The following is a 56,774-nucleotide window of genomic DNA, read 5'->3' as shown; positions in this document are numbered from 1 at the left end:
CGGTCTGTTGAATCCCGACAAGGGCATTCCGACGCGGGCGCGCTGTGCCGAATACGGCAAGATGCACGTGCGCGGCGGACTGCTGCCACATCCCGAGCTGCCGCGCTTCTAGCGGCTGGCGTCTGCATCGCGCAGCCACCGTGTGCCGCGCCCGCGCCGATGCGGGCGCGGCCTGCACGGCGATTTGCGCCGCCCCTTCAGACCGATGCCGCGCCCCGTCATGCGGGTGCGCTCCGGCTTGCCAGCGAGCCGCCGCCCGGTACAATCAAACGAAACACAACGAGCAGGACACCATGGAAGAGGATGACATCGTCGCCGTATGGTCCGAACGCGTGCGCTCGGCCAGCGCCGAGGGACGCGCGGTGCGCATCCGTGGCGGCGGCACCAAGGACTGGTATGGCCAGACGCTGGAAGGCGAGATCCTCGACACGCGCGCTTATCGCGGCATCATAGAGTACGATCCGGCCGAGCTCGTGATCACCGCGCGCGCGGGAACACCGCTGCTGGAAATCGAAGCCGCGCTCGCCGAGCACGACCAGATGCTGGCGTTCGAGCCGCCGCACTTCGGTCCGCAGGCCACCTTCGGCGGCTGCATCGCCGCGGGCATTTCCGGGCCGCGCCGGCCGGCGGTCGGCGCCGCGCGCGACTTCGTGCTCGGCGCCGTCGTGATGAACGGCCGGGGCCAGGTGCTGCACTTCGGCGGCCAGGTCGTCAAGAACGTCGCGGGTTACGACGTGTCGCGGCTGCTCGCGGGCTCGCTCGGCACGCTCGGGCTGATCCTCGAGCTGTCAGTCAAAGTGCTGCCGCGCCCGCAGGCCGAAGCCACGCTGAAATTCGACATGAATGGCACCGACGCGGTACGCAAGCTCAACGAATGGGGCGGCCGGCCGCTGCCCATCACCGCGAGCGCATGGCGCAACGGCACGCTCGCGGTGCGCCTGGGCGGCGCGGAGGCCGCGGTCAAGGCCGCGCGCACCGGGCTCGGCGGCGAAGTCGTCGATGCGGTCGAAGCCGAGCGCTTCTGGGGCGGCCTGCGCGAACAGACCGACTCGTTCTTTGCAAGCATTCCGCCGAAGGCCGCGCTGTGGCGTCTCGCGTTGCCGTCGATCACCGAGCCGCTGCAACTGCCCGGCGCGCAACTGATGGAATGGGGCGGCGGCCAGCGTTGGTGGATCACCGACACCGACGCGCAAACCGTGCGCATCAGCGCGAAGCAGGCCGGCGGCCACGCAACCATTTTCCGCAGCGGCCACGGCTACGACCGCAGCGCCGGCGTATTCACACCGCTGCCCGCGCCGTTGATGAAAATCCATCGCGGCCTCAAACATGCATTCGATCCGGCCCGCATCTTCAACCGCGGCCGTCTCTACCCCGACTTCTGAGCGACGCGATGCAAACCAACCTCGCGGACTTCATTCGCAATACCCCCGATGGCAACGAAGCGGACGCCATCCTGCGCAAATGCGTGCATTGCGGTTTCTGCACGGCCACCTGCCCGACCTATCAACTGCTCGGCGACGAGCTCGACGGCCCGCGCGGGCGCATCTATCTGATCAAGCAGATGGTCGAAGGCGCACCGGTCACGCGCAGCACCCAGGTACACCTGGACCGCTGCCTGACCTGTCGCAACTGCGAAACGACCTGCCCGTCCGGCGTGCAATACGGGCGGCTCGTCGAAATCGGCCGCAAGCTCACCGAAGAGAAGGTCACACGTCCGCTCAATCAGCGGCTGATGCGGCGGCTGCTCGCGAGCGTGCTGCCGAACAGCGCGATCTTCACGCCCGCGATGCGGCTGGGCCAGCATGTGCGCGGCCTGCTGCCGAAGAAGCTGCGCGACAAGGTCCCTGCGCGTCAACGCCCGCTCGAATGGCCGAGCGCGACACACGAACGCAAGGTGCTGATGCTCGCGGGCTGCGTGCAACCGTCGATGATGCCGAACGTCAACATCGCGACCGCGCGCGTGTTCGACGCGCTCGGTATCGAAACGCTGATCGCGCCCGAAGCCGGCTGCTGCGGCGCGATCCGCCTGCACCTCGGCTACAACGAAGAAGCACTCGACGACGTGCGCGCGAACATCGACGCATGGTGGCCCTACGTCGAACAGGGCGTTGAAGCGATCGTAATGAACGCGTCGGGCTGCGGTGCGACGGTCAAGGAATACGCGCACCTGCTGCGCCTCGATCCCGAGTATGCGGAGAAGGCGCGCCGCATCGTCGAGTTGACGCGCGACGTCTCCGAAATCCTGCCCGAGTTCGAAGAACGGCTCGTCGCGATCACGCGCCGCCGCTCGGTGCACACGGTCGCGTTTCATCCGCCCTGCACGCTGCAGCATGGCCAGCAGATCCGCGGCAAAGTCGAGCAACTGCTCAGCGCGCTCGGCCTCGAAGTGCGCCTCCCCACCGACAGCCATCTGTGCTGCGGCTCGGCCGGCACTTACTCGCTGCTGCAGCCGCGCCTGTCGTACGCGCTGCGCGACCAGAAGCTCGAGCGTTTGCAGGCGCAGGAGCCGCAGGTGATCGTGTCGGCGAACGTCGGTTGCATCGCGCATCTGCAAAGCGGCACGTCGACGCCGGTCGCGCACTGGATCGAATTGGTCGAGCACATGCTGTCCGTATAATCGGGGCATCGTCTTCGCTGAACACCGGTTCGTTCCATGTCCGATCTGCATCACCGTTTCGCCGACCACTTCGCTCAGAGTCTCGCCGACGTGCACGAGCGCATCGCCCGCGCCGCGCAAGCGGCCGGCCGCGATGCGCAGTCCGTGATGCTGCTCGCGGTCTCCAAGACGTTTCCCGCCGATGCCGTGCGCGCCGCTCATGCGGCCGGTCAGCACGCATTCGGCGAGAACTACGTGCAGGAAGCGCTCGACAAGATCCAGACGCTCGCCGATCTGCGCGCATCGCTCGAATGGCATTTCATCGGGCCGCTGCAATCGAACAAGACGCGCCCCGTTGCCGAGCATTTCGACTGGGTGCATTCGGTCGATCGGCTGAAGATCGCACAGCGGCTGTCGGAGCAGCGCCCCGACAACCTGCCGCCGCTCAACGTCTGCCTGCAGATCAACGTCAGCGGCGAGGCGTCGAAGAGCGGCGTTGCGCCCGACGAGGCGGCCGCCATCGCGCACCAGATCGCCGCACTGCCAAAGCTGAAGCTGCGCGGACTGATGTCGATTCCGGAACCGGGCGGCGATCTTGAAGAACAGCGGGCGCCGCATCGCAAATTGCGCGAGCTGTTCGAGCGCTTGTGCAACGACGGGCTCGAGCTCGATACGTTGTCGATGGGCATGTCGGCCGATCTCGAAGCAGCCGTGCTCGAAGGCGCAACGATCGTGCGCGTCGGCACCGCGATCTTCGGCGCGCGCGATTACTCGCACTGAGCTTTTCCACGGGCCTTGCGCGAACCTGGCTGCGCGATGCCCTCACCGCATCTCATCTGAAGCTATCCGGACCATCATGAAAATTGCGTTTATCGGCGGCGGCAACATGGCCGCGGCGTTGATCGGCGGCCTCATCAAGCGGGGCGCCGCGCCCGCGGACCTATATGCGATCGATCCGAACGAAGACGCGCGCAAGCGCAACGAGGAGCAATTCGGCATCCGCACCGGCGCGGCCGCCGACGGCACGCTCGCCGACTACGACGCGGTCGTGCTCGCCGTGAAGCCGCAGATCCTGAAGAGCGTCGCCGAGACGCTGGCGGCGCATCTGCGCGCGTCGCAACTGATCGTCAGCATCGTCGCGGGCATCCGCATCGGCGACATGTCGCGCTGGCTGAATGGCCACAGCCGCATCGTGCGCGTGATGCCGAATACGCCGGCGCTGATCGGCATGGGCGTGACGGGTCTCGTCGCGAGCGGCAGCGTCGACGAAGCGGGCCGCGCGCTCGCGTCGCAGGTGCTCGGCGCGGTCGGCGAGACCGTCTGGTTCGACGACGAAGCGAAGATCGACGCGGTCACTGCGATCTCGGGCAGTGGACCGGCCTACGTGTTCTATTTCATCGAAGCGCTGCAGGAAGCCGCGCGCCAGCTAGGTATGGACGAAGCGCAGGGCCGCGCGCTCGCGGTCGCGACGTTCACGGGCGCCGCGCAACTCGCGGCCAATTCCGACGAACCGCCGAGCGTGCTGCGCGAGCGCGTGACCTCGAAGGGCGGCACGACCGCGGCAGCGCTCGCCTCGTTCGACGCGAGCGGCATCAAGGACGCGATCGTGCGGGGCGCACTGGCCGCCGATGCACGGGCGCGCGAGATGGGCGACGAGTTCGGCAAGCAGTAACGCGAACCGGCGTCGAAAAGAATCAGCGGAAACTAACACGCCGTGGCACGCCTGCCTTTTCTAATTTTCTAATTAAGGGCACGCGCGCTACGGCGTGTAGAAACACCAGCGTTCTGAAGCCAGAAAAGCGCGGACGCGAATTAAAACGAGGTCACCGCGTAATGCGCGGCAATCCCCGCGAACAACGCGCCGCCGAGCCAGTTGTTGTGACGGAACGCGGCAAAGCACGGCATGCGCTCGCGATTGCGGATCAGCGTGTAGTGATAGATCGCGCAACCTACCGCGACCGCCCAGCCGAGCCAGTACAGCAGACCAAACCCGAGCGTCAGGCCGATGCCGACGTAAATCCCCAGCGTCACCGCGTAACACAGCATGACCGCGGCCACGTCGAAGCGACCGAAAGTCAGCGCCGACGTGCGGATGCCGATCTTGATGTCGTCGTCGCGATCCACCATCGCGTATTCGGTGTCGTACGCAACGGCCCAGAAGATGTTCGCGACCAGCATCACCCATGCGAGCAGCGGCACGTGATCCAGCACCGCGGCGAACGCCATCGGAATGCCGAAGCCGAACGCGATGCCCAGATACGCCTGCGGAATCGCGAAGAAGCGCTTCATGAACGGATACGTGCCGGCGACGAACAGCGCGACCACCGACAACTCCTTGGTCAACGCATTGAGCGGCTGGATCAGCAGAAAAGCGATCAGCGACAGCACGGTGGCCAGCACGACCGCCTCCCACGCATTGATCTTGCCGGACGTGATCGGCCGGTTCTCGGTGCGCTTCACGTGGCGGTCGAAATCGCGGTCCGCGTAGTCGTTGATCGCGCAGCCGGCTGAGCGCATCAGCACCGTGCCAAGCGTGAAGATCACCAGCAATTGCCACGACGGATGACCGCCGGAAGCGATCCACAGTGCGTTGAGCGTCGGCCACAGCAGCAGCAGGCTGCCGATCGGCTTGTCCATGCGCACGAGGCGCAGATACAGGGGAAGTCGGGCGAACATGGGACGAATTCGGTGAAGTGCGAACACGGTGCGCCTATTTTACGGGAAGCGCACGGCGGCTCTGAATTCATCTGGCCGCGTATCGAAGTGCCTCGCGCTCGCGCCCCTGCATCACGCGGCGGCGGCGCAAAAAACAAAGCCTCCCGTGCAGGGAGGCTTGTGCGTTTCTGGCACGGCGCGGGTGTTGCCCGCACCTGCATTCGAACGTGACTCGGCCGGCTTAGCCGCGTCGAATCACGCGAGCAGCGAGCGCAGCATCCACGCGGTCTTTTCGTGCGTCTGCATGCGTTGCGTGAGCAGGTCGGCGGTCGGCTCGTCGTTGGCGGCTTCCGTCGCCGGGAAGATCGCGCGCGCGGTGCGCACCACCGCTTCCTGGCCTTCGACCAGTTGGCGGATCATGTCTTCCGCGGCCGGCACACCGTCCGCTTCGGGGATCGACGACAGCTTCGCGAAATCCTTGTAGGTGCCCGGCGCATGCACGCCCAATGCGCGGATGCGTTCGGCGATCGAGTCGACCGCGAGCGCCAGTTCGTTGTACTGCGTTTCGAACATCAGGTGCAGCGTGTTGAACATCGGACCCGTGACGTTCCAGTGGAAGTTGTGGGTCTTCAGGTACAGCGTGTAGGTGTCGGCGAGCAAACGCGACAACCCTTCGGCGATCTTCTTGCGATCCTTGTCGCTGATCCCGATGTTGACGTGCTGTACGGCTGCTGCGGCTTCTTTCTTGGCCATGATGACTCCTTCGAAGAGTGATACGAACCGGTCGGCAGATGAGGCTCTGCGGAAACACGAATAAAACTGTTCGACAGTGTAGCGTGAAATGCCGCAAGCTTCGCTCAAGACGTGCTCCGGAGGCCTTGCTGCGCCGCCATCCCGGCGCTACTGCGCTTAGCCGCCCAGCGCGTGCTGCAACGCCTGCGCGGCGATTACCGCCAAGCCGCTCGCGACGATCGTAATGCCCATCGCCTTGCGCAGCATCAACACCTGCCGTTGCACCTGCATGCTCGGCATGGCGGTCGAACCGCCGATGCTTGCCATCATCATCTGAATCATGATCGTACTCCCGGTTCGTCTCGTGACGGCCGCAGCAACGCGCTGCGCCGTCGATTACTGTGCTACTGCCCTGCCGTGCGCCGCGTACTGGACGCCTAGCGGTTTCTGCCTTCCTGCAACGCGGCGAGCGCCGCGATCACACCTTCCGCGTAAGCCGGATCGGCGCGGCGGAAATGCTCGATCTGACGCGCGACGATGTCCTGCGGCACACCGTCGATATGTCGCGCGATATTGCCGAACAGACGCTGACGCTGCGCGTCGTCGAACAGCGCGAACAGCATGCGCGGCTGCGTGTAGTAGTCGTCGTCCTCGCGATGTTCGTAATGCGCGACCGCGCCCGCTGCGAGCGGTGGCTCCGATGCGTTCGCGTCCTGCGCGAAGTCGCTGAAGCGATTCGGTTCGTAATTCACGTTGCCGCCGAGATTGCCGTCGGTGCGCATCGCGCCGTCGCGATGGAACGAATGCGGGTTCGGCACGCGCGGCGCATTCACCGGAATCTGGTGATGATTGATGCCGAGCCGGTAACGCTGCGTATCGCCGTACGAGAACAGACGCCCCTGCAACAGACGGTCCGGCGAAAAGCCGATGCCCGGTATCACGTTGGCCGGCGTGAACGCCGCCTGCTCGACGTCCGCGAAATAGTTCGCCGCGTTGCGGTTCAGCTCGATCGTGCCGACGTCGATCAACGGATAGTCCTTCTGCGACCACACCTTCGTGATGTCGAACGGGTTGAAGCGGTAGTTCGCCGCATCCGCTTCGGGCATCACCTGAATCGCGAAGCGCCACTTCGGGAAGTTGCCCGCGTCGATGCTGTTCACCAGATCGCGCTGCGCGCTTTCGCGGTCATTGGCGACCACTTGCGCGGCTTCGGCGTCGGTGAAGTTCTCGATGCCCTGCTGCGACTTGAAGTGGAACTTGACCCAGAAACGCTCGTCGTTCGCGTTGATGAACGAGTACGTGTGCGAGCCGAAGCCGTGCATCTGCCGGTAGTTCTTCGGAATCCCTCGATCGCTCATCAGAATCGTCACCTGATGCAGCGACTCCGGATGACGCGACCAGAAATCCCACGCCGCGACGTTGTTACGCAGGTTCGTGTACGGATCACGCTTCTGCGTATGAATGAAGTCCGGAAACTTCAGCGGATCGCGGATGAAGAACACCGGTGTGTTGTTGCCGACCACGTCCCAGTTGCCTTCTTCGGTGTAGAACTTGATCGAGAAGCCGCGCACGTCGCGCTCGGCATCGGCCGCGCCACGCTCGCCGGCCACCGTCGAAAAACGCATGAAAAGCGGTGTTTCCTTGCCGACCTGCGAGAACACCTTCGCCTTCGTGTAGCGCGAGATGTCGTGCGTGACCGTCAGCGTGCCGAACGCACCCGAACCCTTCGCGTGAACGCGACGCTCGGGAATCACTTCGCGATCGAAGTGCGCGAGCTTCTCGAGCAGCCAGACATCCTGCAGCACCACCGGGCCGCGCGGGCCGGCGGTCATCGAGTTCTGGTTATCGGCGACGGGCGCGCCGGCGGCATTGGTGAGCTTAAGTTCGGACATGAGCACTCCTGCGTGGTTTTATTGGATCAGAGGAAATCGCGCGGCATCCGTGCGGCACGGACGCCGTCATGGGTTGGCGCGTCAGGCGGCCAACACCCGGTCGGCCAGCAACGACATCGCGACCGCGCGGATACTCGGCGCGGCGGCCGTCATGGTCGGTTGGGCGGGAAAAGCGTGGATGGGCTGTGAAACTGCTTGCATGATGTTTTCCTCCTGGCTTGTCTGACGCCCCGAATGGGGAGTCTGAGGCTGAGCCTTGTCGAATCAGGGGATCGGGCGATCCATGGAGGAAACTATAGCAATAGCTATCGAATATTCGTATTTGATTAAGTTAATCTATTCGATAGGGCTCGCGCCCTTTTTGGCGGCAGGCCGCGCCGGGATCCGGCGCGGCTGCGGGATGACCGCGCGTTAGTTGACGGCAGCGGGCAGATCGAGTTTTTTGACGCCCGGCAGCTCGCAGGCGGCGATTGCCTCGCAGATCGCATCGATCGCTGGCATGCGCGTGAAGCTCTTGCGCCACGCCAGCACGACGCGGCGATCGGGCACCGGCTCGTCGAACGCGACGTAGCTGAGCAGGCCCGCGTCGATACCGCCCGCATGCGGCTTGACCTCGTGCACCGACATGCGCGGCAGCACGGTAATGCCGACGCCGCTCGCGACCATATGACGAATCGTTTCGAGCGACGAGCCCTCGAAGGTCTTCTGGATTCCGTCCGCATTCTGCGAAAAGCGCATCAGCTCGGGGCATACGCCGAGCACATGATCGCGGAAGCAGTGGCCGCTGCCGAGCAGCAGCATGGTTTCCTGCTTCAGATCGTCAGGGTCGATCTTCGAGCGGCCTTCCCACGCGTGACCGGACGGCAGCGCGACGACGAACGGCTCGTCGTACAGCGGACGCAGCATCAAACCGGTTTCGGGAAATGGCAGCGCCATGATCGCGACGTCGATTTCGCCCTGCTTGAGCAGTTCGATCAGCTTCAGCGTGTAATTTTCCTGCAGCATCAGCGGCATCTGCGGCACGCGCTGGATCATCTGCTTGACGAGGGTGGGCAGCAGGTACGGCCCGATCGTGTAGATCACGCCGAGGCGCAGCGGACCGACCAGCGGGTCCTTGCCCTGCTTGGCGATTTCCTTGATCGCGAGCGTCTGCTCGAGCACGCGTTGCGCCTGCGTGACGATCTGTTCGCCGATCGGCGTGACGCTGACCTCGCTGGTGCCGCGCTCGAAAATCTGCACGTTCAGCTCGTCTTCGAGCTTCTTGATGGCGACGGACAGCGTGGGCTGGCTGACGAAACACGCTTCGGCGGCCCGGCCGAAGTGCCGCTCGCGGGCCACCGCCACGATGTATTTCAATTCGGTGAGCGTCATTCGGGGATCAATCAGTGCGATAGATTCGATAGGTTCTAGTTATACACCTATAGGGTCGGTTCGCCAACCTTTTAGCCGTTCCGTTCGTGGCGAAGGGCTTGCACTCAGGCTTTCAGATATTGCTCGCGCGCGCCGAGCCAGCGCGCCAGATGCTGGATGACCACGTCCGGATACTGGTCCAGCAGCGTCGCGGCGGCTTCGCGCGCGGGCTCGATCAGGTGCTGATCGTTTTGCAGGTCGGCGAAACGCAGCATCGCCGCGCCCGACTGCCGCGCGCCGAGGAACTCGCCCGGTCCGCGGATTTCGAGGTCGCGGCGGGCGATCTCGAAGCCGTCGGTGGTTTCGCGCATCGTTTGCAGGCGCGCGCGAGCGGTCATCGACAGCGGTCCGGTGTACAGCAGCACGCAGACCGACGCGGCGCTGCCGCGCCCCACCCGTCCGCGCAGCTGATGCAGCTGCGCGAGACCGAAACGCTCCGCGTGCTCGATCACCATCAACGACGCGTTCGGCACGTCGACGCCCACCTCGATCACCGTGGTCGCGACCAGCAGCTGGATCTCGTTGCGCGAGAACGCGTCCATCACCGTGGCCTTTTCGGCGGGCGCGAGGCGCCCGTGCACGAGGCCGACCCTCAGCTCGGGCAGCGCGGCCACGAGCGTCTCGTAGGTCTCGACCGCGGTTTGCAGCTGCAGCGTCTCGCTTTCCTCGATCAGCGGACACACCCAGTACACCTGGCGCCCCGTCAGCGCCGCCTCGCGCACGCGGCCGATCACCTCTTCGCGGCGCGCGTCGGACACGAGCTTCGTGAGGATCGGGGTGCGGCCCGGCGGCAGTTCGTCGATCGTGGAGACGTCGAGGTCCGCGTAGTAGGTCATCGCGAGCGTGCGCGGAATCGGCGTCGCGGACATCATCAATTGATGCGGCTGGAAGTCGGACGCGCCATCGGCGGCGCCCCGCGCCTTCGCGCGCAGCGCGAGCCGTTGCGCGACGCCGAAGCGATGCTGCTCGTCGACGATCACGAGCCCGAGGCGCGCGAAGTCGACCGCGTCCTGGATGATCGCGTGCGTGCCGATCACCAGCTGCGCGGTGCCGAGCGCGGCCGCTTCGATCGCGGCGCGCTTCTCCTTCGTCTTCAGACTGCCCGCGAGCCACGCGACGTTCACGCCGAGAGGTTCGAGCCAGCCGCGCAACTTGCGCGCGTGCTGCTCGGCGAGGATTTCGGTCGGCGCCATCAGCGCGGCCTGGTAGCCGGCGTCGATCGCCTGCGCGGCGGCGAGCGCCGCGACGATCGTCTTGCCACTGCCGACGTCGCCCTGCAACAGGCGCTGCATCGGATGCGGCTGCGTCAGATCGAGCGCGATCTCGCCGCCGACGCGCTGCTGCGCGGCCGTCAGCGAAAACGGCAGCGCCTTCAACAGACGCGCGACCAGCGCGGATTCGTCGCCGAGCTTGCGGCGCGGCATCGCCGGCGCGGCGCGGTTGCGCCGCTCGTCGTGCGCGCGCTTGAGCGACATCTGCTGCGCGAGCAGCTCCTCGAACTTGATGCGCACCCACGCTGGATGCGTGCCGTCGATCAGCGCCGTTTCGTCCGACTGCGCGCCCGGATGATGCAGCGTGCGCACCGCGTCCATCAGCGCCGGTACGCCGAGCGGTTCGAGAAACGCGCGTGCGACCGGCGCGGGCAGCAGCTCCGGCAGCGAGGTGCGCGCGAGCGCGTTGTCGATCGCCTTGCGCAGATACGCCTGCGATACGCCCGCGGTGCTCGGATAGACCGGCGTCAGCGCCTGTGGCAGCGGCGTGTCTTCATCGACGACGCGCACGGTCGGATGCACCATCTCCATGCCGAAGAAGCCGCCGCGCACGTCGCCGCGCACGCGCAGGCGCGCGCCGGGCGCCATCTGCTTGACCTGCGAGCCGTAGAAATTCAGAAAGCGCAGCACCAGCTCATCGCCGTCGGCGTCGCGCAGCTTCACGAGCAGTTGCCGGCGCGGGCGATAGGCGATCTCGTTGTCGAATACGACGCCTTCGGTTTGCGCGATGCCGCCGGGCAGCAGGTGACCGATCGGCGTCAGCGAGGTTTCGTCTTCGTAGCGCATCGGCAGATGCAGCACGAGGTCGATGTCGCGTGTGAGGCCGAGTTTGGCGAGCTTGTCGGCGGTTTTGACGGGGGCTTTGGCTGCACGTTTGGCGGCGGCCTTCGCCGTGGCTCTGGTTTTGGCGGCGGGCTTGTCGCCGCTGGCCGGGTCGCTGTCGCGCCCGGCATCACGGCCTGCGGCGATCATGCCGCCTTGCGCGCCACCTTCTGCCGCCTCCCGTTCCCCCGCCTCCGCCCGCGCACCGCGGCGGCGCGGCGCGGCGCCCGCTTCGAGGGTGGCAACGGACGATCGGCGGTCGGACAAAGGCATGGGCTGCTTCGCAAGTACAATATCGGCTGCTGTCGAAAAAAACGTGCCGCTCTGCGCGCATTCAGCGTGGGCAAGATGCGGCTCAACGCGCACGCGGGCCGCTTCGGCGTCCCGCCATCATAGCCGCCCGGCTCCGGCTTCGGCTCAATTCAGTCCCAAATCAGTACCAATCCGCTTCCAGTCGTTCGCATGTTTACGCTTTCCGATTTCGATTTCGATCTGCCGCCCGAGCTGATCGCGCAAGTCGCGCTGCCCGAGCGCAGCGCAAGCCGTCTGCTCGACGTGGACGCCGCGGGCGCCGCCGACGGCGCCGCGCGCCTGATCGACCGCCGCTTTACCGAATTGCCCGAGTGCCTCGCGCCGGGCGATCTGCTGGTCTTCAACGATACCAAAGTGCTGAAGGCGCGCTTCTTCGGCCAGAAGGCGAGCGGCGGCAAGATCGAAGTGCTGGTCGAGCGCCTGACCGGCGAGCGCAGCGCGCTTGCGCAGATCCGCGCGAGCAAGAGCCCGCAGGCGGGCACGACGATCCGTCTCGCCGATGCGTTCGACGTCACCGTCGGCGAGCGCGTCGATCAGTTCTACACGCTGCATTTCCCCGACGACTGCCTGACGCTGATCGAGCAATACGGCCGTCTGCCGCTGCCGCCGTACATCGAGCACGATCCCGACGCGACCGACGAAACCCGCTATCAGACCGTATTCGCGCAGAACCCGGGCGCGGTCGCCGCGCCGACCGCCGGCCTGCACTTCGACGACGCGCTGCTCGCGAGGCTCGACGCCTTCGGCATCGAACGCGCGACGCTGACGCTGCACGTCGGCGCTGGCACATTCCAGCCGGTGCGGGTCGAAAACATCGCCGAGCACAAGATGCACAGCGAGTGGTATCACCTGCCGCAAGAGCTGGCGGACAGGATCGCTGCGACCAAAGCGCGCGGCAACCGCGTGATCGCGGTCGGCACCACGTCGATGCGCGCGCTCGAAGCCGCCGCGCGCGACGCCGAAGCGGCCGGCCATGCGCTCGCCGCGGCGAGCGCGGAAACCGACATCTTCATCACGCCGGGCTACCGCTTCCGCGTGGTCGACCGGCTGGTCACGAACTTCCATTTGCCGAAGTCGACGCTGCTGATGCTGGTGTCGGCGTTCGCGGGCGTCGAGACGATTCGCGCCGCGTATCGTCATGCGATCGACGAGCGTTATCGCTTTTTCAGCTACGGTGACGCGATGCTGCTGACGCGGCGCGATGCCTGAGCCGGTTCCAGCACTGCTTCAGCGTATTGGCAGTTTTCCTAGCCGCCGCGATCCTTCGTGGCGGTTTTCATTGATTGCGCCGGACTGTTTTCCGGTAGCACAGGAGTGATCCCCATGACCCTTGGTCATCCCTCGCAGCATCCTGCCCACGAGCGTCCGGAGAATGGCCTCAAATTCGAACTGCTCGGCACCGACGGCCTCGCGCGCCGCGGCCGCGTCACGCTCAACCACGGCGTGGTCGAGACGCCCATCTTCATGCCGGTCGGCACCTACGGCACGGTGAAGGCAGTCCAGCCGCGCGAGCTCGACGAAATGCACGCGCAGATCATCCTCGGCAATACGTTTCATCTGTGGCTGCGCCCCGGCCTCGAAACCATCGAGGCGCACGGCGGCCTGCACGGCTTCATGGGCTGGAAGAAGCCGATCCTGACCGACTCGGGCGGATTCCAGGTGTTCTCGCTCGGCGATCTGCGCAAGATCACCGAGGACGGCGTCACGTTCGCGTCGCCGATCAACGGCGACCGGCTGTTCCTGTCGCCGGAAGTGTCGATGCAGATCCAGAAGGTGCTGAACTCGGACATCGTGATGCAGTTCGACGAATGCACGCCGTACGCGACCAACAACATCCCGACCTCGCACAAGGAAGCCGCTGAATCGATGCGCATGTCGATGCGCTGGGCCCAGCGCTCGATCGACGAATTCCAGCGCCTCGGCAATCCGAATGCCCTCTTCGGCATCGTGCAGGGCGGCATGTTCGAGGACTTGCGCGATGAGTCGCTCGCCGGTCTCGCCGAGAAGAACTTCCACGGCCTCGCGATCGGCGGTCTGTCGGTCGGCGAGCCGAAGGAAGACATGATGAGGGTCCTGAACCATATCGGCCCGAAGCTGCCGGCCAACAAGCCGCACTACCTGATGGGCGTCGGCACGCCGGAAGACCTGGTGGCCGGGGTCGCGGCCGGCGTCGACATGTTCGACTGCGTGATGCCGACGCGCAACGCGCGCAACGGCTGGCTTTTCACGCGCTTCGGCGACCTCAAGATCCGCAACGCGACGCACAAGAACTCGCTGCGCCCGCTCGACGAGCAATGCGGCTGCTACACCTGCCGCAACTTCACGCGCGGCTATCTGCACCACCTGCATCGCGTCGGCGAAATCCTCGGCGCGCAGCTGAACACGATCCACAACCTGCACTACTACCTCGAACTGATGCAGGAAATGCGCGATGCGATCGAGGCGAAGCTGTTCGACGCGTTCCGCAAGCGCTTCCACGAAGACCGGGCGCGCGGCGTCGAACCGTCGTCCTGACGGCCCGGTAGGCGAATGCCGCTGAAGACTGCCCATGCCGCACGCGGACAACTTACAATTTGCTTTCGCTGAGCGCTGAATTTGCCCCGCATCGGACCTTTAAACGGTTGATCGCAAAGCCGATTCGCCGTGCCGGCGTGCGTGTGGCCGGTGGTAGAATAATCGGCTGATTTTTTGTTCGTTTGTTTGACCAATAACGGAGAGACCAACGTGTCGTTCATTTCCAATGCCTTCGCCCAAGGCGCTGCAGCAGGTGGTGTCGAATCGAACCTGATGAGCTTCCTGCCGCTGATCCTGATGTTCGGCGTGCTGTACTTCATCATGATTCGCCCGCAAATGAAGCGTCAGAAGGAACATCGCAACATGCTCGCAGCGATGGCCAAGGGCGATGAAGTCGTGACGAACGGCGGTATCGTCGGCAAGGTGACGAAGGTGGGCGAAGCCTACGTCGGCATCGAAATCTCGGAAGGCACGGAAATTACCGTGCAGAAGGCGTCGGTCACGACAATTCTCCCGAAGGGCACGATCAAGTCGCTGTAAGGCCTGCACTCCTCGCGTCCGGCGCGGCCTCGCGGTCGATTCAAGCACTGTCGCTGAATTTATCGCGCTCATCGCCGGACGCATCGCATCCAAGCCAACCTTCCCGTTGGACCACTCATGAATCGCTACCCCCTCTGGAAATACGCCGTGATGCTGGTGGCTCTGGTCATCGGCCTCGTGTACACGCTGCCCAATCTGTACGGCGAAGCGCCGGCGGTGCAGGTGTCGAGCGGCAAGGCCACGGTCAGGCTCGACGCCACCACGCTGGCGTCGGTCGAAGCCGCGCTCGCGGGCAATCAGATCAAGCCGACCGCGGTCACGTTCGACAACTCGCAGACCAACGCGAACATCCGCGTGCGCCTGACGGACACGGACACGCAGCTGCGCGTCAAAGACCTGCTGCAGAAGTCGCTCAATAGCGATCCGAACGATCCGCAATACATCGTCGCACTGAACCTGCAAAGCGCGTCGCCGACCTGGATGACCGCGCTGCGCGCACTGCCGATGTACCTCGGTCTGGACCTGCGCGGCGGCGTGCACTTCCTGCTGCAGGTCGACATGGCCGGCGCACTGAACAAAAAGCTCGATTCTGACGCCTCGGACGTGCGCACGCTGCTGCGCGACAACAACGTCCGCGACGGCGGCGTGAATCGCGTGAACCAGTCGGTGGTGGTGAATCTGGCCGATCAGGCCACGGCGGACGCGGCACTCAAGCTGCTCGGCCGCGGCGTCAGCGAACTTCAGTGGACCTCGCAGCCGAACACCGGCGCGGACGGCGGCGTGCAGCTGGTCGGTACCTTCACGCCGGCCGTGCAGCGAGCGGTTCAGGACGCTGCGCTCAAGCAGAACATCACGACGCTGCATAACCGCGTGAACGAACTCGGCGTGGCCGAGCCGGTGATCCAGCAGCAGGGCGCGGACCGCATCGTGGTCGAGCTGCCGGGCGTGCAGGACACCGCGAAGGCGAAGGACATCATCGGCCGCACGGCGACGCTCGAAGCGCGCCTCGCCGACCCGGTCAACACGCATCCGAATCCGAACGACCCGGTGCCGCCGGGCGACGAACTCTTCACGCAAGGCAACCAGGTGCCGGTGCTGCTGCGCAAGCAGGTGATCTTCACCGGCGACCGCATCATCGACGCATCGGCGGGCTTCGACGAGCATCAGCGCCCGTCGGTCAACATCCGTCTCGACTCGGCCGGCGGCCGCGCGGTGCGCGCGGTGTCGCGCGACAACATCGGCAAGCCGATGGCGATGGTGCTGTTCGAGCGCGGCAAGGGCGAAGTGCTGACGGTCGCGACCATCCAGTCGGAACTGGGCGACCGCTTCCAGATCACCGGCCAGCCGACCCCGCAAGCGGCCGCCGACCTCGCGCTGCTGCTGCGCGCCGGTTCGCTCGCCGCGCCGATGGAAATCATCGAGGAACGCACGATCGGCCCGAGCCTCGGCGCCGACAACATCAAGAAGGGCTTCCACTCGGTCGTGTGGGGCTTCGCGGCGATCGCCGTGTTCACGATCGCGTACTACATGCTGTTCGGCGTGATCTCGATGATCGGCCTGTCCGTGAACCTGCTGCTGCTGGTGGCGGTGCTGTCGATGCTGCAGGCCACGCTCACGCTGCCGGGTATCGCCGCTATCGCGCTCGCGCTCGGTATGGCGATCGACGCGAACGTGCTGATCAACGAGCGCGTGCGTGAAGAACTGCGCAACGGCGCGCCGCCGCAACTGGCCATCCAGAACGGCTACGCGCACGCATGGGCGACGATTCTCGACTCGAACGTCACCACGCTGATCGCCGGCCTCGCGCTGCTCGCGTTCGGCTCGGGTCCGGTGCGCGGTTTCGCGATCGTCCACTGTATCGGCATTCTGACGTCGATGTTCTCGGCGGTGTTCTTCTCGCGCGGTCTCGTCAACTTCTGGTACGGCGGCAAGAAGAAGCTGAAGTCGCTGTCGATCGGCCAGGTGTGGCGTCCGCAAGCGGCAGTCGCCGGCTCGGCTGCTTACGCTGGCGGCCTCGGCAGCAGCGACGCCGCGACCGACACCGCGCAGGCCATCGCCACGGCGAAGGCGAGCGCGAAGGCAAGCTCGAAGGCACCGGCCGCAGCCGGCGCGCAGGGTCGCACGAAGCCGACCGTGCGCCGCCGCAATGCGCCGGGCACGCCGACGTCGAATGGCTCGACGCCGCAGAAACCGGGTTCATCCCGCTGAGTCCCGGAGAACAAGACCATGGAATTTTTCCGTTTCCGCAAAGACATCCCGTTCATGCAGCGCGCGTTGATCTTCAACGCGATCTCGCTGATCACTTTCCTCGCCGCCGTGTTCTTCCTCGTGCATCGCGGGCTGCATCTGTCGGTGGAATTCACCGGCGGTACCGTGATCGAGGTTCAGTATCCGGGCGCGGTGCCGCTCGACCCGGTGCGTGCCACGCTCGGCAAGCTCGGCTATGCCGACGCGCAGGTGCAGAACTTCGGCACCGCGCGCGACGTGCTGATCCGTCTGCCGCTGAAGCCGGGCCTCACGTCCGCACAGCAGAGCGAGCAGGTGATGAGCGCGCTGAAGGCCGATACGCCCGAGGTGCAGTTGCAGCGCGTCGAGTTCGTCGGTCCGCAGGTCGGCAAGGAACTCGCTACCGACGGTCTGCTCGCGCTCGCGTGCGTGGTGGTCGGTATCGTCATCTATCTGTCGTTCCGCTTCGAATGGAAGTACGCGGTCGCCGGCGTGATCGCGAACTTGCACGACGTCGTGATCATTCTCGGCTTCTTCGCGTTCTTCCAGTGGGAGTTCTCGCTGTCGGTGCTGGCCGCGGTGCTCGCGGTGCTCGGCTATTCGGTCAACGAGTCGGTGGTTATCTTCGACCGGATTCGCGAAACCTTCCGCCGCGAACGCAAGATGAGCGTGATCGAAGTGATCAACCACGCAATCACCAGCACGATGTCGCGTACCATCATCACGCACGGCTGTACGCAGATGATGGTGCTGTCGATGTTCCTGTTCGGCGGGCCGACGCTGCACTACTTCGCGCTCGCGCTGACGGTCGGTATTCTGTTCGGTATCTACTCGTCGGTATTCGTCGCCGCGGCGCTCGCGATGTGGCTCGGCGTCAAGCGCGAAGACCTGATCAAGGAAAAGAAAGAAAGCCACAATCCGGACGATCCGAACGCTGGCGCGCAGGTTTGATGCACACGTAGTCGCTGAGGATTGCGCGAATAAAAAAGGCCGGTTCTGTCGAATCGGCCTTTTGCGTTTACGCCGTGCGCGGTCGCTACCGCCTCGAACTTAGCGAAACCCCAGCTTGCGCCGCGCGCCAATCAGCGCTGCGATGCTCAGCAGCGCGGCAAACATCATGTAGTAGCTCGGCGCCGCCTTCGAACCGGTCACGCTGATCAGCCACGCGATGATGAACGGCCCAAAGCCGCCGAAAATCGTCACCGCGATGTTATACGCGAGCGACATGCCGGTCGTGCGCGTCTGCACCGGGAAGATCTCCGACAATAGGCCCGGCGTCGCGCCGAAGTAGCCGCTGACGAGAAAGCCGAACACGATCTGCCACACGATCAGCGTGCCGAAACTCGGATGCGCGATCAGGAACGCGAACGCCGGATAGACGAGCACGAACAGCAGCACGGCCGCGCCGAGCATGATGCGCGTGCGTCCATGCAGATCCGACCAATGCCCGGCCACCGGCGAGAACACCATCTGGATCAGCCCCGTCACCGCGATCGCCGCGAACGCGACCGACGGCGCGAGCCCCAGTTGCCGCACGCCATAAGTCGGCATGAACAGCATCAGATAGGAGGACACCGTCCCGAGGATCACCACGCCCATCGCGATCACGAGCCGCAGCTTCTGCGTCGCGAACGTGTCGCGCAGCGGCGTCTGCGTCGTTTGGGCGGCGAGGAATTCGGGCGTCTCGTCGAGCCTCGCGCGGATGTAGAACGCGACCGGCCCGATCAGCAGACCGAAGAAGAACGGCACGCGCCAGCCCCACGACGTCATCTGCTCCGGCGACAAACCGCCCGTCAGCAACGCGCCGAAGCCGGCCGCAAGCAGCGTCGTCAGGCCCTGGCTCGCCATCTGCCAACTCGCGTAGAAGCCGCGCCGCCCCGGCACGTGCTCGGCGAGAAACGCGGTTGCGCTGCCGAACTCGCCGCCGGCCGAGAATCCTTGCATCAGCCGCGCGAGCACGAGGATCAGCGGCGCGGCGAGACCGATGCTCTGATAGGTCGGCAGAATCGCGATGATCAGCGTGCCGCTCATCATCAGCAGGATGGAAAGCGTGAGCGCCGCCTTGCGCCCGGCGCGGTCCGAGTAGGCGCCGATCACGATCGCGCCGAGCGGCCGCATGAAAAACGACACGCCGAAGGTGCCGAGCGTCAGCAGCAGCGACACGGTGTCGTTGCCGGCCGGAAAAAACAGCTTGGAGATGGTTACGGCGAAAAAGCCGTAGACCACGAGGTCGAACCATTCGAGCGCGTTGCCGATCGAGGCGGCCGCCACCGCGCGCCACGAATTCTGCCGGCTTCCCGCGACGCTTGCTGCTGTCGTTGCATTCATCCAGATCTCCTGTGCTGCGCGAAATATTTATTCGAAGCAACGCATGACGTCCGCGTTGACCATCCCGGCAACGCGCACCACCGGCATGACTGCGTGCGCTCTATTTAACTGAAAAAATAAAGGTGAAGCGAGCGACAAATGCCCGATGCGAGCCGATATGCGCCAAGCATGGCCGCGTCGTTCGCTACGGGCGATAAAAAACCGCTTCGTCGGAGAACGACCGAAGCGGTTTTCGTGTGGCGGTGCAGCGCGAAGATGCCGTCGCGCTTACGGCTGCTTGATGCCTTCCGACTGGATATGCAGGCGTGTCTGCATGCTGAAGCCGTACTTCGCGCCGAAGTCCATGCCGTAATCGGCGCGATTGAATTCGGTGCTCGCCTCGACGCCGCACACTTCGCGCTTGAGCACCGGATGCTGCATGCACTTGAACGAATCGACCTTCAGATTCACCGGCTTCGTGATGCCGCGAATCGTCAGATTGCCGATCACCTCGACCGGCTTGTCGCCGTCGAACTTAATCTCGGTGCCCTTGTAGGTCACGGTCGGATACTTCGCGACGTCGAAGAACTCGTCGGATTTCAGGTGATCGTCGAGTTTCGGGTTGCCGGTCTGCACCGAAGCGGGATCGACGCTCACGTCGAGAGTGCCGGTCTTCGCCGCGCGATCGAGCGTGACCGTGCCCGTGGTCTTCGTGAATTTGCCGCGCCAGATCGACAGACCGCCGAAGTGGTCGGCCTCGAAGCTGGGAAACGTATGCATCGGATCAAGCATATAGGTATCGGCGGCGAAGGCGCCGAGCGACAGCGACGAAGCCAGCGCGCCAACAGCGATCAACATGGACGTTTTCAATTCGTGCTCCTGTTTTGCGTTGAAAATCGCGGTGCAACCTGCGGTGGGAAAACGGCCGCGCCCCACGTGGCGCGGCGCACATCGCGAACGCCGCGCGCGTTACTTGTGCGCGGCGACGATATGAAACTTGATTACGACCTCGTCGGCGACGACCGACGTGTCCTTCCATTCGCCGGTGCCGACGTCGAACTGCGAGCGCTTGATCGGCAGCGCGCCGTCGAAAGTCTGCGTTGCGCCCTGCTGGCTCACCGTGGCCGGCACCACGACCGTCTGCGACTTCCCCTTGATGGTCAGCTTGCCGGTCACCTTGAACTGATTGCCGCCGGCCGGCGCGATCTCGCTCGACACGAACGTCGCGCGCGGAAAAGTCTTCGCGTCGAACCATTCCTTGCCCCGCACCTGCTCGTTGTAGCTCTCGTCGCCGAGATCGAAGCTGGCGACGTCGATGTCGATCTGCGCGCTGCCGGCCGTCGGCTTCGCCGGATCGAAGCTGACCTGCGCGGTGAACTTGTTGAACTTGCCTTCGACCGGCACGTTCATCTGCTTCGAGGTGGCCGTCACCGAGCTCTTCGCGACGTCGACCTGCGCGAGCGCCGCGCCCGCGGCACTCAGCGACGCCGCCGCGAATGCGGCGAGCATGTAGCGATAAAACGAAACCTTCATGGTTGTCCTTATTTGAGGAAGGGGATCATGCGCGACAGCAGTCCGTCGCGATCGAGCCATTGATGCTTGAGCGCCGCCGCGACATGCAGCGCGACCAGCACGAGCAACGTGTAATTCAACGCGATATGCAGGTTCTTCAGCAGTTCCTTCAGGTGCGGGTCGGGCGCAATGATTCGCGGCAGCGGAATCAGCCCGAGGTAGACGACCGGCACGTTCGCCGCCGAGCTATACAGATAACCGGAGACCGGGATCACGATCATCAGCGCGTACAGCAGCAAATGCGTCAGATGCGCGGCGGCGCGCTGCCAGCTCGGCATACGGCGCGGCATCGGCGGTCCGGCATGGGTCGCGCGCCACAGGATGCGCACGATCGCGAGCGCGAACACGGTCACGCCGATCCATTTATGCCACGAGAAATAGCGCAGCTTGGTGGGCGTGAAGCCCGGGATGTCGGTCATCACCCAGCCGAGCGCAAAGCCGCAGACGATCAGCAATGCGATCAGCCAGTGAAACGCGATGGCGGTCCGCGTGTACGACTCCCGGGTACCGAACGATGGATTGAGTGTCATGACAGATCAACGCAGGCTGTTAGAAGTTAACGGCGCGCCGCGGCCGGCTATTCCGCGATCCCTGCCGCGCACCGGCACGGCGCGCGCCGCCGATGCGGCCGGCATCATCGCCAGAAAAGGCCGCTGGGGATGCCACGGGCGCCATGCTACCCCAAGCGCGCAAAGCTGGCTGCAGCGCATCGGCAGAACTGGGCCCGAATATTGCAGCGCAGCACGCCGGAGCGCGCCGCGCGCGCTTCGCGTCGGTCGCGAGGCCGCGTTTGGTACTATTGCTGCTCACTGCCGCCCCTTCCCTCGTAAAGAGCAGGCCTTGCACGCCGCCACTACGTCGTTAGCCCATCTGCCGCATGGAACATGAGAACCTGATCGCGTGCCACGAATGCGATACGCTGTTCCGCAAGCCACGGCTTGTCGGGCGCGTCGCCGCGCGTTGTCCGCGCTGCCGCGCGACGCTCTTTCGCGGCGTATCGCGCAAGCTCGACGCGATCTGCGCACTGACGCTCGCCGCGCTGATCACGTTCGTGATCGCGCAGGGCTTTCCGATCGTCGAACTCGAAACCAACGGCATCACCTCTCAGACTACGCTGTTCGGCGCGCTCGTCGCGCTGTGGGGCGAGGACATGGAGATCGTCGCCGTGATGGTGTTCTGCTCGACGATCCTCTTTCCGCTCACCGAACTCGTCGCGCTGCTGTACGTGCTGGTGCCGCTGCGCTCCGGCTACGTGCCCCCGCATTTCAATCGCGTGCTGCGCGCGATCCAGTTCGTGCGGCCGTGGGGCATGATCGAAGTGTTCATGCTCGGCGTGCTGATCACGATCGTGAAGATGGTCAGTCTCGCGCGCGTGATCCCCGAGGCGGCGCTGTTCGCGTTCGGCGCGCTGACGCTGATGTTCGCGGTCGTCGTCACGTTCGATCCGCGTGTGCTGTGGGATGTCGCCGACGAGATCGATGCGAGGCGCGATCGGCCGTTGCCGCGCACGTCGGCCGACAGCGCGGCGCTCGCGCTCGGCTCGCTCGCCGATCCGCCGGCGCCGTCCACGCGCGTCGCAGGCTCGACGGGTGGCAGCGCTGACGGTGCCGCCGGCAGCGCTCCGCCCGGCTTGCCGCCCGCGCCCCGCGAAGGATGAGCCCGCGATGAAATACGTCACCGCGAAACGCGCGGGCCTCGTGTCCTGTCACGCGTGCGGGCGGGTCGAACCGCGCATCCGCTCGATCACGCCGCAGCATTGCAGCCGCTGCGGCGCGCATCTGCACTCGCGCAACCCCGACAGCCTGATGCGCACGTGGGCGCTGCTGATCGCCGCGGCGCTGCTGTATATTCCGGCGAATCTGCTGCCGGTGATGCACACGTCATCGCTGCTCGGCTCCGAGGACGACACCATCATGAGCGGCGTCGTCTATTTCTGGACCTCGGGCGACTGGCCGCTCGCGGTGATCGTGTTCATCGCCAGCATCATGGTGCCGATGCTGAAGCTCTCGGTGCTCGTGCTGCTGACCATCACCGCACAGCGCCGCTCGCGCTGGCGTCCACAGCAGCGCACGACGCTGTACCGGATGGTCGAGCGCATCGGCCGCTGGTCGATGCTCGACGTGTTCGTCGTTACGCTGACCGTGGCGCTCGTGCGTTTCAAATCGCTGGCCGTGATCACGGCCGAGCCCGGCGCGATTGCGTTCGGCTCGGTCGTGATCCTGACGATGCTCGCCTCCATGCAATTCGATCCACGCCTCATCTGGGACCCCGTGGAAAGCAGTACCCCAACACCTCAGGATCTCGACCATGACTAGCCCGCAAGGACCGACGCCCGCTTCAGGTGACGCGCCGCGCAACGATTCGAACGGACCAACACTGCCGCCCCAACTGCCCGACCCCGACATCGAACCACGCAGCCGCTGGCTGCCATCGCTCGTCTGGGTGATTCCGCTGATCGCCGCGCTGATCGGCATCGCACTCGTGATCAGGTCGGTGACCGAGCGCGGGCCCGTGATCACGATCAGCTTCATCAGCGCGGAAGGGCTCGAGCCGGGCAAGACCCAGGTCAAGTACAAGGACGTCGCCATCGGTTCAGTGAAGACCATCACGCTGGCACCGAATCTGTCGCACGTGCTCGTGCAGGTGCAGCTCACCAAGGAAGGCGGCAAGTTCGCGGTCAAGGACTCGCGTTTCTGGGTGGTGCGTCCGCGCGTCGGCGCGAGCGGCGTATCGGGCCTGACCACGCTGCTGTCGGGCGCGTACATCGGCGCCGACGCGGGCCGCTCGAGCGACAGCGAGAGCGACTTCGTCGGCCTCGAAACGCCGCCGCCCATCACCGGCGACCAGAAAGGCCGGCAGTACACGCTGCACGGCGAGTCGCTCGGCTCGATCGACATCGGCTCGCCGATCTTCTATCGGCGCGTGCAGGTCGGCCAGGTGGTCGGCTTCTCGCTCGACAAGAGCGGCACCGGCGTGACGATGCAGGTGTTCGTGTCGGCGCCGTTCGACCAGTACGTTGGCACCAACACGCGCTGGTGGCATGCCAGCGGCGTCGATCTGCGGCTCGATTCGAGCGGCTTCAAGCTGAACACGCAGTCGCTCGCGACGGTGATCGTCGGCGGTCTGTCGTTCCAGTCGCCGACCGGCCAGAACATGGGCCCGCAGGCGCCGAACAACCAGACGTTCCGCCTCGCTTCGGACGAAGCCGACGCGATGCGGGAACCGGACGGCGTCCCGTTGCGTGTCGTGATGAACTTCAACCAGTCGCTGCGCGGGCTGTCGATCGGCGCGCCGGTCGACTTCCGCGGCATCGTGCTCGGCCAGGTGACCAATATCGGCATCGACTACGATCCGAAGACGCAGAGCTTCACGATGCCGGTCACGTTGAACCTGTACCCGGACCGACTCGGCAAGCGCTTCCGCGAGAGCGCGCCGCAGCCGGGCACGCTCGCCGGCGAGAACATGCTGCAGGAGCTCGTCAAGCACGGCCTGCGCGGCCAGTTGCGCACCGGCAACCTGATCACGAGCCAGCTATATGTGGCGCTCGATATCTTCCCGAAAGCGGCACCGGCCAAGGTCGACGTGACGAAGGACCCGCTCGAGCTGCCGACCATTCCGAACACGCTCGACGAATTGCAGCTGCAGGTCGCCGACATCGCGAAGAAGCTCGACAAGGTGCCGTTCGACCAGATCGGCGCGAACCTGAACACCGCGCTGAAGAACGCCGATCAGCTGTTCTCGCGTCTCGACAAGGAAGTCGTGCCGCAGGCGCGCGATACGCTGAGCGCCGCGAAGCAGACCTTCAATTCGGCCCAGGCAACTTTGCAGCAGGATTCGCCGATGCAGTCCGACGTCCATCAGGCGTTGCAGGAACTGACGCGCACCTTGCAGTCGCTGAATGCGCTGTCGGATTACCTCGAGCGTCATCCCGAATCGTTGTTGCGCGGTAAATCAGGAGACAAACCATGATGTTTGCCCGGCTCCCCCGTCCGCGGCGCGCGCTCGTGCGCGGTGCCGTACGCGGCGTCGTGTATGGCGCCGCACTGGCCGCGGCGCTCGCGATCGCGGCGTGCTCGTCGCCGTCGAGCCGTTTCTATACGCTGGGCGGCGCGGATAGCGCGGGCGCCGCCGCGCGCACGGGCGCCGCGCCCGCGTGGCTGATCGAAGTCGCGCCGGTCAACGTGCCACCGCAGGTGGCGAGAAACCAGCTGGTCGTGCAGACCGGGCCGACTCAGGTGCAGCTGCTCGAACAGGAACGCTGGGCCTCGCTGCCCGGCGATGAGATCCGCCGCGCGCTGTCGACGAATCTGACGCAGCAGCTCGGCACCATCGATACGTTCGGCACCGCGCACCCCGACGACGCGGCCGTCTACCGGATCGCGATGAACGTGCAGCGCTTCGAGTCGTGGCCCGGCTCGCATGCGTTGATCGATGCGGTGTGGAGCGTGCGGGCCGTGCGCAGCAATGCGGTGATGACGTGTCGCAGCGTGGTCAGCGAGACGGTCGGAGGCGGGTACGACGCGCTCGTCGACGGACATCGGCGCGCGCTCGCGCAAGTGTCGACGCAGATCGCGACGGGCGTGCGCGCGATGGCGGCAGCGGCCGCCACTACCACGAGCACGACGGGCCGGACTTCGTCTTCGTCCAGGCCGGCCGCGGCGCCGGTCGTGCCGCCCTGCCCTTCGGCGGGAACGGCCGCGGAAGCCGGCGCCTGACAGGCCCGGCGGCGCAACCAGCCCAACGGCGTCCGCATGCCTGCGGGCATCGCCGGCCCGGGCGGTACGCGAGGCGAGATCACCCAACGACAAGCGACGCAAATGACGGCCCGGCGCGCCAATCGCGCCGGCCCGCCGAGCCCGACCGCGTACAATAGCGCCTTATCCAACGCCTTGCGGCAACCTCAATGTCCTTCGATTTCTTCCTTCCTTGCCCGCGCGGGCTCGAAGCTTCGCTCGCGGCCGAACTCGCCGAAATTGCCGCCAAACATCTGAACGGCGCCCCGTTCACGGCCGGCGCCCAGGTGCCGGGCGGCGTGCATTTTCGCGGCGGCTGGGCCGCCGGCATGGCTGCCAATCTGCACTCGCGTCTGGCGAGCCGCGTGCTGCTGAAAATCGCGCAGCGGCCCTATCTCAGCGAGCAGGACATCTACGCGCTCGCGCTCGAGCAGCGCTGGGAGCAGTGGTTCTCCGCGCACGAGACGCTGCGCGTCGACGTCACCGCGATCAAGTCGCCGCTGCGCAGTCTCGAGTTCACCACGCTGCGCGTGAAGGACGCGATCTGCGATCGTCTGCGCGAAAAAAGCGGCGCGCGACCGAGCATCGATACCGCGATGCCCGACGTGCGCGTGTTCGCGTTCCTGACCGCGACCGACTGCACGCTGTACCTCGACACGTCCGGCGATCCGCTGTTCAAGCGCGGCTGGCGTCTCGACAAGGGCGCGGCGCCGCTGCGCGAGAACCTTGCGGCGGGCATTCTGCGTCTGACCGGCTGGCAGGCCGGCACGCCGCTCTACGATCCGATGTGCGGCAGCGGCACGTTCCTCGCGGAAGCGGCGCAGGTCGCGCTGGACATCGCGCCGGGCGTGCAACGGCGCTTCGGCTTCGAAAAGCTCATACAGTTCGACACGCGGACCTGGCAAACGCTGCGGGGCGCCGCGCTCGAAGCGAAAAACGCGGCGCGCGGCTCGCGCGGCGCGGATCTGCAGATCTTCGGCAGCGACATCTCCGGAGACATGCTCGAAAAAGCGCGCGCGAACTTCGAGCGCGCCGGCTTGCCGGCCATTGCGCTCAAGCAGCTCGACGCGCGCGACATGACGCCGCCTACCTCGGCGCCGGGCATCCTCGTCGCGAATCCACCGTATGGCGAGCGGATCGAAGTGCGCGGCCGCAATGCGCGCGGCGAGCTTCGCGAAGGCCGCGGCAATCGCGGCGACGACGGCTTCCGCCGCATTCAGGAAGAAGCGCCGGACAGCGAGTTTTTCCAGTTGCTCGGCAATGCGTTGAAGCAGCGCTTTGCCGGATGGCACGCGTTCATCCTGACGTCGGATCGCAAGCTGCCGGGGCAACTGCGGCTGCGCGAATCGACGAAGACGCCGCTCTTCAATGGCGCACTCGAATGCCGGCTGTTCCGCTTCGACCTGATCGCCGGCAGCGTGCGGCAGCGTCCGCAGGGCGATACGCAGGCGGGTTGACGCTGCGCCGGTCGGGGAAGTCGACATCGAAACCGCGGACCTCGTGCCGCGGTTTTTTATTGCGCCCGTCACGCCGTTTCCCTTCCTTCGACAGCGCGCGCTCGAAGAGCAGGCTACCCGTTCGCCACCCTACTGCCACCACGCTGTCAGCAGCACCCCCGCACACTCCTTCTCACGCCATCCGGCGCTTGAACGGCCTACTGCCAATCGAAGGAGAGTGTCATGTCCGCATTGCCCAAAGTGGTTGCCTGGTTCGAAATCCCGTCCGTCGATTTCGATCGCGCGGTGCGCTTCTACGAAGCCGCGCTCGACGCCCCGCTGAATCGTCAGGAGATCGGCGGCCAGCCGATTGCCGTGTTCAGCTACGAGGAGCCCGCGACCGGCGGCGCGATCGTCCATAGTCCGTCGATGACGCCGGCTGCCGACGGCGTCACCGTCTACCTGAACGCGCAGCCCACCGTCGACGCCGCGCTCGAGCGCATCGAACGGGCGGGCGGCAAGACCGACGGCCCGGTAATCAAGCTGCCGCAGGACATCGGCTATATCGCGTTCTTCACCGATACCGAAGGCAACCGCCTCGGGCTGCATTCGCGCACCAACGGCTAGGCGCATCCGCAGCCACCGCGCCCCAACCGAAGGCCGCCATGCGGCGCTATCATCGCGGGACCGTCCCCTTCCTCCTCTACCCGACGCCCACGATGACGCGCCGCGCCGACCGCCTGTTCCAGATCGCCGAGCTGCTGCGCGGCCGGCGACTGACCACCGCACAGCAACTGGCCGACTGGCTGAACATCTCGCTGCGCACGGTCTATCGCGACGTGCGCGATCTGCAATTGTCGGGCGTGCCGATCGAAGGCGAAGCAGGCATCGGTTATCGGCTGTCGCGCTCGGCGAGTCTGCCGCCCCTCACCTTCACCGCCGACGAACTCGCCGCGTTAGCCGCCGGCGCGCGCATGCTCGAATCGTGGGGCGGCGCGGGCTTCGCGAGCGGCGCGCGCGGCGCGCTAGCCAAGATCGCATCGGCGATGCCCGCCGACAAGCGCGCGACGCTCGAACGGCTCGCGATCTTCGCGCCGTCGTTTCACATCAAGGGGGACTTTTCGACACAGCTCGACACGCTGCATCGCGCGATCGACACGCGCCAGGTGGTGCGCTTCGCGTACACCGACGCGAACGGCGCCGACACCGAGCGCCGCGTCTGGCCGCTCGCGCTCGCGTACTGGGGCGCGCGCTGGACGCTCGGCGCATGGTGCGAGCTGCGCAGCGATTTCCGCAACTTCGGGCTGGAAAAGATGCGCGATCTGACAGTGCTCGAGACGTATCCGGATCAGGAAGGCAGGCGGCTCGCGGATTTGCTGCGGCATGTGAACGCGAGGCCGAACAGATGAAAAGGATCGCGGCGATGCACCGCGATCCTGACGGCTGCTCACCACAGACGATCTAGTCGACCGCCTTCACCATATCCTCGATCACCTTCTTCGCGTCGCCGAACACCATCATCGTCTTGTCCATGTAGAACAGGTCGTTGTCGAGCCCGGCGTAGCCCGCCGCCATCGAGCGCTTGTTGACGATCACGGTGCGCGCCTTGTACGCCTCGATGATCGGCATGCCCGCGATCGGCGACTTCGGATCGTTCTTCGCGGCCGGATTCACCACGTCGTTCGCGCCGAGCACCAGCACCACGTCGACCTGGCCGAACTCGCCGTTGATATCGTCCATCTCGTAGACCATGTCGTACGGCACTTCAGCTTCGGCGAGCAGCACGTTCATGTGACCCGGCATGCGGCCGGCCACCGGGTGAATCGCATACTTCACCTCGATGCCCTTCTCGACCAGCTTGTCGGTCAGCTCCTTGAGCGCATGCTGTGCGCGCGCCACGGCCAGCCCGTAGCCCGGCACGATCACGACGGTCTCGGCATTGCCCATCATGAACGACGCGTCATCGGCCGAACCCGATTTCACCGGCCGCTGCTCCGCTGCTCCACTCGCGGCCGCGCCCGGCTCGTTGCCGAAGCCGCCGAGGATCACGTTGAAGAAAGAGCGGTTCATCGCGCGGCACATGATGTATGACAGGATCGCACCGGAAGAGCCCACCAGCGAGCCGGCGATGATCAGCATCGGATTGTTCAGCGAAAAGCCGATCCCCGCCGCCGCCCAGCCCGAGTATGAGTTCAGCATCGACACGACCACCGGCATGTCCGCGCCGCCGATCGGAATGATGATCAGCACGCCGAGCACGAACGCGATGATCGTCATGATGATGAACGGCAGCCACGACTGCGTGAGGAAGAACAGCACGCCGAAGCCGAGCATCGCGAGCGCGAGCATCAGGTTGATCAGATGCTGGCCGCCGTAGACGACCGGCGCACCCTGAAACAGCCGGAACTTGTACTTGCCCGACAGCTTGCCGAAGGCGATCACCGAGCCGCTAAACGTAATCGCGCCGACGAAGGTGCCGATGAACAGCTCGATGCGGTTGCCGTACGGCAGGAAGCCCTCGATCGGCACCTCGGGATCGACGAGCCCGAACGCGGCCGGCTCCGACACGACCCCGTAAGCAATGCACACGGCCGCGAGACCGATCAGCGAGTGCATCGCCGCGACCAGTTCGGGCATCTTGGTCATCTCGACGCGCGCGGCGACGAACGCGCCGATCGCGCCGCCGATCACGAGCCCGAACAGCAGCAGGCCGAGCCCTAGACCGAGATTGGAGCCGAGTACTTCGGCCTGCCGCGAGATCAGCGCGATGGTGGTCAGAATCGCGATCGCCATGCCGACCATGCCGAAGGTATTGCCAGCGCGCGCGCTCTTCGGATTCGACAGCCCCTTGAGCGCCTGGATGAAGCAGACCGACGCGACCAGATACAGCAATGTGACGACGTTCAGGCTCATTTACGCACCCTCCCTGCCACCAGCCTGGTGTTTGGATTCCAGCTTCTTCGGCTCTTTTTTCTTGAACATCTCCAGCATTCGCCGCGTGACGAGAAAGCCGCCGAACACGTTGACGGCCGCGAGCGCCACCGCGATGGTGCCGAAGAACTTGCCCGCACTGCCCACCGTGAGACCCGCCGCGAGCATCGCGCCGACGATCACGATCGCCGAAATTGCATTGGTCACCGCCATCAGAGGCGTATGCAGCGCGGGCGTGACGTTCCAGACCACGTGGTAGCCGACGTAGATCGCCAGCACGAAGATGATCAGGTTGATCACCGTGTGATTGAGGACTTCCATCTTCGGTCTCCCTATGCTTTGCGTGTGACCTGGCCATCGCGGGCCAGCAGCGTGGCCGCGACGATATCGTCCGCGAGATCGATGTTAAGCACGCCTTCCTTCGTGACGATCAGCTTCAGGAAGTCGAGCAGGTTGCGCGCGTATAGCGACGATGCGTCGGCGGGCACCATCGCGGCGAGATTCGTATAGCCGACGATCTGCACGCCATAGCGCACCACCACCTGGTCCGTTTCGGTCAGCGGACAATTGCCGCCGCGCCGGCCGTCGATTTCGGGGCCGCGTCCTGCCGCGAGGTCGACGAGCACCGAGCCCGGTTTCATCGCCTGCACGGTTTCGACCGACAGCAGCGTCGGCGCGGGGCGGCCCGGAATCAGCGCGGTGGAGATCACCACGTCGGCCTGCTTCGCGCGCTCGTGGACCAAAGCCGACTGGCGCGCGAGCCACGACGGCGGCATCGGCCTCGCATAGCCGCCGACACCCTGTGCGGCCTCGCGCTCCTCGTCGGTTTCGTACGGCACGTCGAGAAACTTGGCGCCGAGGGATTCGATCTGCTCCTTGACGGCCGGGCGCACGTCGGAAGCTTCGATCACCGCGCCAAGGCGCTTCGCGGTCGCGATCGCCTGCAGGCCGGCCACGCCCGCGCCGAGAATCAGCACGCGCGCCGCCTTCACGGTGCCGGCCGCGGTCATCAGCATCGGCATGAAGCGCGGATACAGCGTCGCCGCGAGCAGCACCGCCTTGTAGCCGGCGATATTCGCCTGCGACGACAGCACGTCGAGGCTCTGCGCGCGCGTGGTGCGCGGCGCGGCTTCGAGCGCGAATGCGGTGACGCCGGCCGCGGCGAGTTTGCCCGCATTCTCGGCGTTGAACGGGTCGAGCATGCCGACGAGCGTCGCGCCGCGCTTGAGCAGCGGTAGTTCGGAATCGGTGGGGGATTGGACTTTGAGGACGAGGTCGGCGCCGAACGCGGTGGCGGCATCGACGATTTCCGCGCCCACGGCCGTATAGGCGTCATCGGGAAAGCTCGCGCCGGCGCCGGCGCCGCTTTGCAGCGTGACCCGGTGGCCTTGAGCCACGTATTTCTTGACCGTTTCGGGCGTCGCGGCAACGCGGGTTTCATGCGCGCGCGTTTCGGCTGGCACTCCGATGTGCATCGTTGTTCCTCCTCGACTTCCTGTTTGACGACAGATCTGCCGACGAGGCTCGCCGGCTTGCACATGCAACGGCTAACGCAGGCCCCACTTTAACCGAAACCGTCACGCCGCCAAAATCGGGGTCGATGCGAATGCGCGGCAGACCGCCAAACTGTTGCGAATCGGTCGCGAACGTGCTGCGAACCCGCCGCGAACCGGCCGTCAGCTTACGCCGGCGATTGCCCGGCAGGGGTCGGTGCGGCGCCCGGCAGCCGGCGCGCATAACCGGTAAAATGCGCACCCATGAAACCGGAAACCTGGCTGCCGCACGTGACCGTCGCGGCGATCGTCGAGCGTGACGGGCGCTTCCTGCTGGTCGAGGAACACACCGCCGCCGGCCTGCGCCTGAACCAGCCCGCCGGCCATCTCGAGGCGGGCGAAACGCTGCTGGAAGCGGTGGTCCGCGAAACGTTCGAGGAAACCGCCCATCCGTTTGCGCCCGAGGCGCTCGTCGGCATGTACATGACCCACTTCGAGCGGCCGGACCGGGCGGGCACCACGTACCTGCGTTTCACCTATTGCGGCGCGGGCGGCGAGCCGGACCCGGCGAGTTCGCTCGATTCCGACATCGTCCGCACGCTGTGGATGAGCGCCGATGAGTTGCGCGAATGCCCCGAGCGGCATCGCACCCCGCTCGTGATGCGGTGCATCGACGATTACCTGGCCGGCCGGCGTTTCCCGCTCGACTTCGTCCATACCCATTCGGTCGGGCCGAAGCGATAAGGCCGTCACGAGCGGCCCCCACAAGATCCATGCAGTCATGCAGCACCCAGTGAGTACCTTATGAGCAAGCGTAAAGTCGTAGTAGGCATGTCGGGCGGCGTCGATTCGTCGGTTACCGCGTGGCTGCTGAAGGAACAGGGCTACGACGTGGTCGGCCTGTTCATGAAGAACTGGGAAGACGACGACGACAGCGAATACTGCTCGACGCGCCAGGACTGGATCGACGTGGTGTCGGTCGCGGACCTGATCGGCATCGACGTCGAGGCGGTCAACTTCGCGGCCGAATATAAAGACCGTGTGTTCGCCGAGTTCCTGCGCGAATATTCGGCCGGCCGCACGCCGAACCCGGACGTGCTGTGCAACGCCGAAATCAAGTTCAAGGCCTTTCTCGATCACGCGATGTCGCTCGGCGCGGAAACCATCGCGACCGGCCACTATGCGCGCGTGCGCCAGAACCACGAGCGCGACGGCCGCTTCGAGCTGCTTAAGGCGCTCGATCATACGAAGGACCAGTCGTACTTCCTGCATCGGCTGAACCAGGCGCAGTTGTCGAAGACGCTGTTCCCGCTCGGCGAAATTCCCAAGACCAAAGTGCGCGAGATCGCCGCGCAGATCGGCTTGCCGAACGCGAAGAAGAAGGATTCGACCGGCATCTGCTTCATCGGCGAGCGGCCGTTCCGCGACTTCCTGAACCGCTATCTGCCGACCAGGCCGGGGCCGATGAAGACGACCGACGGCAAGACCGTCGGCGAGCACATCGGCCTCGCGTTCTACACGTTCGGCCAGCGCAAGGGCATCGGTCTCGGCGGCAGCAAGGACGGCAGCGGCGAGCCGTGGTTCGCCGCGGGCAAGGATATTCCGAGCAACACGCTGTACGTCGCGCAGGGGCACGATCATCCGTGGCTGCTGTGCCATACGCTATCGGCGGGCAACACGAGCTGGGTCGCGGGCGAGCCGCCGGCCGACGGCTTCGCGTGCGGCGCGAAGACGCGCTACCGGCAGGCCGACGCGGCTTGCACGTTCAACGCCGCGGCGGCAGGCGGTTCGGGCGAAGGCCTGTTCGAGCTGACCTTCGACGCCGCGCAATGGGCCGTCACGCCGGGACAATCGGCGGTGCTGTACGACGGCGACGTGTGCCTCGGCGGCGGCATCATCGAACGCGCGATGACCGGGCAACCGGCCGAGCTGCCGCCGGACCAGGCGCCGAAGCAAACTCGCGCGCAGCGTCGCAAGCAGGCGCATAAGCCGAAGCAGCCGCAACGCGCCTCGCAGGACGAGCCGCAGACCCCGCGGCAAAAAGCGGCGCTGCTCGGCGCGCGTTGAGCGATGCATAACGGCGCGCGCGGCGGGTCACACCACTCCGACACGTGCGCGCCGTTCATCCTCGCCGTTCATCTTGTTTCCCCCGCATGGCGCGGTCACACTCGCTTCACCTTCGCGTGCGACGCCTGGCTTTCATTCGCAGGCCTCATCTTCGGGCTTCGACCGTCCACGCCGCGCCGTGACCCGCAGCCGCCAGTTTTCCTCCGCGACGGATACCGCCCGCGCCCCTCGCGCGGACGATCCCGCCACAATGATCTTCCCTGCACTGGAGTCTCCATGTTTTCTCGACGCTATCTGGCCATGTGGTGCGCAATCGCGCTCGCCGCGGTATGTGCCGCGCTCGCCGCGACGCATCGCCTGTCGTGGTTCTGGATCATCGCGCCGGCCGCGCTCGTCGCGCTCGGCGTGTTCGACCTGACGCAACAGCGCCACGCGATCCTGCGCAACTACCCGCTGTGGGGCCACCTGCGCTTCATTTTCGAATTCATCCGGCCGGAGATCCGCCAGTATTTCGTCGAAGACGATACCGACGAAAAGCCGTTCTCGCGCGCGCAACGCAGTATCGTCTACCAGCGCGCGAAGAACGATGTGGATAGCCGCCCGTACGGCACCGAACTCGACGTGAAGGCGATCGCGCACGAATGGATCAGCCACTCGCTAGCGCCGACCAGGCTCGATGGTCACGACTTTCGCATCGTCGTCGGCCCCGATCGCGCGCAGCCGTATTCGATGTCGATCTTCAACGTATCGGCGATGAGCTTCGGCTCATTGTCGGCCAACGCGATCATGGCGCTGAACCTCGGCGCGAAGAAAGGCAACTTCGCGCACGACACCGGCGAAGGCTCGATGTCGAAATATCACCGCGAACATGGCGGCGACATCATCTGGGAAATCGCATCCGGTTATTTTGGGTGTCGTAACGACGACGGCACCTTCAACGCCGAAAAATTCGCGAAGCAGGCCGCCGAGCCGCAGGTGAAGATGATCGAAGTGAAGCTGTCGCAAGGCGCGAAGCCGGGTCACGGCGGCGTGCTGCCGGCCGCGAAGATCACGCCCGAAATCGCCGAGACGCGCGGCGTGCCGATGGGCCGCGACTGCATCTCGCCCGCGACGCACTCCGAGTTCTCAACGCCGCGCGAGCTGCTCGAATTCGTCGAGCGGCTGCGCACGCTGTCGGGCGGCAAGCCGACCGGCTTCAAGCTGTGCATCGGACATCCGTGGGAATTCTTCGGGATCGCGAAGGCGATGCTGGAAACGGGCATCCTGCCGGACTTCATCGTCGTCGATGGCGCGGAAGGCGGCACCGGCGCGGCGCCGCTCGAATTCACCGATCACGTCGGCGTGCCGTTGCAGGAAGGGCTGCTGCTCGTGCACAACACGCTGGTCGGCATCGGTCTGCGGCAGCGCATCCGCATCGGCGCGAGCGGCAAGATGATCACCGCGTTCGATATCGCGAAGACGCTCGCGATCGGCGCCGACTGGGTCAACGCGGCGCGCGGCTTCATGTTCGCGGTCGGCTGCATCCAGGCGCAGACCTGCCATACCGGCCGCTGCCCGACCGGCGTCGCGACCCAGGACCCGGTGCGCCAGCGCGCGCTGGTGGTGCCGGACAAGGCCGATCGCGTGTTCAACTTCCACCACAACACGCTACATGCGTTGCAGGAAATCATCCAGGCCGCCGGGCTCCGACATCCGGCGGAGCTGCGCGCGCATCACATCGTGCGGCGCGTGTCGTCGCATGAGGTGCGGCTGATGTCGGAGCTGCTCAAGTATCTCGAACCGAATGACCTGCTGAACGGCAACTTTCGCTATACGCTGTTCGAGAAGTACTGGCCGATCGCGCAAAGCGATTCGTTCTCGCCGAAGGCGGAGCTGGCGGCTTGCTGAATGCGCGCGGACCCTCGCCACGCCGCCTGTCGCCCAAAAGCCGCATCGCGGCCCGTCCGCCCTCGTAAAACGGGCCGCCCCCCTTCCTTTCCGTTAAAATCTCGGGTTTAGCACTTCGCTCCACGGCCCGCTCGCGCGCTTAGGCGCACGCGGCACGGCCCCCCATGCCCGAAAGGCACTTCATGCTCACGTTTCAGCAAATCATCCTGACCTTGCAGTCCTACTGGGACAAGCAGGGCTGCGCGTTGCTCCAGCCGATCGACATGGAAGTCGGCGCGGGCACGTCCCACGTCCATACGTTTCTGCGCGCGATCGGCCCCGAGCCGTGGCGCGCCGCCTACGTGCAACCGTCGCGCCGCCCGAAAGACGGCCGCTACGGCGAGAACCCGAACCGTCTGCAGCACTACTACCAGTACCAGGTGGTGCTCAAGCCCGCGCCGGAAAACATTCTCGACCTGTACCTCGGCTCGCTCGAAGCGCTCGGCTTCGACCTGAAGCAGAACGACGTGCGTTTCGTCGAGGACGACTGGGAAAATCCGACGCTCGGTGCGTGGGGTCTCGGCTGGGAAGTGTGGCTGAACGGCATGGAAGTGACGCAGTTCACGTACTTCCAGCAGGTCGGCGGTCTCGACTGCAAGCCGGTGCTCGGCGAAATCACCTACGGTCTCGAACGCCTCGCGATGTATCTGCAGAAGGTCGAGAACGTCTACGACCTCGTCTGGACCGAGTGGGAAGAGCAAGGCCCGAACGGCCCCGAACTGCGCCGCCTGACCTACGGCGACGTGTATCACCAGAACGAGGTCGAGCAGTCCACCTACAACTTCGAGCACGCGAACGTCGATCTGCTGTTCACGTTCTTCAACAGCTACGAAGCGGAAGCGAAGCGCATGATCGATGCGCAGATCGCGCTACCCGCCTATGAACTCGTGCTGAAGGCCGGCCACACGTTCAACCTGCTCGACGCGCGCGGCGCGATTTCGGTCACGGAGCGCGCGGCGTACATCGGCAGGATTCGCGCGCTGTCGCGCCTGGTCGCGCAGGCCTACTACGACTCGCGCGAAAAGCTGGGCTTCCCGATGCTCGGCAATCCGGTGCATGGCGTGCCCGGCCTCACCACCGACGAGCAGGACGCCGCGATGCCCGCGTGGGCGCCGCCGCTGAAAGTCGAACGCAAGATCGACCAGGACTGACGAGAACTTCAACCAATGACTCAATCTCAACACGCTACCCTGCTCGTCGAGCTGCTTACCGAAGAACTGCCGCCGAAGGCGCTCGCGCGTCTCGGCCACGCCTTCGCCGAAGGCATTGCGCAGCGCCTCGCGGCGCGCGACCTGATCGAAGGCGAACCATCGTTCGAACGCTTTGCCACGCCGCGCCGTCTCGCGGTGACGATTCACAACGTGCGCGCGGTCGCGCCGGAAAAACACGTGCGCGAAAAAGTGCTGCCGGTTTCCGTCGCGCTCGATAAAAACGGCCAGCCCACCGCGCCGCTCGCGAAGAAGCTCGCCGCGCTCGGCTTCCCCGACTTCACGGTGAACGACCTCGAACGCGCCCAGGACGGTAAAGCCGAAGCGTTCTTCCTGCGCTACGCCGCGCCGGGCGCGACGCTCGCCGACGGCCTGCAAGCCGCGCTCGACGAAACGCTCGGAAAGCTGCCGATTCCGAAGGTGATGACGTATCAGCGCCCGGACGGGTCGAGCGTGCAGTTCGTGCGCCCGGTGCATCGTCTAACCGCGCTGCATGGCGAAGAAATCGTGCCGATCAGCGCGCTCGGCATCGACGCCGACGATACCACCCTCGGCCACCGCTTCCTGTCCGAAGGCTTCGTGCAGATCCAGCACGCGCAGGCCTATGCGGAAACGCTCGAACACCGGGGCCGCGTGATCGCGAGCTTCGCCAGGCGCAAGGAAGCGATCCGCTCGCAACTGCTCGCGCATGCCGGCGAAGACAAGGTCGTGATGCCCGAGGCGCTGCTCGACGAAGTGACGTCGCTGGTCGAATGGCCGGTCGTCTATGAGTGCCGCTTCGAGGACGAATTCCTGCAGGTACCGCAGGAATGCCTGATCCTGACGATGCAGACCAACCAGAAATACTTCGCGCTGACCGATGCGAACGGCAAGCTGCGCTCGCGCTTCCTGATCGTGTCGAACATCGAGACGGCGACGCCGGTCGAGATCGTCGAAGGCAATGAGCGCGTGGTGCGTCCGCGTCTCGCCGACGCGAAGTTCTTCTTCACGCAGGACATGAAGAAGCCGCTCGTGGATCGCGTGCCGCTGCTCGCGAACGTCGTTTATCACAACAAGCTCGGCTCGGCGCTGCAACGCGTGGAGCGGCTCGAAGGGCTGGCCGGCGCTATCGCCGCAATGACCGGCGCCGACGTCGCGCGCGCGACTCGCGCCGCGCGCCTCGCGAAGGCCGACCTGATCACCGACATGGTCGGTGAATTCCCCGAGCTGCAAGGCACGATGGGCACGTACTACGCGCGCCACGATGGCGAGGCGGAAGAAGTCGCGCTCGCATGCTCGGAACACTACCAGCCGCGCTTCTCGGGCGACGCGTTGCCAACCACCGCGACCGGCACCGTCGTCGCGCTCGCCGACAAGCTCGAAACGCTGGTCGGCATCTGGGGCATCGGCCTGCAGCCCACCGGCGAAAAAGACCCGTTCGCGCTGCGCCGTCATGCGCTCGGCGTGCTGCGCATCCTGATCGAGAAGCAGTTGAACGTCGACTTCGTCGATCTGCTGCGCATCGCTTATGCACAATTCGCCGGCATGCCGAACGTCGCCGATTCCACCGAAGCGATCTATGAGTTCAGCATGGACCGCCTGCGCGGGCTGCTGCGCGAACGCGGCTACGCGGCCGGCGAAATCGACGCGGTGCTCGCGCTGAATCCGACGCGGCTCGACGACATCGTCGCGCGCCTCGACGCGGTGCGCGAATTTGCGTCGCTGGCCGAAGCGGCGTCGCTGGCGGCGGCCAACAAGCGGATCTCGAACATCCTGAAGAAGTCGGAAGGCGTGACGAACGGCGGCGTGCAGCCCGGCTTGCTCACCGAAGCAGCGGAGAAGGCGCTCAACGAGCAGCTCGAACAGGTGACGCCGCGCGTGCAATCGCAACTGGCCGTGCGCGACTACACCGGTGCGCTGACGGCACTGGCCGCGCTGCGCGAGCCGGTCGACACGTTCTTCAACGACGTGATGGTCAACGCGGAAGACCCGGCGTTGCGCGCGAACCGTCTGGCTCTGCTCGGCGCGCTGCATCAGCAGATGAACTGCGTCGCCGATATTTCCCGACTCGCCGCCTGAGCACCGCGCCATGCCGATCAAGAAAGTGGTGATCCTCGACCGCGACGGCGTGATCAACGTCGACTCCGACGCGTTCATCAAGTCGCCGGACGAATGGGTTGCGCTGCCCGGCGCGCTGGAAGCGATCGCACGTCTGAACCAGGCAGGCTATCGCGTCGCGATCGCGACGAACCAGTCGGGCATCGGCCGCGGTCTGTTCGACATGGACGCGTTGAACGCGATGCATCTGAAGATGCATCGGATGGCGGCCGCAGTCGGCGCCCGCATCGAAGCGGTGTTCTTTTGCCCGCATACGGCGGAAGATCACTGCGAATGCCGCAAGCCGAAGCCCGGCATGCTGAAGATGATCGCCGAGCGTTTCGAGGTCGATCCGGCGCATACGCCGACCGTCGGCGATTCGCTGCGCGATCTGCAAGCGGGCGCGGCGCTCGGTCACCCGATCCACCTCGTGCTGACCGGCAAGGGCCGCAAGACCCTCGCCGCGGGCGGCCTGCCCGAAGGCACGATCGTGCACGACGACCTGCGCGCGTTCGCCCTCGACTTTCTCGCCGACGCGCAGGAATAAACGCGCACCGCGCGCTCCCAACCCTCACCGACCACGCCGATGCGCTTTATCCGTTCCCTGCTGCTGCTGATTTATTTCGTTGTGGTCACGGTGCCGTACGCGACCGCGTGCATCATCGCGTTTCCGTTCCTGCGCGCGGAAAACCGTTACTGGATGGCGGCCGGCTGGTGTCGCCTGACGCTGTGGGCGGTGCGCTACCTGAACGGCATTCGCTACCGCATCGAAGGCTTCGAGAACCTGCCCAACGGCCCGGCCGTGCTGCTGTCCAAGCATCAGTCGGCGTGGGAAACAATCGCGTTTCCGGCGATCATGCCGCGACCGCTGTGCTACGTGTTCAAGCGCGAGCTGTTGTATGTGCCGTTCTTCGGCTGGGCGCTCGGCATGCTGAAGATGGTTCACATCAACCGCAAGGAAGGCAAGTACGCGTTCGAATCGGTCACGAACCAGGGCAAGGCGCGCATGGCCGAAGGCGCATGGGTCATCATGTTTCCGGAAGGCACACGCACGCCGACCGGCAAGCAGGGCAAGTACAAGACCGGCGGCGCGCGCTTCGCGATCGCGACCGGCGCGCCGGTCGTACCGATCGCACACAATGCGGGTCGCGTGTGGCCGCGCAACTCGTTTACGAAATATCCGGGTATAGTCACGGTGTCGATTGGCAAGCCGATCGAAACGACGGGGCTCACGCCCGACGAAGTGAACACGCGCGTCGAACAGTGGATCGAAGCAGAAATGCGCCGCATCGATCCGACTGCCTACAGCGCGGCGGCTAACGACTCCGCCGCCGCTCCCATCTGACGCGCCACGCCCTCGAAGCCCGCGGGCGTATTGCGCGAAGCGAAGCCGATGCAGAAGTCTCCCACGCCGCAGCCCGCCGCGGCGCTCGAAAACCGGCAGCTCGATCTCCCGCTCTTCGCCGAGCCGGGGTCGACGTCGTCGACCCCTTCACCTTCCACGCCGGGTTCATCCGGCACAGCGCCGGCCAGGCCGCCCGTCGCGCCGCTCGCGCCGGATGGCAGCAAGCTGCGCAGCCTCACCATCGGTTCACGCACGCTGCATTACGCGCTCAAGCGCTCCGCGCGCCGCTCGATCGGCTTTGCGATCGACAGCACCGGCCTCACGATCACCGCGCCGCGTTGGGTCACGCTCGCCGATATCGAAACCGCGATCACCGAAAAGCAGCGCTGGATTTTTACGAAGCTGATCGAATGGCAAACGCGCGTCGAACAGCGTGCGCTGCCGAAGATCGATTGGAAAGATGGCGCCGAAGTGCCCTACCTCGGTCAGCCGGTGCGGGTGACGCTCGGCGCGCCGCAAGGCATGCTCGCGTTCAGCGCCGAGCACGGCGCGCTGCAATTGCCGTTGCCGTTGCAAGCCGATCCGCAGCAGATCAAGGATCGCGTGCAGGGCTGGCTGCAAGGCGAAGCGAAGCGGCTGTTCGGCGAACGTCTCGAGATCTACGCGCAGATGCTCGGCGTCAACTATCGCTCGTATGCGCTGTCTTCGGCGGCGACGCGCTGGGGCAGTTGTTCGAGCGACGGCAAGATCCGCCTGAACTGGCGGCTCATCCACTTTCCGCTGTCCATCATCGATTACGTCGTCGCCCATGAGTTGGCGCATCTGCGCGAGATGAATCACAGTCCGCGCTTCTGGCAGACGGTCGAATCGATTTTTCCGGAATTCCGCGAGGCGCGGCAGACACTGAAGTCGCATCCGCCGGAGTTGTTGCCGACGCTTTGAGGCCGGGCGCTATCTCTGCGACAGCGCTTTCGCGGACTGCAACAGATCGTCGAGCATCACGCCGCGCCTGTCCGGGCTCGTGTCACGGCCAGTCATGAAACACAGCGCTGCAATCGGCAGTCCCGCACGATCGCGAATCGGCGCTGCCATACACAGCCTGAACGCGTTCGAAAGTCCTTCGGTGCAGCAGTAGCCTCGTTCTTTTGCGGCCTGCACGTCCTTCAGGAATGCGTCGAATTCGATGCTCGCCCCATTGTCGAGGATGAAATCTTCCGCCGGAATCAGCGCGCGAATCTCGTCGGCGCTCAGGTGACCCAGCAGCAGACGTCCGGTAGCGGTCCAGGGTATCGGCACTCTCACGCCGATGTCCGAACTGATGTTGAAGGGTCGCGCACTGTGCTCGGACAACACGACCGTGTACTTGTTGCCTTCCAGCATGCACAGCTGCGTGGTCTCGTCGTACTTCCTCACCAGTCCCAGGATGGATTGATGCGCACGGCTGATCAGATCATTGTGCGTGGCATAGTCGGACCCGTAGTAGTGCATCTCGCGCCCAAAGAACACGCTGCCATCTGCGGCCGTCTCGAGCCAGCCCACCTCCGTGAGAATCGCGACCAGCTCGTAAATGCTCGAACGCGGCGCACCGGTTGCCTCGATCAGTTCGCGCATCGTCAGCGGGCGTTGGGCGATATGCAATTGCCGGAAGATCGCGATCACGCGGTCCACGCCTCTCGCCCGAGGCGACTCTGTAACAGCCATGCATTCACTCCGTAATGCGTTGATCCGACCGTCAATGGTCGAGAACTCGATGCAGAAACTGCCGGGTGCGTTCGTTCGAGGGATTGACGAAGATCTGCTCCGGATCGCCCTGCTCCGCGATGACGCCCTTGTCCATGAAGACGACGCGGTCGGCGGTCTTGCGGGCAAAGCCCATTTCATGCGTGACGACGACCATCGTCATGCCGTCGCGCGCGAGCCCGCGCATCACCTCGGTGACCTCGCCGACCAGCTCCGGGTCGAGCGCGGACGTCGCCTCGTCGAAAAACATGATGCCGGGCTCGACCGCGAGCGCGCGCGCAATCGCCACGCGTTGCTGCTGACCGCCCGAAAGCTGGCTGGGATAGTGTTCCGCGCGGTCCGCGAGCCCGACGCGATCGAGTGTCTCCATCGCGCGCTTGCGCGCGTCGGCCGGACTCATGCGGCGCGCCTTGATCAGCGCGAGCGTGACATTGCCGAGCGCGGTCTTGTGAGGAAACAGATTGAACTGCTGGAAGACCATGCCGACGTGGCCACGAATCTCCCGTGCTCGACGCGGATCATGCAAGGGCACCTCGTTGACCCAGACCTCGCCGGAATCGGTGGTCTCCAATCCCGCCATGATTCGCAGGACCGTGCTCTTGCCCGAGCCGGACGCGCCGATCAGCACCAGCACTTCACCCGAGCGGACCTCGAGATTGATTTCGTTCAACACTCTCGTCGAACCGAATGCTTTGCTGACGCCCGTCAGTGAAATGATCGGCCTGGTTTGGCTTTGGTTACTCACGACAATCTCCTGCGGTCATGGTGGCGCACCCATTGCGAAAGCGGGAAGCACACGGCGAAGTAAATGAGTGCGACGAGTCCATAGATTTCCACCGGCTTGCCGATCCGGTCGACGATCGCCTGGCCACCGTGCATCAACTCGGACATGCCGATCATGCTGACGATCGACGTGTCCTTGATGAGCGACAGATACTGTCCGACGAGAGGCGGCAACACGATCTTTCCGGTCTGAGGCAGCACGACGAACGAGAACGCCTGAGCCCGCGTGAGGCCGAGGATCTGCGATACCTCCCATTGACCTTTGGGTACTGCTTCGATCCCTGAGCGGAAAATTTCGGCGATATAGGCGCCCTGATAGACGCTCAAGCCAATCACGCCGGCTGCGAACACGTCGATCGCATAACCGAAGTACGACACGCCGAAATAGATCATCATCAGCGTGATGAGCACCGGCGTGCCGCGAAACAGCTCCGTATAGAGTCTCGCGATGCGGTCGGTGCCCCACGGGCCGAACGATCGCAAGACCGCGGCGAACAAGCCGATCAACGTGCTGCCCACGATGGACGCGATGGAGAGCAACAGCGTCGTCACCAGACCCTGCAGCAGGATCGATAGACTGGTTTTCAGCAATTCGACTGACATGATCCAACTCCAATCCGGGAATCAGGCCCGCTTCGTCCGGCGCATCAAGCCTGTCCCGAAACCGCTGCGCGCCGGCATGGCGAGGGGAGGATGAAAGATCCGCGCGCCGAGCTGGCCCGCAAGCCAGGACAGTACGTTACTGAGCACGAGATACGCGACAAGCGTCACGCTGAACGTCTGAAGGTAGAGAAGCGTTCGCGAGTTGATCACGGTCGCCGTGCCGGTCAACTCCGGCAATGCAATGGCGGACAGCAGCGACGTGCCGAGCAGCAACTGGATCAGGTAGTTGACGATGGCCGGATAGACCGCGCGCGTCGCCTGCGGCAAGACGACCTCGACGAAGATCTGCGCGCGTTCGAGGCCGAGAATGCCGGCAGCCTCGAGTTGGCTGCGCGGCACCGACTGTATGCCGGCGCGGAACACTTCCGACAGGTAAGCACCGACGTTGAGGCCGAGCGCAATGACGCCCGCCCAGTATGCGTCGAGCGAAATACCCGCCGACGGCAGACCGAAGAACACGATGAAAATCTGCAGGAGGACAGGCGTATTGCGGATGATTTCAACGTAGCCACGGGCGATCCACCGAAGCAGCGCGAGCGGAGAAGCGCCGGCAAGCGCGGTCAACAAACCCAGGACTAGCGCAAGTACGAAGGCGAGCACGGTCACCTGCAACGTCAGCCAGCTCGCGCTCAAAAACTCGGGCACGTAGCCCCACAAAGTCAGCCACTCGTAACTCATCTCATGCTCCCCATCGTACGGGTTTCACTGCCGCGCTTCAGAACTGCGGATTGAGCGGATAGCGCGGATCGGTGCCGAACCACTTGTTGTAGAGCTGCGCGTTGAGCTTCGACGCATTGACGTTGAAGAGGAACAGATTCAGATAGTTGAGCCATTCCTGATCACCGGCCTTGACGCCGAACGCGTTGTATTCGAGCGGCACCAGCGCCTCGTTCGTGACGGCAAGTTCAGGATCGAGCTTGGCCTGATACGCGAGGAAGTTGTTGTCCTCGATCATCGCGTCGGCCTGCCCCTGCTTGACGGCAAGTATCGCGGCCTGCGAGCTGTCGTATTCCTGGATCTTGACGGGGATATTCAGCGAGCGCACTTCATCGCCATTGGTCGAGCCCTTGACCGTCGCGATCGTGCGACCGCCCATGTCCTTGATCGACTGAATGCCGCTACTTTTCTTGACCAGCAGTGCTTCGCTGGCAACCACGTAGGGCGTCGTGAATTCGATCACTTTTGCGCGCTCCAGATTGCGCGTGAAGTTGCAGAATACGACGTCCACCTTGCTGGTCTGCAGATTCGGAATCCGGTTCGCGCTCGTCGTATTCACGACCTCGAGCTTCACGCCCATCTGCTTCGCGAGTTCCTTCGCGAGGTCCACGTCATAGCCGTCCGGTTGGCCGTCTTTGTTATAGAACCCGAACGGCGCGAACGTAAGGCAGTCCCCGACGCGCAGCGTGCCTCGCTGCAACACGCCCTGAAGCGTCGACGGAGCTGCCGCCGCGCCCTGCTCCGGCGTGGCCACCTTGGTGCAGCCAGTGATGGCGAGCAATCCAGCAACAGTGAACAGGAAGGCGGCTCTGGCGCCTCGATTGGCAAGCTTCATGGGCAGGGTCCTATGCGGAGAAGAGGGTTCCGGGGCAGACGTACCGGCTTCGGCGCCTTTCGGCATGCATGAATATTCGCCGGCTCACGCATCGATTGTCCGATATATCAGACTGCTATCTGAGGAACCGGATTGATACTGAGTGTTGGACACTAATATCGGACCCGCAACTGGACACAAACCCTAATTGCCCACACCTTTTTGTTGGAATAGGTCCGAGCGGATTCCATGAGGCGCATCCAGTCCGGGCTGGCCCCACGCCGCTTCGCCCTATCAGGCAATCATTTACAATTCCCGCAGGTCAATGCATTGATCGACAAACTGTCAAAGGAGGACTCATGCGAATCCTGCATACCATGCTTCGAGTCGGTGATCTGGACGCCTCGATCCGTTTCTACACCGAAGTTCTCGGCATGCGCCTGCTTCGAAAGAACGACTACCCGGACGGGAAGTTCACCCTCGCATTCGTCGGATACGAGGACGAATCCGAAGGCGCAGCGATCGAACTGACCTACAACTGGGACACGAGCAAGTACGACCTCGGAACCGGCTACGGTCACATCGCCCTTGAAGTCGACGACGCCTATGCGGCGTGCGAACAGGTGAAGAAACGCGGCGGCGTCGTTACGCGCGAAGCGGGACCTATGAAACACGGCACGACGGTCATCGCCTTCGTTGCCGATCCGGACGGCTACAAAATCGAGCTGATACAGAAGAAGGGACGAGTCGACTAACTCGAGTTCAACCGTTCACGCTGGGCACTTCCCGAAACGCCTGCGCCCGCTGCCCAGATTCGGGCGAGGCGCCAGAACGACCATAAAGCCCGGCTTCACGTTGTGCCCGGGGATGCGCTGCCGGGCGTATTCGCCCGGCAATCCTGTCTCGCGCCGGCACTATCAAAAATAAAGCCGACTATTCACGATGAGCACGACCACCGCCTTGCCCGCGCGCCGCGCCCCGGATAGCTTCGCGATCCTGTTGATGATCGGCCTATGCGCAATCTGGGGGCTACAGCAAGTCGCGATCAAGACCACCAATGCGGCTGTGCCGCCGGTCTTTCAAGCGGGGCTGCGCTCGACGATCGCGGCACTGCTCGTGTGGGCATGGGCGCGCTCGCGCGGCACGCCGCTCTTTCGTGACGACGGCACGCTCGGTGCGGGTCTGCTCGCAGGGGTGCTGTTCGCGGCCGAGTTCGTTTGCATCTTTTTCGGCCTGACGCTGACGAGTGCGTCGCGCATGGCGGTCTTTCTGTACACGGCGCCGTGTTTCACTGCACTCGGCCTGCACTGGTTCGTCGATGGCGAACGCATGCGGCGCATCCAGTGGCTAGGCATCGGCGTCGCGTTCGCGGGGATAGCGCTCGCGTTCGCCGACGGCTTCCTGCACCCGAACGCCGGCGCGGCTGCAAGCGTAGCCCACGGCTCGACGCTCGTGGGCGCGGCCGGCGATGCGCTCGGCGTGCTCGCCGGCATCGCGTGGGCCGCGACCACGGTGGTCGTGCGCGGCTCGCGGCTCGCGCAGACGAGCGCAAGCAAGACGCTGTTCTATCAGTTGACGGTGTCGGCGGCGGTGCTGCTCGCGCTGGCGCTCACGCTCGGTGATGTGCGCGTGGAAAGCGTGACGCCGCTCGCGTTCGCGAGTCTCGCGTATCAGGCCGTGATCGTCGCGTTCGTCAGCTATCTGTTGTGGTTCTGGCTGTTGACGCGTTACATCGCATCGCGGCTGTCGGTGTTTTCGTTTTTGACGCCGATGTTCGGCGTGACCTTCGGCGTGCTGCTGCTCGGCGAGTCGTTCAGCGCGCGCTTTCTGATCGCCGCGCTGCTGGTGCTGACCGGCATCGCGCTCGTCAACGCGCCGGCGAAACGATAAGCGGCTCGACGGCGGCGCGCCGTCGTCGTCAAACGTTGAGACTACTCCGGCGCAGCGGCCGAGCGCGCCGCCACCGCCTGCGCCACGCTCACGTATTCGGCAACCGGCACGTCCTCCGCGCGGCGTTGCAGGTCGAAGCCGAGCGCGTCGAAATCGACGGTATCGCGCAGCGCGGCAAGCGTGTTGCGCAGCATCTTGCGACGCTGCGAGAACGCCGCCGTCACCACCTCGCCGAGCACGTTTTCATCGACTACCGGCATTTCGTGCCGCTCGTACGGGATCATCCGCACGATCGCCGAATCGACCTTCGGCGGCGGCTGGAACGACTCGGGCGGCACGTCGAGCTGCTTGTCGATCACGTAGCGGTATTGCAGCATCACCGACAGGCGACTGAACGCTTTCGTACCCGGCTCGGCGACCATCCGCTCGACGACCTCGTTCTGCAGCATGAAGTGCTGATCGATCACGCGGTCTGCGAAGGTCGCCAGATGAAACAGCAGCGGGCTCGAAATGTTGTACGGCAGATTACCGACGATGCGCAGCGACGCCTTGTCGCCCGGTGCCGCGAGCGAGCCGAAGTCGAACTCGAGCGCGTCGCCCGAATGGAGTTCGAGCAGATCGCCGAACTTCGTCTTCAGACGGCCGATCAGGTCGCGGTCGAGTTCGACCGCGTGCAGCGGCGACTCGGGCGTCGCGAGCCGCTCGATCAGCGGTTCGGTCAGCGCGCCGAGGCCCGGACCGATCTCGACCATGCGCTCGCCGCGCTGCGGCCGGATCACGTCGACGATCGAATCGATCACGCCCATGTCGACCAGAAAGTTCTGACCGAAACGCTTGCGCGCGAGATGGCCCTGGTGCCGGCCTTGCTGTCTGCTGGTGGACATCGGAGAAACGCTAGAAAGAAAACTGCTTGAGAATGAAAGACGTCACGGTGGAAATACGACGCCACGCGGCGCGTCACGCGCACCGCAACCGCTCAGGTCACCTGTGCGTCAGCCCGCGCGACGATGCTGCGCCATCGAAACAGCCGTGTCGATCGCGGCCATCAGGCTGCCCGCGTCGGCGCGGCCGGTGCCGGCCAGATCGAGCGCGGTGCCGTGATCGACCGAGGTGCGGATGATCGGCAGGCCGAGCGTCACGTTGATTCCTTCGCCGAACGTCGCGAATTTCAGCACCGGCAGGCCCTGGTCGTGGAACATCGCGAGCACGCAGTCGGCTTCGTCGAGATAACGCGGCTGAAACAGCGTGTCGGCCGGATACGGACCGCGCGCGTCGATGCCCTCGCCGTTCACCTGCTGCAACGCCGGCGTGATCACGTCGATTTCCTCGCGGCCCAGGTAGCCGTTTTCGCCCGCGTGCGGATTGAGCCCCGTCACGAGAATGCGCGGCGCGGGCAAACCGAAGTGATGACGCAGGTCGTGATCGATGATGCGCAGCGTCGCGACGAGGCTTTCGATCGTCAAGGCCGCCGACACGTCCTTCAACGGCAGATGCGTGGTCGCGAGCGCGACGCGCAGCGGCCGCTTGCCGGTGCCCGCGAGCATCATCACGACGCGCGGCGTATGGGTGCGCTCGGCCAGATATTCGGTGTGGCCGGTGAACGGCACACCGGCGTCGTTGATCGTGCTTTTTTGCAGCGGCGCGGTGACGATCGCGTCGAACTTGCCGGCTACCGCGCCGTCGATCGCCGCGTCGAGCAGGCCGAGCACATAGCGGCCGTTCGCGGCGTCGAGCTTGCCTGCCTGCGCGGGTGCGCCGAGCGGGTGAGGTTCGAGCCGCACGCGCGGGCCCTGCGCTAGTAGCGCGGCCCAATCGACACCGACCGCGCGCGCCCGCTCAACGAGCAATTGCGCATCGCCGAGCACGGTAAACTGCGCGTGAGGCCAGTGCGCCGCCGCACCCGCCAGCGCCTGCGCGGTCAGTTCGGGACCGACGCCGGCGGGCTCGCCGGTCGTGATCGCGATCTGCAGCGGGCGGTGGGTGGGCTGAGCGGTGCTCGTCATGGCATGGACTCCGTTACTGCACGTTCGCCGTGGTCGGCTTCACTTCGACGTACGCGGTATCGCGCAACTCGCGCAGCCAGTCGGCGTACGCCTGTTCCGCCTTGCGCTGGCCGATGGCCTGACGCGCGAGATCCATCTGCTGCGCAATCGAGCCTTCCGCATCGCGGCGGCCGAGCACCTGAATCAGGTGGTAACCGTATTCGCTGCGCACCGGCTCGCTGATCTGACCGTCCTGCAGCGCGTTCATCGCGCGCTCGAACTCGGGCACCGTCTCGCCCGGGCTGATCCAGCCGAGGTCGCCGCCTTGCGACGACGAGCCGTCCTGCGAGTAGGTGTGCGCGAACTTCGCGAAGTCGCCGCCCGCGGCGATCTGATTGCGGATGTCGATCAGCTTCTGGCGTGCCTGCGGTTCGGACTGGCCGTCGCCGACGCGCAGCAGAATGTGGCGCACGTGCGTCTGCACGAGCTTCGGCGCATCCGCGCTGCTGCCTTGGCCGGCACGGCGCTCAACCAGACGCACGATTTCGAAGCCGTCGTTGGTGCGGATCAGATCCGGATTGATCTCACCCGGACGCAGTGCCGCCGCGGCCTTTACGAACTCGGGCGGCAGCTTCGACGGTGCGAGGAAGCCGAGATCGCCGCTGTTCTGCGACGCGTCGGGCGCTTGCGAATTGGCCTTCGCTAGCTTTCCGAAATCCGCCCCGCCCTTCGCTTCGGCAAGCAGCCCCTGGGCCTTCTTCTGCGCCGCCTCGATGTCGGTCTCCGGCGCGTTCAGCGGCGCACTCACGAAAATGTGCTGCATGTGCAGGTCGCTCGTCTGGCCGGCGCCCGGGCCGCGCTGGCTGGCGATGTAGTTCGCGACCTCGGCGTCCGTCACCGTGATCTTGCTGTCCACTTCCTTCTCGCGCAGACGCGACAGCGTCAGCTCGGTGCGCGCGTCGTTCGAGAAGGTGGCCCAGGGCACGCCTTGCGCCTCGATGCGCGCGCGGTACATTGCGAGCGGCATGTTGTTCGCCTGCGCGAGACGCTCGAGCGTGCGCTGCACGGCTGCGTCGTCGATGTTGATGCCGTCTTCCTTGGCCTTCTGCAGCTGGATGCGCTCGAGCACCATCTGCGTGAGCACCTGCTGGCGCAACTGATCCGTCGGCGGCACCGGAGCGTTCTGCTGGTTCAGCCGGTGCGCGATCAGACCGACCCGCTCGTCAAGCTCGCGCTGCGTGATGACACCGTTGTTGACCACCGCGGCGATGGTGTCGACCGTCTGGCCGCTATTGCCGCCCAATGCCTGCGCCTGTACCGACGCGACTGGAACGAAGGACGCCGCGGCGACGAGACCCGCCGCGAGTATTGCCAAGCGAAGCTGTTTCATGATTGCCACAGATACTCCAATGATGTCGGGCGCTTCGCCCGTCTTTTCGCAAGCCGTGAATGACCGGGCGACCGTCATTCGTAGTTGGTGAACCGCGACTCCGGCGGTGGCGGCGGCGGCAACGGCGTGTAGCCGGCCACACTGGTGCGGAACGCGGTCATCAGCCCATTGTCGACGCTCGACAAGCCCTTGAACGTCAACTGCGCCAGAAACCGCGTGCTCGACTGATTCTGTCCCGACGAGTTCAGGCCGTTCGCATAGCGCTGGATGCCGGCGCCGAGCGTCCAGCAATCCGCGTCGTATTGCAGGCCGACGAGGCCGTCGACGATACGGTGACCACCGAGGTCGTAGTTGAACCGGCCGACACCGTACATCCGATGCGACAGCGGCCATTGGCCCGAAATCAGCACCTGATTGATCGGCTGGTTGTCGAGCGTGGTGTTGGCGCGGGTGTAGCGGTACGCCACGTTGAGGACCTTGCCGGTCTCCGGACTGAACCCGAAGCCGACGCTCGTCTTCGTGAGCTGGTTATTGTCCGCATTATATTGGAACGCCGTTTCCGAAGCGAAACCGGCGCCCAGCTTGATCGACGCACCCGCGATCAGGTCCGAGTGCGTGGCCTGCGCGCTCGTCTGCGAAGGCTGCAACGTGACACGCTGATCCCGGAAATAGTACTGCTGCGCGATCACGAAGCGCGCGCGTTCGTCGCCGGTGGCCGGGTTGATGAAGCGCGTGGTGAGACCCGCTGTCAGGCGGTTCGCGTCGGCGATCCGGTCGTTACCGACGAACGTGTTCGGCGTGAAGATTTCCGCGAGGCCGAAGTCGGACTCGGCGGTATCGAACAGCGGCGCGTTGTTCTGGTTGCGGTACGGCGTGTAGACGTAGTACAGCCTCGGCTCCAGCGTCTGGATGAAATCCTGGCCGAACAGGCGCACCGAGCGCTCGAACGTCAGCCCCGTGTCGAACGTGAAGGTCGGGATCGACTCGGTGAAATTCTTCTGCGCGTTCGGCACCCCGTTCAGATCGGTGCCGATGTTGTTCAGGTTGTACGACGCGAAGTGCCACTGCACCTTCGGCGTGACGAAGTAGCCCGGCCCCACCACCGAATAGGACACATACGGGTTGAACAGCACCCGCTGGCCTTCGGTCAGGTCCGCAGTGGTGATGCGGAAGTTCGTGTAGTCGGCTTCGGCGCCGAAGTCGAAGCCGCCGACGTTGTACTTCGCGTACTTCACGTTCAACTGCGGCTCGCGGCCGTACGGCGCGACCGACTCCTGCAGCGTCTGCCAGTGCTGCTCGCGCGCGAGCACGGACCACGGCCCGTTGTTGTAGGTCACCCCGGCTTCCTGCTGATACAGGAGCTGGAGGCCGTTCATGAACTGGTTGACCGACGACGACAGGTCTTGCGGATAGGTGTTGTCCGAGACCTTGTTGTAGTAGATGTAGCCGCCGAAGCCGTTACCGAAATTCTGGTTGTGCTGGATGTACAGCGCGTAGCGGTTGGTCTTCGTCAGGCGATCGTCAGGCAGAAATTCACCGGTGATCGAACCGGAATACGTCGGCGACAGATAGCGGAACGTGCTCTGCAACTGCACACCGCGCTTCGAGATCACACGCGGCGTGACCGTCAGATCGCGATTCGGCGCGATGTTGAAGTAATACGGCACCGACAGCTCGAAGCCGTTCGACGAGCTGAGCGAGAACGTGGGCGGCAACAGGCCGCTGCGCCGCTCGCCCGACAGCGGGAACGACAGCCACGGCGAAGCGAACACCGGCACGCCCTGGAAGAACAGCACGCTGTTGTAGGCGACGCCTTCGTCGGCGCCGGTGTCGAAATCGAACTCGCTGCCCTTGATGTACCAGGCCGGATCGTCCGTGCACGCGCACGCGGTGTAGGTGGCCTTCGTGAACACCGAGCGCTCGGCGTCGAGCAGGTCGACGCGCTGCGCGCTGCCCGAGCCGCCCGTCAACGTGAAGTGATACTTCGGCGCGGTCATGAAGCCTTCGGTCGAATCGACGCGCAGATGCGCTTCGGGCCCGATGAAGGTATTGCCGGTATTGATCACGTGGACATTGCCGTACGCATCGGCCATGTCCGTGTCCTGATCGTAGTGCAGGTCGTCGGCCTTGATCACGGACGTGTTGTGGCGCACTTCGGCCGAGCCCTTGGCAGCCAGGTCCTGGTCGATCGTGCCGCTCGCGTGGTCGCCGAGCACGAAGGTGGCCGGTCGCTGGCCCGTTTGCAGCGGATGCTCCTCGAGCTGCGGCGCGAGCTGCATGCCCCACGGCGGGTAGACCGCTTGCGGTTGCGCAGCTTCCCCCACCAGCTGGGCGTGCGCAAGCGCGGGCATCAGGCCCGGAACGGCGACGAGCGCCGCGACGAGCCGCCTTTTGCGCGGCACTACTGCACAGGAAGGAGTGGTATCGGAAAGCTGTCTGGGCGGCATGTATCGTTTGGCGAGTCGACCCGTGTGCAAGCTTCCGTCATCACGATCCACCGCCTGCACACCGCGACCGTGAGAGTCGGCTGCACGTCTGGATTCCCAATTGCCGAGTGATAAGGCGGGCGGTAAAACGGAGCACGCGAAAGCTGGCGTGTGAGTCGCGTCAAAAAAGTCGTGGGGTATTATATGGCAAGACGTTGTCCCCAAGAATTTGCCGCCGCTTTTCATGACGCTGCCTTCCACTCAAGACTTCACCGACACCCGCCTCTCCCTGCTCAAGGCCTGGCTGCAAGGCCACGCGGCGCGTCATGCGCTGGAGCTCGACACGATCGTTCCGGCCTCGTCCGACGCCAGTTTCCGCCGTTATTTCCGGCTCGCCGGTAAGGCGCCGCAAGGCAACGGCGGCGCCACGCTAATCGCCGTCGACGCGCCGCCGCCCGAAAAATGCCGCGAATTCGCGCAGATCGCGCAATTGCTCGACGCCGCCGGCGTGCACGTGCCGCGCGTGCTCGAGGTCGACTTCGACGCGGGCTTCATGCTCGTCACCGATCTCGGCACCGCGTCCTACCTCGGCGCGCTGACCGACGCGCAGGCCGCGGGGGACACCCGCGCGGCCCGCACGCTGATGCGCGACGCGCTCGACGCGCTGATCCGCTGGCAGCTCGGCTCGCGCGAAGACGTGCTGCCGCCGTTCGACGAAGCGTTCCTGCATCGCGAAATGGAACTGATGCCCGAGTGGTTCATCGGCCGGCACCTTTGCCGTGAAGTCGATGCCGCAACGCGCGCGCAGCTCGATCGCACGTTCGCGCTCTTGATCGCGAGCGCGCGCGCACAGCCGCAAGGCTTCATGCTGCGCGATTTCATGCCGCGCAATCTGATGATCGCCGAGCCGAACCCCGGCGTACTCGACTTCCAGGACGCGGTGTACGGGCCGATCACGTACGACGTCGTGTCGCTGCTGCGCGATGCGTTCCTCAGCTGGGACGAGGAGTTCGAGCTCGACTGCTTCGTGTACTACTGGGAGCGCGCGAAAAAAGCCGGCCTGCCGGTTGATGCCGATTTCGGCGAGTTCTACCGCCAGCTCGAATGGATGGGCCTGCAGCGGCACATCAAGGTGCTGGGCCTCTTCTGCCGCATCAACTACCGCGACGGCAAGGCGCATTACATGAAAGACCTGCCGCGCTTCATCGGCTATGCGCGCAAGGTGGCCGAGCGTTACGCGCCGCTGCGCGGGTTCGCGAAGCTGCTCGACGACCTCGAAGGCCGCGCGCAGGAAATCGGCTATACCTTCTGACCGATGACGATGTCCGTGAAGAAAGCGATGATTTTCGCCGCGGGTCGCGGCGAGCGCATGCGTCCGTTGACCGACGCGTGCCCGAAGCCCTTGCTCGAAGTGGGCGGCAAGCCGTTGATCGTGTGGCAGATCGAACGGCTCGCGCGGGCCGGCATCCGTAGCATCGTAATCAATCATGCGTGGCTCGGCGCGCAGCTCGAAGCCGCGCTCGGCGACGGTTCGCGCTGGCAGGTCGAACTGCGCTATTCGCCCGAGCACGAAGCGCTGGAGACCGCGGGCGGCATCGCGCAGGCGCTGCCGCTACTGACCGACGACGGCACGGATCACGTATTCGTCGCGGTGGCCGGCGACGTGTACACCGATTACGACTACGCCGGACTGCACGCGCACGCCGGCGCGCTGCAGGCGCTGCCGGAGCCCGGCATGCATCTGGTGATGGTGCCGAATCCGCCGTTTCACCCGAATGGCGACTTTGGTCTCGTCGACGGCGTGCTGTCGCTCGACACGCAGCCGCGCCTCACGTTCGGCAGTTTCGGGCTGTATGACACCCGCATGTTCCGCGATCTGCCGCGCGGCACGCGGCGCGCGCTGAGCCCGTATTACCGCGCGACGATCGCGCGTGGGCTCGCGAGCGGCGAGCTGTACGAAGGCGTGTGGGAGAACGTCGGCACGCAGGCGCAGCTGGAAGCGCTCGATCGGCTGCTGCGGGCGCGCTGAACTTTACTTCGCCGCGCTCTCGCCGGCCCCGACCGCTTCCGCCCTTTCCACCGCGTCCGTAGTCTGCGCGGCACGCTGCTGCAGCGCCCACATCTGCGCGAACAGGCCGTTCGCGCGCAATAGCTCCGCGTGCGTGCCACGCTCGACGATGCGCCCCCTGTCCATCACGATGATCTGCTGCGCGTGCACGACCGTCGATAGCCGGTGCGCGATGATCAGCGTCGTGCGTTCGCGCGCGATCAGGTCGAGCTCATGCTGGATTGCGCGCTCGGAGCGCGAATCGAGCGCGGACGTCGCTTCGTCGAACAGCAGGATCGGCGGATTCTTCAGGATGGTCCGCGCGATCGCCACGCGCTGCTTTTCGCCGCCGGACAGCTTGAGCCCGCGCTCGCCGACCGGTGTGTCATAGCCCTTCGGCAGACTCTCGATGAACTCGTGGATATGCGCGGCGCGCGCCGCCGCGATCACTTCGTCGCGCGTCGCCGACGGCCGCCCGTACGCGATGTTGTAGTAGATCGAGTCGTTGAACAGCACCGTGTCCTGCGGCACGATGCCGATCGACGCGCGCAGCGAATCCTGCGTGACGTCGCGAATATCCTGCCCGTCGATCCGGATCGCTCCGCCCGTCGCGCGGTCGAGATCGTAGAAGCGGAACAGGAGCCGCGCGAGCGTCGACTTGCCCGAGCCGCTGTGGCCGACCACCGCGGTCGTCGTGCCGGCCGCGATCGTGAAGCTCACGTCGTGCAGAATCGGTCGCGAAGACTCGTACGCGAAGCTCACGTTGTCGAAACGCACCTGCGCACCGCTCACCCGCAAGGCCACCGCATTCGGCGCATCGGGCACTTCCTGCGGCGCGCCGAGCAGCGAGAACATGCGGTCCATGTCGGTCAGGCTCTGCTTCAGCTCACGATAGACCACGCCGAGAAAATTCAGCGGGATATACAGCTGCAGCATGAACGTGTTGATCAGCACCAGGTCGCCGAGCGTCAGGCGCCCGGCCATCACGCCTTGGGTCGCGCGCCACAGGATGAACACGAGCCCCGTGCCGATGATCGCCTGCTGTCCGAAGTTCAGCGCCGACAGCGAACGCTGCGACTTGATCGCCGCCGCGCGATAGCGCTTCAGGTTTTCGTCGTAGCGGCTCGCCTCCCACTCCTCGTTGCCGAAGTACTTGACGGTCTCGTAGTTGAGCAGCGAGTCGATCGCGCGCGAATTCGCCTTCGAATCGAGCTCGTTCATCGTGCGGCGAAAGTGCGTGCGCCACTCGGTGACCTTCACCGTGAACGCGATGTACGCCGCGAGCGCGATGAACGTGACGATCGCGTAATAGGCCTCGTATTTGACGACGAAAAAGCCGAGCACGAGCCCGACTTCGACGAGCGTCGGCAGGATGCTGTACAGCGAATAGGAAATCAGCTGCGTGATGCCGCGCGTGCCGCGTTCGATATCGCGCGACATGCCGCCCGTCTGCCGCTCCAGATGAAAGCGCAGCGACAGCCCGTGCAGATGGCGAAACACTTTCAGCGCAAGCTGGCGCACCGCGCTTTCCGTCACTTTCGAAAACAGCATTTCGCGCAGCTCGGTGAAGAACGACGTGGACAGCCGCACCACTGCATACGCGACCACCAGCAAGCCGACGCCGCCGAGCAGCACGATGCCGGGCGCGTCCTGCGCGCGGCCGAGCGCGGTCAGATGGCGGATCGACGCGAGACTGTCGACGATGTGCTTCATCACGATCGGCACGCCGAGGTTCGCGACCTTCGCGCCGATCAGGCAGCCGAGCGCGATGCCGACTCGCCATTTGTAGGTTGCAAGGTATGGCAGCAGCGACAGGATCGTTTGCCAGTCGTTGCGGGGTCCGGTGGAAATCGGCGAGGGTTCTGACGAAGGAGCGCGGCGCATAAATCGTGGGGAGAGTGTGGAACTGCCGGAGTTCGCAGCGGCGCGGCTCGCGCGCCTGGCTGGGCGCTTTCCCGTACAATTCCTGATCCCCCGTATTGTCGCAGAAGCCAGCTGGCGGCGCTTTCCGCGGCCTGTGGCCGGGCTGGCCCCAGCCGTTCGGTCCGTGCGCGTCAATACGCTCGAACACGTTTGCCAAGGATCTCCCGATGACCGATCTTCTTCAACTTCCGTCCAAGCCTTGCGCGCTGCGCGTGATGCCGCAGCCGTCGGACGCGAACATTCACGGCGACGTGTTCGGCGGCTGGATCATGGCGCAGGTCGACATCGCCGGCTCGATTCCGGCAAGCCGTCGCGCGAATGGACGGGTCGCGACG

The 56,774-nt window shown here is 65.1% G+C and carries 53 protein-coding genes (2 of these 53 only partly in view); 30 read left to right on the top strand and 23 right to left on the bottom strand.

What is annotated here, in order from left to right; genetic code table 11:
• The 5 genes from AB3X95_RS23825 to proC form a co-directional block, all read left to right on the top strand.
• Positions 1–112 carry the 3' end of an FAD-linked oxidase C-terminal domain-containing protein gene (locus AB3X95_RS23825; RefSeq protein ID WP_176122481.1) on the top strand. Its footprint begins 1,382 nt before the window's first position, so the window shows 112 of its 1,494 coding nt (coding positions 1,383–1,494); its start codon lies beyond the left edge, outside the window; the stop codon is at positions 110–112.
• 181 nt (positions 113–293) lie between these two features.
• Positions 294–1,382: a glycolate oxidase subunit GlcE gene (glcE, locus tag AB3X95_RS23820; protein WP_368622688.1), complete on the top strand. Its 1,089-nt coding sequence runs from the start codon at positions 294–296 to the stop codon at positions 1,380–1,382.
• Between the two features lie 8 nt (positions 1,383–1,390).
• On the top strand, positions 1,391–2,617 hold the full coding sequence (glcF, locus tag AB3X95_RS23815; RefSeq protein ID WP_176109512.1) for a glycolate oxidase subunit GlcF: 1,227 nt from the start codon (positions 1,391–1,393) through the stop codon (positions 2,615–2,617).
• 36 nt (positions 2,618–2,653) lie between these two features.
• Positions 2,654–3,376: a YggS family pyridoxal phosphate-dependent enzyme gene (locus tag AB3X95_RS23810; RefSeq protein WP_368622687.1), complete on the top strand. Its 723-nt coding sequence runs from the start codon at positions 2,654–2,656 to the stop codon at positions 3,374–3,376.
• A 76-nt stretch (positions 3,377–3,452) separates the two neighbouring features.
• Positions 3,453–4,268 carry a pyrroline-5-carboxylate reductase gene (gene proC, locus AB3X95_RS23805; protein ID WP_176122478.1) on the top strand — a complete coding sequence of 272 codons (816 nt, stop codon included), beginning with the start codon at positions 3,453–3,455 and terminating at the stop codon, positions 4,266–4,268.
• A gap of 140 nt (positions 4,269–4,408) precedes the next feature.
• Here the strand turns inward: proC and ubiA are convergent, their stop codons facing one another.
• The 6 genes from ubiA to recG all read right to left on the bottom strand — a co-directional run bounded on the left by ubiA (position 4,409) and on the right by recG (position 11,651).
• Positions 4,409–5,272 carry a 4-hydroxybenzoate octaprenyltransferase gene (ubiA, locus tag AB3X95_RS23800; RefSeq protein ID WP_176109515.1) on the bottom strand — a complete coding sequence of 288 codons (864 nt, stop codon included), beginning with the start codon at positions 5,270–5,272 and terminating at the stop codon, positions 4,409–4,411.
• Positions 5,273–5,506: 234 nt separating this feature from the next.
• On the bottom strand, positions 5,507–6,004 hold the full coding sequence (locus AB3X95_RS23795; protein ID WP_018431894.1) for a Dps family protein: 498 nt from the start codon (positions 6,002–6,004) through the stop codon (positions 5,507–5,509).
• Between the two features lie 156 nt (positions 6,005–6,160).
• Complete coding sequence (locus tag AB3X95_RS23790; protein WP_176122477.1) at positions 6,161–6,325, bottom strand: hypothetical protein; 165 nt, start codon at positions 6,323–6,325, stop codon at positions 6,161–6,163.
• A gap of 95 nt (positions 6,326–6,420) precedes the next feature.
• Complete coding sequence (locus AB3X95_RS23785; protein ID WP_368622686.1) at positions 6,421–7,875, bottom strand: catalase; 1,455 nt, start codon at positions 7,873–7,875, stop codon at positions 6,421–6,423.
• Positions 7,876–8,286: 411 nt separating this feature from the next.
• On the bottom strand, positions 8,287–9,246 hold the full coding sequence (locus AB3X95_RS23780; RefSeq protein WP_013088477.1) for a LysR substrate-binding domain-containing protein: 960 nt from the start codon (positions 9,244–9,246) through the stop codon (positions 8,287–8,289).
• A 104-nt stretch (positions 9,247–9,350) separates the two neighbouring features.
• Positions 9,351–11,651, bottom strand: coding sequence for an ATP-dependent DNA helicase RecG (gene recG / locus AB3X95_RS23775; protein ID WP_176122475.1), 2,301 nt, complete (start codon positions 11,649–11,651; stop codon positions 9,351–9,353).
• A 189-nt stretch (positions 11,652–11,840) separates the two neighbouring features.
• On the opposite strand from recG, the gene queA reads away from it, so the two are divergent.
• The 5 genes from queA (at position 11,841) to secF (ending at position 17,921) form a co-directional block, all read left to right on the top strand.
• Positions 11,841–12,899, top strand: a complete 1,059-nt coding sequence (gene queA, locus AB3X95_RS23770; protein WP_184226006.1) for a tRNA preQ1(34) S-adenosylmethionine ribosyltransferase-isomerase QueA — start codon at positions 11,841–11,843, stop codon at positions 12,897–12,899.
• 114 nt (positions 12,900–13,013) lie between these two features.
• Complete coding sequence (gene tgt / locus AB3X95_RS23765) at positions 13,014–14,204, top strand: tRNA guanosine(34) transglycosylase Tgt (protein WP_176122473.1); 1,191 nt, start codon at positions 13,014–13,016, stop codon at positions 14,202–14,204.
• A 210-nt stretch (positions 14,205–14,414) separates the two neighbouring features.
• On the top strand, positions 14,415–14,744 hold the full coding sequence (gene yajC, locus AB3X95_RS23760) for a preprotein translocase subunit YajC (protein WP_176109522.1): 330 nt from the start codon (positions 14,415–14,417) through the stop codon (positions 14,742–14,744).
• Positions 14,745–14,861: 117 nt separating this feature from the next.
• Positions 14,862–16,952 (top strand): protein translocase subunit SecD, encoded by a 2,091-nt coding sequence (secD, locus tag AB3X95_RS23755; protein ID WP_368622685.1) that lies wholly within the window; start codon positions 14,862–14,864, stop codon positions 16,950–16,952.
• Between the two features lie 18 nt (positions 16,953–16,970).
• Entirely contained in the window at positions 16,971–17,921 is a 951-nt protein-coding gene (gene secF, locus AB3X95_RS23750) for a protein translocase subunit SecF (protein ID WP_176367908.1), read from the top strand.
• Between the two features lie 99 nt (positions 17,922–18,020).
• Here the strand turns inward: secF and AB3X95_RS23745 are convergent, their stop codons facing one another.
• The 4 genes from AB3X95_RS23745 to AB3X95_RS23730 all read right to left on the bottom strand — a co-directional run bounded on the left by AB3X95_RS23745 (position 18,021) and on the right by AB3X95_RS23730 (position 21,379).
• Positions 18,021–19,298, bottom strand: coding sequence for an MFS transporter (locus tag AB3X95_RS23745; RefSeq protein ID WP_176122470.1), 1,278 nt, complete (start codon positions 19,296–19,298; stop codon positions 18,021–18,023).
• A gap of 267 nt (positions 19,299–19,565) precedes the next feature.
• Positions 19,566–20,135, bottom strand: a complete 570-nt coding sequence (locus AB3X95_RS23740; RefSeq protein ID WP_184226009.1) for a YceI family protein — start codon at positions 20,133–20,135, stop codon at positions 19,566–19,568.
• Positions 20,136–20,246: 111 nt separating this feature from the next.
• On the bottom strand, positions 20,247–20,810 hold the full coding sequence (locus tag AB3X95_RS23735; RefSeq protein ID WP_176379013.1) for a YceI family protein: 564 nt from the start codon (positions 20,808–20,810) through the stop codon (positions 20,247–20,249).
• Positions 20,811–20,818: 8 nt separating this feature from the next.
• Positions 20,819–21,379 carry a cytochrome b gene (locus AB3X95_RS23730; protein ID WP_176122467.1) on the bottom strand — a complete coding sequence of 187 codons (561 nt, stop codon included), beginning with the start codon at positions 21,377–21,379 and terminating at the stop codon, positions 20,819–20,821.
• A 347-nt stretch (positions 21,380–21,726) separates the two neighbouring features.
• On the opposite strand from AB3X95_RS23730, the gene AB3X95_RS23725 reads away from it, so the two are divergent.
• The 7 genes from AB3X95_RS23725 (at position 21,727) to AB3X95_RS23695 (ending at position 28,427) form a co-directional block, all read left to right on the top strand.
• On the top strand, positions 21,727–22,506 hold the full coding sequence (locus AB3X95_RS23725) for a paraquat-inducible protein A (protein ID WP_368622684.1): 780 nt from the start codon (positions 21,727–21,729) through the stop codon (positions 22,504–22,506).
• A 7-nt stretch (positions 22,507–22,513) separates the two neighbouring features.
• Positions 22,514–23,164, top strand: a complete 651-nt coding sequence (locus tag AB3X95_RS23720; RefSeq protein ID WP_176109530.1) for a paraquat-inducible protein A — start codon at positions 22,514–22,516, stop codon at positions 23,162–23,164.
• Positions 23,157–24,818, top strand: a complete 1,662-nt coding sequence (locus AB3X95_RS23715) for an intermembrane transport protein PqiB (protein ID WP_368622683.1) — start codon at positions 23,157–23,159, stop codon at positions 24,816–24,818. Before AB3X95_RS23720 ends, AB3X95_RS23715 begins: the two co-directional genes overlap by 8 nt.
• Positions 24,815–25,564 (top strand): PqiC family protein, encoded by a 750-nt coding sequence (locus AB3X95_RS23710; protein WP_368588553.1) that lies wholly within the window; start codon positions 24,815–24,817, stop codon positions 25,562–25,564. The genes AB3X95_RS23715 and AB3X95_RS23710 overlap by 4 nt, the downstream gene beginning before the upstream one ends.
• A gap of 188 nt (positions 25,565–25,752) precedes the next feature.
• Entirely contained in the window at positions 25,753–27,039 is a 1,287-nt protein-coding gene (locus AB3X95_RS23705) for a class I SAM-dependent RNA methyltransferase (RefSeq protein WP_368622682.1), read from the top strand.
• 222 nt (positions 27,040–27,261) lie between these two features.
• A complete protein-coding gene (locus AB3X95_RS23700; protein WP_018431914.1) occupies positions 27,262–27,645 on the top strand; it encodes a VOC family protein in 384 nt (127 codons plus the stop codon).
• A gap of 38 nt (positions 27,646–27,683) precedes the next feature.
• Complete coding sequence (locus tag AB3X95_RS23695) at positions 27,684–28,427, top strand: YafY family protein (protein ID WP_176122460.1); 744 nt, start codon at positions 27,684–27,686, stop codon at positions 28,425–28,427.
• A 52-nt stretch (positions 28,428–28,479) separates the two neighbouring features.
• Here the strand turns inward: AB3X95_RS23695 and AB3X95_RS23690 are convergent, their stop codons facing one another.
• Genes AB3X95_RS23690 through AB3X95_RS23680 form a run of 3 tightly spaced genes read right to left on the bottom strand, consistent with a single transcriptional unit; the run spans position 28,480 to position 31,424 of the window.
• Entirely contained in the window at positions 28,480–29,931 is a 1,452-nt protein-coding gene (locus AB3X95_RS23690; protein ID WP_184226014.1) for an NAD(P)(+) transhydrogenase (Re/Si-specific) subunit beta, read from the bottom strand.
• Positions 29,932–30,270, bottom strand: coding sequence for an NAD(P) transhydrogenase subunit alpha (locus AB3X95_RS23685; protein ID WP_176109536.1), 339 nt, complete (start codon positions 30,268–30,270; stop codon positions 29,932–29,934). It abuts the gene before it with no gap.
• An 11-nt stretch (positions 30,271–30,281) separates the two neighbouring features.
• Complete coding sequence (locus tag AB3X95_RS23680; RefSeq protein WP_176122458.1) at positions 30,282–31,424, bottom strand: Re/Si-specific NAD(P)(+) transhydrogenase subunit alpha; 1,143 nt, start codon at positions 31,422–31,424, stop codon at positions 30,282–30,284.
• 282 nt (positions 31,425–31,706) lie between these two features.
• On the opposite strand from AB3X95_RS23680, the gene AB3X95_RS23675 reads away from it, so the two are divergent.
• From AB3X95_RS23675 to AB3X95_RS23640, 8 genes are all read left to right on the top strand, one after another.
• Complete coding sequence (locus AB3X95_RS23675; protein ID WP_176122457.1) at positions 31,707–32,186, top strand: NUDIX hydrolase; 480 nt, start codon at positions 31,707–31,709, stop codon at positions 32,184–32,186.
• 60 nt (positions 32,187–32,246) lie between these two features.
• On the top strand, positions 32,247–33,509 hold the full coding sequence (gene mnmA / locus AB3X95_RS23670; protein WP_176109539.1) for a tRNA 2-thiouridine(34) synthase MnmA: 1,263 nt from the start codon (positions 32,247–32,249) through the stop codon (positions 33,507–33,509).
• Positions 33,510–33,785: 276 nt separating this feature from the next.
• A complete protein-coding gene (locus AB3X95_RS23665; protein WP_176122455.1) occupies positions 33,786–35,396 on the top strand; it encodes an FMN-binding glutamate synthase family protein in 1,611 nt (536 codons plus the stop codon).
• 182 nt (positions 35,397–35,578) lie between these two features.
• Positions 35,579–36,586, top strand: coding sequence for a glycine--tRNA ligase subunit alpha (gene glyQ / locus AB3X95_RS23660; RefSeq protein WP_013088411.1), 1,008 nt, complete (start codon positions 35,579–35,581; stop codon positions 36,584–36,586).
• Between the two features lie 15 nt (positions 36,587–36,601).
• Positions 36,602–38,701, top strand: coding sequence for a glycine--tRNA ligase subunit beta (glyS, locus tag AB3X95_RS23655; RefSeq protein WP_176367917.1), 2,100 nt, complete (start codon positions 36,602–36,604; stop codon positions 38,699–38,701).
• A 10-nt stretch (positions 38,702–38,711) separates the two neighbouring features.
• Entirely contained in the window at positions 38,712–39,266 is a 555-nt protein-coding gene (gmhB, locus tag AB3X95_RS23650; RefSeq protein WP_176122454.1) for a D-glycero-beta-D-manno-heptose 1,7-bisphosphate 7-phosphatase, read from the top strand.
• 39 nt (positions 39,267–39,305) lie between these two features.
• Positions 39,306–40,064, top strand: a complete 759-nt coding sequence (locus AB3X95_RS23645; RefSeq protein WP_176109543.1) for a 1-acyl-sn-glycerol-3-phosphate acyltransferase — start codon at positions 39,306–39,308, stop codon at positions 40,062–40,064.
• 48 nt (positions 40,065–40,112) lie between these two features.
• Positions 40,113–41,006 carry a M48 family metallopeptidase gene (locus AB3X95_RS23640; protein WP_176109544.1) on the top strand — a complete coding sequence of 298 codons (894 nt, stop codon included), beginning with the start codon at positions 40,113–40,115 and terminating at the stop codon, positions 41,004–41,006.
• Between the two features lie 9 nt (positions 41,007–41,015).
• Here AB3X95_RS23640 and AB3X95_RS23635 read toward each other — a convergent pair whose 3' ends face one another.
• The 5 genes from AB3X95_RS23635 to AB3X95_RS23615 are packed head-to-tail and all read right to left on the bottom strand — an operon-like array spanning position 41,016 to position 44,802.
• A complete protein-coding gene (locus AB3X95_RS23635) occupies positions 41,016–41,765 on the bottom strand; it encodes an IclR family transcriptional regulator (RefSeq protein WP_176109545.1) in 750 nt (249 codons plus the stop codon).
• A gap of 31 nt (positions 41,766–41,796) precedes the next feature.
• Positions 41,797–42,549: an amino acid ABC transporter ATP-binding protein gene (locus AB3X95_RS23630; protein ID WP_309235086.1), complete on the bottom strand. Its 753-nt coding sequence runs from the start codon at positions 42,547–42,549 to the stop codon at positions 41,797–41,799.
• Positions 42,546–43,190 (bottom strand): amino acid ABC transporter permease, encoded by a 645-nt coding sequence (locus AB3X95_RS23625; RefSeq protein ID WP_368622681.1) that lies wholly within the window; start codon positions 43,188–43,190, stop codon positions 42,546–42,548. The genes AB3X95_RS23630 and AB3X95_RS23625 overlap by 4 nt, the downstream gene beginning before the upstream one ends.
• 21 nt (positions 43,191–43,211) lie before the next feature.
• Positions 43,212–43,928: an amino acid ABC transporter permease gene (locus tag AB3X95_RS23620; RefSeq protein WP_368622680.1), complete on the bottom strand. Its 717-nt coding sequence runs from the start codon at positions 43,926–43,928 to the stop codon at positions 43,212–43,214.
• A 37-nt stretch (positions 43,929–43,965) separates the two neighbouring features.
• Positions 43,966–44,802, bottom strand: a complete 837-nt coding sequence (locus AB3X95_RS23615; RefSeq protein WP_184226020.1) for a transporter substrate-binding domain-containing protein — start codon at positions 44,800–44,802, stop codon at positions 43,966–43,968.
• A gap of 338 nt (positions 44,803–45,140) precedes the next feature.
• Here AB3X95_RS23615 and gloA point away from each other — a divergent pair, with 338 nt between their 5' ends.
• Together gloA and AB3X95_RS23605 are read left to right on the top strand one after the other, a co-directional pair.
• Positions 45,141–45,536 carry a lactoylglutathione lyase gene (gene gloA / locus AB3X95_RS23610; protein ID WP_176122451.1) on the top strand — a complete coding sequence of 132 codons (396 nt, stop codon included), beginning with the start codon at positions 45,141–45,143 and terminating at the stop codon, positions 45,534–45,536.
• A gap of 187 nt (positions 45,537–45,723) precedes the next feature.
• The gene (locus AB3X95_RS23605; protein WP_176122450.1) at positions 45,724–46,671 is read left to right on the top strand and encodes a DMT family transporter; all 948 of its coding nucleotides are present in this window, start codon (positions 45,724–45,726) and stop codon (positions 46,669–46,671) included.
• Between the two features lie 41 nt (positions 46,672–46,712).
• Here AB3X95_RS23605 and rsmA read toward each other — a convergent pair whose 3' ends face one another.
• From rsmA to AB3X95_RS23585, 4 genes are all read right to left on the bottom strand, one after another.
• Complete coding sequence (gene rsmA / locus AB3X95_RS23600) at positions 46,713–47,555, bottom strand: 16S rRNA (adenine(1518)-N(6)/adenine(1519)-N(6))-dimethyltransferase RsmA (protein WP_176367922.1); 843 nt, start codon at positions 47,553–47,555, stop codon at positions 46,713–46,715.
• A gap of 108 nt (positions 47,556–47,663) precedes the next feature.
• On the bottom strand, positions 47,664–48,674 hold the full coding sequence (pdxA, locus tag AB3X95_RS23595; protein ID WP_368622679.1) for a 4-hydroxythreonine-4-phosphate dehydrogenase PdxA: 1,011 nt from the start codon (positions 48,672–48,674) through the stop codon (positions 47,664–47,666).
• A gap of 13 nt (positions 48,675–48,687) precedes the next feature.
• Positions 48,688–50,052, bottom strand: coding sequence for a peptidylprolyl isomerase (locus AB3X95_RS23590; RefSeq protein ID WP_184226023.1), 1,365 nt, complete (start codon positions 50,050–50,052; stop codon positions 48,688–48,690).
• Positions 50,053–50,117: 65 nt separating this feature from the next.
• Positions 50,118–52,490 carry an LPS-assembly protein LptD gene (locus tag AB3X95_RS23585; protein WP_176109554.1) on the bottom strand — a complete coding sequence of 791 codons (2,373 nt, stop codon included), beginning with the start codon at positions 52,488–52,490 and terminating at the stop codon, positions 50,118–50,120.
• Between the two features lie 223 nt (positions 52,491–52,713).
• On the opposite strand from AB3X95_RS23585, the gene AB3X95_RS23580 reads away from it, so the two are divergent.
• On the top strand, positions 52,714–53,781 hold the full coding sequence (locus AB3X95_RS23580) for an aminoglycoside phosphotransferase family protein (RefSeq protein ID WP_368622678.1): 1,068 nt from the start codon (positions 52,714–52,716) through the stop codon (positions 53,779–53,781).
• Positions 53,782–53,784: 3 nt separating this feature from the next.
• Entirely contained in the window at positions 53,785–54,498 is a 714-nt protein-coding gene (gene murU, locus AB3X95_RS23575) for an N-acetylmuramate alpha-1-phosphate uridylyltransferase MurU (protein ID WP_176122444.1), read from the top strand.
• Between the two features lie 3 nt (positions 54,499–54,501).
• On the opposite strand, the gene AB3X95_RS23570 is transcribed toward murU, so the two are convergent.
• Positions 54,502–56,400 carry an ABC transporter ATP-binding protein/permease gene (locus tag AB3X95_RS23570; RefSeq protein ID WP_368622677.1) on the bottom strand — a complete coding sequence of 633 codons (1,899 nt, stop codon included), beginning with the start codon at positions 56,398–56,400 and terminating at the stop codon, positions 54,502–54,504.
• A gap of 206 nt (positions 56,401–56,606) precedes the next feature.
• Between AB3X95_RS23570 and AB3X95_RS23565 the strand changes: the two genes are divergently transcribed.
• Positions 56,607–56,774: the start of an acyl-CoA thioesterase gene (locus AB3X95_RS23565; RefSeq protein WP_176122442.1), read on the top strand. It continues 228 nt past the right edge of the window; the window shows 168 of its 396 coding nt (coding positions 1–168); it begins with the start codon at positions 56,607–56,609; the stop codon falls past the right edge of the window.

The sequence above is a fragment of the Paraburkholderia sp. BR13444 genome (genome assembly GCF_040948755.1).
Classification (GTDB): domain Bacteria; phylum Pseudomonadota; class Gammaproteobacteria; order Burkholderiales; family Burkholderiaceae; genus Paraburkholderia; species Paraburkholderia youngii.
The sequence above is the reverse complement of the archived record's forward strand: the minus strand, read 5'-3'. Positions and strand labels throughout refer to the sequence as shown.

Excerpts from the sequence above, each read along its gene's own strand:
- AB3X95_RS23615 (WP_184226020.1), bottom strand. The coding sequence starts at position 44,802 with ATGAAGCTTGCCAATCGAGGCGCCAGAGCCGCCTTCCTGTTCACTGTT.
- AB3X95_RS23785 (WP_368622686.1), bottom strand. The coding sequence starts at position 7,875 with ATGTCCGAACTTAAGCTCACCAATGCCGCCGGCGCGCCCGTCGCCGAT.
- AB3X95_RS23605 (WP_176122450.1), top strand. The coding sequence starts at position 45,724 with ATGAGCACGACCACCGCCTTGCCCGCGCGCCGCGCCCCGGATAGCTTC.
- gmhB (WP_176122454.1), top strand. The coding sequence starts at position 38,712 with ATGCCGATCAAGAAAGTGGTGATCCTCGACCGCGACGGCGTGATCAAC.
- proC (WP_176122478.1), top strand. The coding sequence starts at position 3,453 with ATGAAAATTGCGTTTATCGGCGGCGGCAACATGGCCGCGGCGTTGATC.
- AB3X95_RS23810 (WP_368622687.1), top strand. The coding sequence starts at position 2,654 with ATGTCCGATCTGCATCACCGTTTCGCCGACCACTTCGCTCAGAGTCTC.
- mnmA (WP_176109539.1), top strand. The coding sequence starts at position 32,247 with ATGAGCAAGCGTAAAGTCGTAGTAGGCATGTCGGGCGGCGTCGATTCG.
- AB3X95_RS23640 (WP_176109544.1), top strand. The coding sequence starts at position 40,113 with ATGCAGAAGTCTCCCACGCCGCAGCCCGCCGCGGCGCTCGAAAACCGG.
- recG (WP_176122475.1), bottom strand. The coding sequence starts at position 11,651 with ATGCCTTTGTCCGACCGCCGATCGTCCGTTGCCACCCTCGAAGCGGGC.
- AB3X95_RS23780 (WP_013088477.1), bottom strand. The coding sequence starts at position 9,246 with ATGACGCTCACCGAATTGAAATACATCGTGGCGGTGGCCCGCGAGCGG.
- gloA (WP_176122451.1), top strand. The coding sequence starts at position 45,141 with ATGCGAATCCTGCATACCATGCTTCGAGTCGGTGATCTGGACGCCTCG.
- glyQ (WP_013088411.1), top strand. The coding sequence starts at position 35,579 with ATGCTCACGTTTCAGCAAATCATCCTGACCTTGCAGTCCTACTGGGAC.
- AB3X95_RS23625 (WP_368622681.1), bottom strand. The coding sequence starts at position 43,190 with ATGTCAGTCGAATTGCTGAAAACCAGTCTATCGATCCTGCTGCAGGGT.
- AB3X95_RS23795 (WP_018431894.1), bottom strand. The coding sequence starts at position 6,004 with ATGGCCAAGAAAGAAGCCGCAGCAGCCGTACAGCACGTCAACATCGGG.
- AB3X95_RS23695 (WP_176122460.1), top strand. The coding sequence starts at position 27,684 with ATGCGGCGCTATCATCGCGGGACCGTCCCCTTCCTCCTCTACCCGACG.
- AB3X95_RS23740 (WP_184226009.1), bottom strand. The coding sequence starts at position 20,135 with ATGTTGATCGCTGTTGGCGCGCTGGCTTCGTCGCTGTCGCTCGGCGCC.
- AB3X95_RS23645 (WP_176109543.1), top strand. The coding sequence starts at position 39,306 with ATGCGCTTTATCCGTTCCCTGCTGCTGCTGATTTATTTCGTTGTGGTC.
- AB3X95_RS23585 (WP_176109554.1), bottom strand. The coding sequence starts at position 52,490 with ATGCCGCCCAGACAGCTTTCCGATACCACTCCTTCCTGTGCAGTAGTG.
- AB3X95_RS23570 (WP_368622677.1), bottom strand. The coding sequence starts at position 56,400 with ATGCGCCGCGCTCCTTCGTCAGAACCCTCGCCGATTTCCACCGGACCC.
- AB3X95_RS23725 (WP_368622684.1), top strand. The coding sequence starts at position 21,727 with ATGGAACATGAGAACCTGATCGCGTGCCACGAATGCGATACGCTGTTC.
- secD (WP_368622685.1), top strand. The coding sequence starts at position 14,862 with ATGAATCGCTACCCCCTCTGGAAATACGCCGTGATGCTGGTGGCTCTG.
- AB3X95_RS23685 (WP_176109536.1), bottom strand. The coding sequence starts at position 30,270 with ATGGAAGTCCTCAATCACACGGTGATCAACCTGATCATCTTCGTGCTG.
- rsmA (WP_176367922.1), bottom strand. The coding sequence starts at position 47,555 with ATGTCCACCAGCAGACAGCAAGGCCGGCACCAGGGCCATCTCGCGCGC.
- AB3X95_RS23700 (WP_018431914.1), top strand. The coding sequence starts at position 27,262 with ATGTCCGCATTGCCCAAAGTGGTTGCCTGGTTCGAAATCCCGTCCGTC.
- AB3X95_RS23665 (WP_176122455.1), top strand. The coding sequence starts at position 33,786 with ATGTTTTCTCGACGCTATCTGGCCATGTGGTGCGCAATCGCGCTCGCC.
- AB3X95_RS23710 (WP_368588553.1), top strand. The coding sequence starts at position 24,815 with ATGATGTTTGCCCGGCTCCCCCGTCCGCGGCGCGCGCTCGTGCGCGGT.
- glcF (WP_176109512.1), top strand. The coding sequence starts at position 1,391 with ATGCAAACCAACCTCGCGGACTTCATTCGCAATACCCCCGATGGCAAC.
- AB3X95_RS23675 (WP_176122457.1), top strand. The coding sequence starts at position 31,707 with ATGAAACCGGAAACCTGGCTGCCGCACGTGACCGTCGCGGCGATCGTC.
- pdxA (WP_368622679.1), bottom strand. The coding sequence starts at position 48,674 with ATGACGAGCACCGCTCAGCCCACCCACCGCCCGCTGCAGATCGCGATC.
- AB3X95_RS23790 (WP_176122477.1), bottom strand. The coding sequence starts at position 6,325 with ATGATTCAGATGATGATGGCAAGCATCGGCGGTTCGACCGCCATGCCG.
- secF (WP_176367908.1), top strand. The coding sequence starts at position 16,971 with ATGGAATTTTTCCGTTTCCGCAAAGACATCCCGTTCATGCAGCGCGCG.
- AB3X95_RS23720 (WP_176109530.1), top strand. The coding sequence starts at position 22,514 with ATGAAATACGTCACCGCGAAACGCGCGGGCCTCGTGTCCTGTCACGCG.
- murU (WP_176122444.1), top strand. The coding sequence starts at position 53,785 with ATGACGATGTCCGTGAAGAAAGCGATGATTTTCGCCGCGGGTCGCGGC.
- AB3X95_RS23715 (WP_368622683.1), top strand. The coding sequence starts at position 23,157 with ATGACTAGCCCGCAAGGACCGACGCCCGCTTCAGGTGACGCGCCGCGC.
- glyS (WP_176367917.1), top strand. The coding sequence starts at position 36,602 with ATGACTCAATCTCAACACGCTACCCTGCTCGTCGAGCTGCTTACCGAA.
- AB3X95_RS23735 (WP_176379013.1), bottom strand. The coding sequence starts at position 20,810 with ATGAAGGTTTCGTTTTATCGCTACATGCTCGCCGCATTCGCGGCGGCG.
- AB3X95_RS23620 (WP_368622680.1), bottom strand. The coding sequence starts at position 43,928 with ATGAGTTACGAGTGGCTGACTTTGTGGGGCTACGTGCCCGAGTTTTTG.
- AB3X95_RS23705 (WP_368622682.1), top strand. The coding sequence starts at position 25,753 with ATGTCCTTCGATTTCTTCCTTCCTTGCCCGCGCGGGCTCGAAGCTTCG.
- AB3X95_RS23690 (WP_184226014.1), bottom strand. The coding sequence starts at position 29,931 with ATGAGCCTGAACGTCGTCACATTGCTGTATCTGGTCGCGTCGGTCTGC.
- tgt (WP_176122473.1), top strand. The coding sequence starts at position 13,014 with ATGACCCTTGGTCATCCCTCGCAGCATCCTGCCCACGAGCGTCCGGAG.
- AB3X95_RS23580 (WP_368622678.1), top strand. The coding sequence starts at position 52,714 with ATGACGCTGCCTTCCACTCAAGACTTCACCGACACCCGCCTCTCCCTG.
- AB3X95_RS23745 (WP_176122470.1), bottom strand. The coding sequence starts at position 19,298 with ATGAATGCAACGACAGCAGCAAGCGTCGCGGGAAGCCGGCAGAATTCG.
- AB3X95_RS23680 (WP_176122458.1), bottom strand. The coding sequence starts at position 31,424 with ATGCACATCGGAGTGCCAGCCGAAACGCGCGCGCATGAAACCCGCGTT.
- ubiA (WP_176109515.1), bottom strand. The coding sequence starts at position 5,272 with ATGTTCGCCCGACTTCCCCTGTATCTGCGCCTCGTGCGCATGGACAAG.
- AB3X95_RS23635 (WP_176109545.1), bottom strand. The coding sequence starts at position 41,765 with ATGGCTGTTACAGAGTCGCCTCGGGCGAGAGGCGTGGACCGCGTGATC.
- AB3X95_RS23730 (WP_176122467.1), bottom strand. The coding sequence starts at position 21,379 with ATGACACTCAATCCATCGTTCGGTACCCGGGAGTCGTACACGCGGACC.
- glcE (WP_368622688.1), top strand. The coding sequence starts at position 294 with ATGGAAGAGGATGACATCGTCGCCGTATGGTCCGAACGCGTGCGCTCG.
- queA (WP_184226006.1), top strand. The coding sequence starts at position 11,841 with ATGTTTACGCTTTCCGATTTCGATTTCGATCTGCCGCCCGAGCTGATC.